Genomic DNA, 54445 nt, shown 5'->3' on the forward strand with positions numbered 1-54445 from the left:
GTCTGCTTTGGGGTCGGTTTCAGAATTTCGGCTTTCGGTAGGATCCGGGCCGAAGCTGACTAACCGCTTTTGGCGAAACCAGCCCTTCAGCATGCCGTCAGGGAACGGCAGCAAAGTCCCAAGAGCTTCCGGCCGCTCTCGACCCAGACCCAGTCGTTCCCGATCATCATCGGCAACGTCTGCTTCCGCCGAAAGCCGCCATGCAGCTTTCGTGATCACGTATTGACCACGCTTATGGCCGGAACGGGTGGATTACGGACCCTTCTATCCAGTTTGACCTATCCGCCTCCTTCTGAACTTCATTTACCATGAGGGCGAGCGCGCTATCACTTCAATTTGGCACTTCCAGCGGAAGGCATCCATGACACGCCCCTGGCGATCCTCGCAGGTGCAACCTCGGTATTCGGCAACCTTCCAACGTTTTTTGCCGCGCTGGTCGCCGTTGGGTGGCGCTTCCCACTTCATGCCCACTCTCAACTGCGCCTCTTGGCGGGCATTCAAACAGGCTTGTTCACGCGTCGACGACGGGTTGCCTGAATAAAATTCTCGAACATCACCTGCCGCAGCTGGCATGGCTAAACTGCATATTCCAACCACAGCACAAGCTAGAACAAGACTCGAAAGGCGCACTGATTTTCTCCTCTACGATGCAAAGCTGGAAAACCATTCGCCATTCGGAAACAACAATCTTTCCCGCTCCGCTGAAAAATTGTGAAATCGGCGGCGCCAAATTGTGAAAATTATGAAGAGCAGTAAGATCAGTCTATTCTGGACGCATCATTGCCATATCCTGCGCCACGCCCAGTCGCGGCTCAAAGCTTCCCAGCGCGGCGTCTGGAATTCCCGCATGCTGTTCATTCTTGCTGCGGTTCAATCTGCCCTCGCCTGCCACGGATGCCCTTCTGGTTTCAGGGGCGCGGAGCAGCTAACCTAAGTAAATGGTGGTGGGTGGAAAGCCGTTGTCGAAGTTGGATTTGTCCCGTTCAATTGTGGCGTTGTTGTTGCACCAGATGAGCCTTTCGAGCTCGGCCTCGTCCAAGAGCGAAGGCAAGCAACGTTTGTCCGAGTGCCATTTCTCTTCGTGGATCTGGTAATGGCTTGGCGAAAGATGCCGTTGCGCATAAAGTCTACCGCGTGAACGATAACAGGGCGCCCTTGGGATAATGCCGGATCGAGATACGATTCAACCAACGCATGAGAGAACGCCTCCCGACACCGGCGGCACCGGATCATCCAGCCATAGCGATGTGCGGGTACTTGCCTCCGGTCTCGATCAGAGCGCCGCTGCCATTCTTGCCCTTCTGCGGGCGCGTGCCGGATCCTGTGTCGGCAAGGACGAATTGCTCCAAGCGGGCTGGCCAGACCGTATCGTCCACGAAAATTCGCTCGCCAAGGCAATTGGACGCATTCGCCAGGTGCTGGCCGACGATGGCACCCTCACGCTCGAGGCCGTCTATGGTCATGGCTATCGCCTTGATCGCGTGAAGGAGGCGGTAGGGACTAGCGCCACTATCTCAGGCGCCATTGCCGCCCGCCCGCACTGGTGGCGGACATGGACCATGCCTATGGCGCTCGTCTCGATCGCGGCTATCGCGCTTGCCGCCGTGGTCCTGCTCACACCGGACAAACCTGTTGCCCGCGCCGGAAACGCAGAGGCCGACGCGCTTCTGGCATTCCTGTCCGAAGACCTGATCCTGCCGACCGATCCCTATGCACCCGTACCTACCAATCCCGCCTTGCGCGACGTCGTCGAACGCGCAGCCGAAAGCATGGATGAGCGATTTGCCGGTCAGCCGGGCGCGCTCGTGGCGCTCAACATTCTGGTCGCGAAGGCTTTCAGCGGCTGGGGCGAATATGACAGGGCGGTCAACCACCTGACATCGGCCCGGTTGCACGCGCAGGGGCTGGCAGACGATGAAAATGCCGCGCGGCTGGTAGAGATCGACGCGTTGGCCTGTCAGCAGATGCGGCTTGCCGGCCAGACCCGCCGCGCCGAGCAGACCTGCAACGAAGCGGCGCGGCAAGGCACAAGATTGGCTTCGCCGCATCGGTTCATGGCGCTGGTCCATCTCGGCAAGTTGCAGTTCGAAGTGGGCCGGTATGCGGAAGCTGCGGCCAATCTCGACCGGATACTGGATGACCAGAGCGATGTGAGTCCGGAAATCCGGGCCGATGCTCTCTGGTTCCGCGCCTTGGTGCTGCGCAAGCTCGCCCGGTTTGACGAGGCCGAAGCGGATTTTGCTGCACACCTCGCTCAGCGCGAGGCATTGCACGGAAAAGACCACCCGTTAACCGCGTGGGCGCACTCGGATTATGGCGACTTCCTTGCCTATGTGGGCGATTATGATCGGGCGCGCGCCGAACTTGCCTCGGCACAGACAATCTTCGACCGGCGACTGGGTGCGGACCATGTCGAATCCCGCTCCCCCGCCTATTCGCTTGCGCTGATCCATCTTAACGAAGGCGCAGCCGACAAGGCCGAGGCGATCCTTGCGCCGATGCTCGCGCTCTATTCGGCAAAGCTGGGCCGCGATCATTTCTGGACCGCCTACGTGATGACCGAACTTGCCATGGCGCAGGCCATGCAGGGCGAGGCGGACGCGGCGCGGCAACTGCTTCGCGAGGTGCGCGCCTACGCAGCCAACGAAATTTATGGCCGGCCTGCCAAGGCCGCATGGTTCCACCTGCGCTGGGCACGAGCGATGGCTGAAATTGGTGACGTGGCGACTGCACGCGATGAACTGCGTCGGGCGCGCCGCGGCATCGCTAAAGGTTTCACAGGCGACCATCCGTGGCAGGCAAGGGCGGATTGTATCGCGGCACGGATCGAACAGCGCGTAGGCGATCCGGACGCTGCCCGCGCTGCCAGGGCCAGCTGTGAGGCGCGGCTGGCGGCCAGCAATGCACCCGGCACCTATCCCGTTCATGCCGACCTGGCGCGGCTGGAGATGGTGCGGGACATGACAATGGCGCGTCCGTAATAGACGGATTTTGCTGCTTTTCATAATTTTCAGAATTTGGCGCTGCTGATTTCATGATTTTTCAGTGGTGAGGGAAAGATTCGCCTGACGGTTTGCGCAAGAAACATCCCACCATAAGTAACGGGGGAATGTTATGCGGTTTGCCAATCTTGCCATCTCAGCGATCGCCGTGGCCGCTTTTTGCGGTCTGGCTGCACCCACGAGCGTATCAGCCCAATCTGCTAGCCAGATCCGCATAAAGATAGCTTCCGGAACTGCATTTGCCGAAACCAAAGGTGAGGCGATCTCCAGAGCAAAGGACATCCTCAAAGCCAATGCAACGAACCAGTGCGGGGGCAGGGGTTGGACTTCGGTCGGGGATGTGGACACGACAGTATCTCGACCCGCCGGACCACGAAACGAGCTTTGGGTTATCGAGCTCAAGATGAAAGTTCGATGCAACTAGGCTGATGGCAGCGATTGGTGTTGCGAGCTGTAAAGTACAGTGAAGCGATCTTTCATCTCGATGTTGGCGATCTCGCTCGCCACCCAGACCGGCGCGCCTGCCTGGGCCCGTTACACCGCCAGCGCCTCGGGACCGACGGATGCGCTGGCTTGCTCTGCCGCGCGTGACAAGGCTGCGGCCCACGCCCGTGCGCATCTGGGGCTCAATCTCCGAAAGTGCCGCTGTCCGCCCGCCGTCAAAGGGCAGAACAGAACTTGCCGTATCGACTACGAAATACTTACCAAGGAATAGCGCAATGACCGTCCGGACCTCGCCTCGCAATCGGCTGAGCGTTCATGCCGGTGGTTCGTTGCTCGCGCGGCAGGGGGGCGCGCGCAGGGCGGCAGCGCCATGCCTTGCCGCCCTGGCCTTGGTCGGCACGCTTGCCGCCTGCGGCGAAAGTCGAACCGGTAATCGGGGATCCGAGGCCGACCCGCTCGCCGAACCGGTTGGCGAGACGGCAATTCGTGCCGCGGACTGCAACGGGACCGGTATTGTCGCAAACCTTCCCGCCGAGGACGGTTTCCTCGCCGTGCGGGCAGGGCCAAGCACGAATTACAGCGAAATCGCGCGGCTGAGTGGCGGCGCGGAGATACACCTGTGCACACCCGCCAAGGACAATCGCTGGGTAGGCGTCGTCTATCGCCCCGACGGCGATTTGCCTGATGCCGCACGTTGCCGCCTGACTACCGATGACAGCCCGCGCTACGAAGGGCCTTGCCGATCCGGGTGGGTTCCAGCTCGTTATCTCCTACTCGCAGAAAAAGGGGAGGAGAGCGTAGAGCCGGTCGTCGACGGCAATTCGGCATTTGACAATGATGCCGCGGCCGGCGGCACCAGCAATTCGCGAAACGCTGCGCAAATCGATCAATTGGGCAACGACATTCTGCTCTCCACCCCCGGAACGTTCACCGCAGGGCACCAAAATCCCGATCGCAATTGGACAATCACAATCAACAATCAGATCAACATAAACGGTTGTTCGATGTCGCTGCGTGTTAGGCAAGATACACGATCGAGAGAAAATCGTACGACAATACAATCTGTCAATTTTGATATGAGGTCAGTATCTGAATTTCAGACAGGATCAAGCAGCAGCTACAACTATCATTACACTAATATAGTGTTTCCATATGGCGAAGAAGGAAACATAGTCGATTTTTATTCACAAAGTGACCGTAGAGATATCAGTAATTCTAAGGATAATATCATAGCACTATTATTTGATAGCGATATCGCGGCCAAGGAAGTTATGTTGAAACTACGGGAAATGCAGCGCTTGTGCTCATGACTCGGGCTCTGCTCACCGCGCTGCGCTGGCATATGTTTTCCGCTACGATTTATGCGGCGGTCGCCTGCATTGCCCTATCCGCCCAGCCCACCACGGCGCAGCATTTGAGCGATGGCGATTACGAACAATGCGCTGTCTACGATCGCGAGGATCGCTTCATCGGATATGACAGCGTGTGCCTTGCCCGAAAGCGCGCGTTGCTACGCCGGTTCGATGGTGGTCGGCCCCAAAGCGATGAGCCTTATTACTGCCCGTGGACCGCCAACAACGGTCAGGGCTTCAACATGACATGGCACTCGGACGGTAGGGTGCCGACCTATTTCGGCACGTTCGATCGCACGATGGACGGCATCCCCTGCATCGGTAGGTCTGCGCGCCGGACACGTGGCTATCCGTGACTTCAAGAGGAGACTGATAATGAAACGAATTGTAGCCCATGCTTCAGCACTTGCCGCAATTTTCCTTGCCATGCCGCAGCCTGCACTGGCCGAAACGCCCGCCGAGATTGAGGATTATTTCAAGAGCATTCGCGAATATTCGCTTCCCTACGCGCAGGATTGCGCCTCTGGGCGCGCAGAGTTCGAGAGCGAATGCGGGCGGGCGATGGAAGACCTGATCTGCAGCGTCAACGCGATGTATATCGTGCTGGAAGAAAACAATGTCACCGGCGGGCGCTTCGTCCAGCAGTTGACCTCACTCACGAACTTCCTTGCCAATAACGAGGCCTATATCAACGAACTGATGAGCCGCGGGGAGATGCGCAATCCCGGCAAAATGGGATCACGCATGAGCGGATATTGCAGCAGCATCAATTCGACCATCCGGCCATAACCGGCCAGCAGCGTTAGGGGGTAGCCAAGTTGGAATGGAAGCGCATGCTCTTGGCAATGGCGCTTGCTGCGGGATCAGGTTACGCGGCCGCGCAATCGCGTGACGATGAACGGACCCCCGGCTGGTATTACCTGTGGGCGCAATGCCCCCAGGAACCGTCGACGTCGGAGGAACGCTTCCTGTGCGACGAGGGTTTTGAAGGCGAACAGGCCCAGGCTCTGGCCATTAGCAACGCCTTCGAGGTTGATGGAAACGGCATGGCTGAACGCGAATTGTTTGCCGTAGAAGTCGCCCGGCGGTTCGGGTTCGAGGCTGAGGTGCGCGAAGTCGGCCCGTTCCCGGGGTTTCGGGCGGTCGATGCGGAAATCGTCCGCACCCTGAAGGCCAGCCGCCGCATCCACAAAGGGCTGCTGGCTGTGACTCCGGTGACGCTCGAGCCCGAACGTCTGGCTGATGAACCCAATGACGAGGAACGCCGGACGCAGCCCGCGCCGCTTCCCCCGGTCATGGAAAGCTTCAAGGACGGCAACGCGACGCTGTGGCGTGACGATGCAAGCAGGACTTGCGGCCTGCGTCTGCCGGACGGAACCGAAGTCACGCCCGCTTACGTCACCGACCTGTGGGGCGAGAACGGGGAAGGTTGCCCTGCACGGCTGGTCGAAGGATGGGACATTTTCCGTTTCGACGTGCCCCGCAGCGGCATGATCTGTGGCGATACCGGCGTGTGCACCGAACTCTATGACGGCGAGGGCCACTGGACCGGCGTCGTCGAGGAAACGCCCCATCCGCTCTTCTCGATCGACCTGTTCCAGGACTGGGGAATCATCGCCACGGGCATGCGGAACCACCGGCTGTATTCGATCCCCGAACGCCGTTTCCTGTTCGAAGGCTGGCCGGGACCGGCGCCCGAGGAGGAAAGCCGGGTGATCATTACCGGATCGGCGATCATCGAAGACCGGCTGGCCGTGACGATCGACCGCGAATATCGTGATGCCAAGCCGGATATGGGGGTTTTCTGGCTTGATACGATGACCTTCGAAGTGATGGACGAGAAGGCGCAGGAACGGCGCAGGCGTGTAAACGCTGACGGGAGCCATGATGATGGGGAATGACGGCTATCGCACGCATTCATCGGCATCATGGCGCGTTCCGCGTCGGGGCGTATTCTCGGTGCTGCTTGCTACAGCCGCGTTTTCGCAACCGGTGGTGGCGCAAAACGCAGTGCAGGCCAACGCAGCGGCGCTTGCCGAACGGGTTTGCCTTTCGCCCGACATCTCCGACGGCTCCGATCGTGAAGGGCCGTGCAAGAAGGCGCTGATCGCACTGGAATCGGCTGGATTGCAGCAGACCCTTGTCCACGCGCGGGTCCAGCAGTCGCTCGGTCACATCTGGGCGGATCGCGGTAAGGCTGAAGGGGCCGCGAGCCATTACCAGAGCGCGATCGCCTTCGCACTTTCGTCATCAATCACCCGGGGCGAGCGGTATGAACAGCTGGCCGATCTGGAGATAGGCAGTGCCGGGTTTTGCGCCCGGTCGCCGGTAGCGCGACTGGCGATCGCCATGGCAGACCTGCGCCAGTCATGGCAGGCGAGCGATGATCTCGCCACGGCCGCCATACAATCCTTCGCGCTGGATCCCGGGGCCAAGACAGCCCCGGCGACCCTCAACAGCACCAATTTCGCTGCCCGGCAGATGATGGTTCTGTTGGGTGGATTGTTTCCGCAATTCAATCGTCCGATGGACGTGCCGTTGCTGGTTAGCCGGCTGGTTTCGAAATCGGTGCCCGCCGACGATGAATTCGCGCAGGAGCCCCAGATCGCGTTTATGGAAGCGTTATTCGCCGGGGATCGCGGGCATGATGCGGCAGCGGCGCAATTCATCGACGCTCTCGGCAGGTTGGAAGATGCGACCTATGTCGGCGAGGATGATGCAGACGAAGACGAACGGGCAGAAGCAATCACGAAGTTCGCCGCAGCTCATGCCGCTTTCCGCGCGGTCGTTCCGGAGGTGCTGACATCACGCCAGCTCGACCTTGCGCTGCAAAAGCGACTTCCTGCGGTGTGTTTTGCAGGCACGGAAGAAGCTTCCAAATAGGCTGCCCGCAGCACCCGCCTGAATCCTGTCGCCCCCCATTTTCGTGCCCTCATCGTTCCGACCGCGACGCGAGGCTCGGTTATCGTTATCGATCAGATTGCCGCTGCGCGAGCCACAAGTCGTCCCAGCGATTTTTCGACCGCTGTCCGGTTCGCGGCGGATTTCATCCAGCCGGGCAGACGGCTGGCCATGGCGCCGGGCAATATTGCGCCGTCGCGTGACCGGGCCGGCGAAGCAATCCATTCCAGCAGAGCAAGGGCATGGGCACGGTTATAAGCCCACAAGGTGCCCCGTCCTGTTTCCTCCTGCAGATAAAGCGCGCATCCGAAGGCCGGATCACGCGGTTCTCCCTGTTGAAATCGGGGCACCCAGCGCGCCGCGACCGGCTTGACGGCAGCGCATGTCTCGCATTGCGCATCAAGGCTCACCGCATGGGTCGCCACAGGCGGAAAAGACGGCCGCGATCTTTTCGGGATAGTCAGCCCGTTGCCGCACTTGTCGCAGCGCTCGGATCCGCTCGTTACCAACGTGAATGCGCCATACCAGTCGCCATTGCTGCCCGCGCGTTCGTAACTCGCCCCATCGGCGCCGAAAAGCCTGCGCCGGACGCGGCTCTGCAACAGATTGCAGCGAGGGCACACAAGACGCACAAGGTCGCGGACGTGGGCCGCTGCTCCGCAGCGTGGGCAGCAGACCAGAATATCGCGGGCGAATTCCCCGACAGGCCCATTCCCGCTCTCCATGCGTGGTTCAGTCATCACACTAGCTTAGATTGAAAGACGGTTGATGTCGCCGGTAGCAGACGCATCATGAAGGTGGGGCAGTAGCCAGAGATCACTGCCTTATCTTTTGGGTGGTCCTTTCTGAAAGTACAGGATTGCAGTCAAACGAACGGCCGCGTCGGGGTTGCAACCTGCATGTCGGGTTTCAGGAAGCGAACCTTGGAAAGCCTCCATCGGCGCTCCCGAGCACGCTTGTGTCAGCTTCTGGCAATTTCAGTCCTTCAGCATGCCGTCAGGGAACGACGGCTAAGTCCCAGATCCAGTCATAAGGGCCGCTCGAAGACCTTGTTTGCCAGCGGGCGATCAGTGGGTAAAAACCATGAGTGCATGGGGAGTGCAAAGCCCTCATTCGCCGAAGTAGCCCCACCACTCTGGCCACCGGACCTTGTGCGGCGTGCGGGTGGCGTCCCATACTTCGCGTTGCTCTTCGAATGTTAGCTGCCTATCGCCGAGCCGCGCAAGTGCTGCCTCCACGATCCATGGATTGAGCTCCCAGCGCACGCGAACTTCGTCGGTCGGATATTTCAGCTGCGCGATGCCAAGGGTGTCAATGATCGCGTCCATGCCCGAGTCCACTGCTTTCCAGACAAGCCTGGTTGGCCCGATGTAAGTGTCAGTACGAGCGGCCCGCGCCGTCTCGATCGCCTCAAGTGACGCGCGTGCTGCGGCACTGTCTCCGGCGAGGCCCTTCTGGGTGAGCTGGAGCAGGAACGCCTCGGCCGCGGTCACTCGGCGTTCGCGGCCCTCCTCGCGGATCGTGACCATCTGGCCGAGCACGGCATCATAGGGGATCTCACGACGGCTTCTCTTTGGCCGCCCGCGTGGATTGCCGGACTGCCCCTTGCGGAACCGGGTCTTGCTCGGCGGTTGACCGTAACCGACAGGCTCGGGCTCGCTCACGCGATCCGTCCGCGCGGCCAGCGCAAGGTTTCGGAATCGCTGGTAAAGAACTTGATGTCCTTCACGTCCTTGTCCGTGAACTTGCGGCGCCCCGGCTTGCTGAGCGCGGCTTGGGTCGCCCAGGCGTTGACCTTCCAGCGCTTGGGAAAGCCGGGATCAGGCTCCGCGATCCCGAGGATGCGCATGGCCTCGTTCGCATTGTCGGCACAGTGATGCTGTTCGAACGTCATAGGCGTCCGCCTGACGCCGCCCTTCTTGAGCAGCGCGGCCTCGCGCTTCTCGATCATCTTCAGGACCTTGCGGATCGCCATGCGCTTGCCAGCGAGCGCATCCTTTAGCGTCTGCTGCTGCAGCACCTCCTCAACGGTGAGCTCGCGCTCCTTCCCGCCGACGTTGGCGGTGAGGCGCTTGTCGAGGACGATTTCGAACGCCGAGACATTGGGTCGCCGTGCCTTTGGCGGCCGCCCTTTCGGATTGCCGGACTGACCGGGCTTGAAGCGCGTGTCGCTCATGCGGTCACCTCGTCGCTGTTGTCGCGATGGACCAACACGGGATTTTTTCCGGTGAGGTCGCTCCAGCGCTGCATGGCAATGTCGACATAGGCCGGATCAATGTCGAGCCCGCGGAAGCGCCTGCCAACGCGCTCGGCAGCGATCAGGCTGGTTCCCGAACCAAGGAAGATGTCCAGGACAAGGTCGCCCTGCCGGGTCACATCGCAATACGCATCGGCCACCATGGCGACCGGCTTGACCGTCGGATGGAGGGCAAGGTCCTCGCGGCGCGAGCCCTTCATCGAGTTGACGCTCGCATAGTCCCAGACATTGGTGCGGTTGCGCCCATGCTTGCCGAGCTCGACATTATTGGTGTGGGCTGCGGAGCCCACCCGGTAAACGAACACCATCTCGTGCTTGGACCGATAGAGCGACCCCATACCGGCATTGCTCTTGTTCCAGACACAGATGTTGAGCAGGTCATCATAGATACCGGTAACCGACGCGGTCACGTCGTCCATGTGACGCCAGTCCATGCACACGAAGTGAACCGCGCCGTCGCGCGAGACCTTGGCGCAGGCGCCCAGCGTCTCGGCCAGGAAGGCGCGGAACTCGCCCTCGCTCATCTCGCCTGAAGCCATCGCGAACTCGCGGTGACGCCCCTTGGCATTGGCATGACCGTTGATCTTCACGTTGTAGGGCGGATCGAGGAACGCACAGTCGATGGCCTCACCTTCGCCAACAACGCGCTGGAGGAAGGCAACGTCGCGGCCATCACCACATGCGACCCGGTGCTCGCCCAGCTGCCAGATATCGCCGGGCTTCACGCGCGGGCTTTCGGGAACGGCCGGGATGACCTCATCATCCGGATCTTCGCTTTCCGACAGTACGACGTCGATTTCGCCGGGGCTGAACCCGGTAAGCCCAAGGTCAATGTCGATCTCGGGCAGCGACAGCTCGGCGAGCTCGAGCTTGAGAATCTCGGTATCCCAGCCTGCGTTCAAGGCGATCTTGTTGTCCGCGAGCCGAAGTGCCTTCTTCTGCACATCGGTGAGGCCATCGAGGGTAATTACCGGAACGCTCTCGAGCCCCATCTCCTTTGCCGCGCGCAACCGGCCATGGCCTGCGATGAGGTTGCCTTGCGGATCGGCGAGGATCGGGTTGGTGAACCCGAAGGCGCGGATCGAGGCGATGATCTGCGCGACCTGCTTCTTCGAGTGGGTGCGCGCATTACGCGGGTCGGGCGTGAGCTCGCCGGGGGCCTTGTAGACCACTTCGAGCGTGCGACTGGCAGGTTGTCCCGCCTTGGAGAGGAGGTTGGACATATGTAGAACATATCACGCAAGCCCCTCATTCAGAAGGGCGCAGCCCGGTTTTTATTCACAGGTAACGCACCCTGCGCAGAACGGACTGGACTGTGCCCACGCCCTGAGCATTGCTGTCCTGGCGCCCGGCTCGGTCCGGGCTTGTCCCGGTAGCAGCGGCCATTCCGTCCGCCGCACCAACGGGAGACGATCATGACCGAGACCAACATCACAAGCACAGGCAAGCCCGCGAGCAAGCTCGACACGCTCGAGAAGCTTCTTCGCCGCAAGAACGGCGCGACCATCGCCGAGATGGTCAAGACAACCGGATGGCAACAGCACTCGGTGCGCGGCGCGCTCGCAGGCGCGATCAAGAAGCGCGGGCACGCGGTGATCTCGGACAAGATCAACGGGACGCGCCGCTATCGCATTGCGGAGGCGGTCAATGCATGAGGCGTTCGAGGAACATGATGCGGTCGAGCAGCTTGTCGCCGAGATTGAGGCGATGGATCTCGATGGCCTGCGCGGGTTCTGGAGGGCGCGCTACGGCGCCCCTCCCTCGCTGCGCTCCACGCCGCTCCAGCGCCGGCTGCTGGCGTGGCGGATCCAGGCACAAGCCTATGGTGGACTAGATGCCGATACGCGCAAAACAGTATCGCGGTCGGGGCCCGTACAACCCGAGGGCCGGCGACTGGGCATTGGCGCACGGCTCACCCGCATCTGGAAGGGCCGCGAGGTGATCGTGGTGGTCGAGCAGGATGGGTTCCGCTGGGAGGACCAACTGTTCCCCAGCCTCTCCGCAGCCGCGACCGCGATCGCCGGCACCCGCTGGAACGGACCGCGCTTCTTCGGTTTGCGAGACAGCTGATGCCCACCACCATAAGGCGCTGCGCGATCTACACCCGCAAGTCTTCCGAGGACGGCCTAGACCAGTCGTTCAACAGCCTCCACGCCCAGCGCGAGGCTTGCGCCGCCTATATCCTGAGTCAGGCGAGCGAGGGATGGGAGGCGCTTCCCGAACACTATGACGATGGCGGGTTCTCGGGTGGCAACACCGAACGCCCCGGTTTGAAGGCCCTGCTCGCCGATATAGCAGCGGACCGGATCGACATCGTGGTGGTCTACAAGATCGACCGTCTCACCCGCAGCCTCGCCGACTTCGCGCGGATCGTCGAGGTGTTCGAGAAGCATGACTGCAGTTTTGTCTCGGTCACCCAGTCGTTCAACACCACCGGGTCGATGGGCAAGCTCATGCTCAACGTCCTCCTCTCCTTCGCCCAGTTCGAGCGCGAAGTCACCGGCGAGCGTATCCGCGACAAGATCGCCGCCTCCAAGGCCAAGGGCATGTGGATGGGCGGCGTGCCGCCGCTCGGCTATGATCCGCCGACCGATGGGTCACGCACGCTCAAGGCGGCCGAGGCCGAGGCAGAACGAGTGCGGCATATCTTTGCTCGTTATCTCGAGCTGGGCTCGGTCCACGCCCTCCAGCGTGATCTCGAGCAGCGTGGCATTCATTCCAAGCTCTATGTCACCGCAAAGGGCAGGACCATGGGTGGGCAGCCCTTCAGCCGCGGTGCCCTGTTCCACCTCCTGCGCAACCGCGTCTATCGCGGCCAGATCGTCCACAAGGGCACCGTGCATGAGGGCGAGCATGCAGCAATCGTCGATGCCGAACTGTTCGACCGGGTGCAGACCCGGCTCGATGCCCAGGTGCGGCGGCATCAGACGAGGGCGAAGAACCGCAGCGTCAGAGCGCCGCTGACAGGCAAGCTGTTCGATGCGGTCGGATATTCGATGAGCCCAACCACCTCGCGCGGAAAGTCGGGACGAACCTATCGCTACTATGTCTCGGCGCCGCTCCAGCAAGGCGGGCGGCCCGTCGGTTCAAATTCGATCCAACGCCTGTCGGCGCCCGAGATCGAACGGGTCGTGAGCGAGGCCGTCCGGCGCTGGGTGCCCAAGATAGAGGATCCGTTTGCGATCGTCCGCTCGATCCACCTAAGCGAGCGGGGATTACAGGTCGCGCTTGATGCCGAGCAAGGCAGGAGCCTCGCCGCGAGGTTGGGCGACGGCGAGGTGATCCTTGATCGTACCACCGACAGCATCACCGTCTCGCTGCCGATCCTGTTCGCACCGCGCGGGTCACGCACGCTTGTTCTTGCTGCCAACTCGCGACCGCGACAACCTGACCCGGTGCTCATCTCTGCCCTCAGAAAAGCCCACGCTATGCTCCGGACCAAACGCGGCCTGCCGATGATCGATTCGGCACCGCGCTCCCCATACGATCGTGCGATCCTGCGCCTCGCCTTCCTCGCCCCCGACATTCAGCGCGCCATTCTCGAAGGACGCCAGCCAACCCATCTCAACCTTGAATGGTTCAAGGGAATCGACGTCCCGCTCGCTTGGTCGAAGCAGCGAGAGATGCTCGGATTTGGCCCACGCCGTACTTTCTGTTCCGGCGAACAAATCACCTGATCGCTGCGATTAAAGTCCCTGTTCCATGCGATTAAATTCCCTGTTCCGACGAATAACAGGAAAACGGTGTTTTTGCGCACGCAACCCACTGACGCGGCACGCTTATTGTCGAGCAGAAGCCCGCGATATGGCCCAAAACGGCCTGCTTTTGGGGCTCAAACTTACATTTTTCCCTGTTCTTGCCTGTTAAACAGGGAAACCGAACCGATGCGAGCGGCCCAAGAGACGGCGCCGCCAAACGGCGCCTGAAAGGGCGGAAGAGACCCCGCGAATGATGCGCCGGTTACCGGTTCAGCCGCGCAAACCCGCCTGTTCACGGGGTTTACGGGCGCCACCTGAAATCAGAGACAAGTGCCGGGGGTGGCTGGCGGAGCAGGAGTCCGCTATTATATCGTTCTAATAACAAGAAAGTGCTTAGAAATTTTCTATCCGAAAAATGGCAATCCCACACTTTCACCCACATTACTGCGATGGCGTTGCGTTGGCCTTGTCGTTTAGCACTTGGCGCAGGACGCGATTGAAGGAAGGGTTTTTAGACGGCTTGATATCCGCCAAACACTGATCGATGGCATTTTTTGTTGCTGCATACAAACGGTTAGCGGAGTCCGAGCCCGATTGAAGTATGCCCGCGTTGCAATACTCAAAAGTGCCCCAAATCTGCCCGCCCGCAGCATCCGGCAATGTATCCCACTGTTGGACTGAAACATCGAGTGCAACAACGCATGTGCTACCGCCAACGTGCACCACATTTGCATTTACGTAAACGTATGCGTCAGCTTCACTTGAGACAGTTATCCGATTGTAGCGAAGCGCAGATTTAGTCGCGCCCTCGATACCTTGCTTTGTCACATTGCAACGTATCGCATCAGGACTCAATTCCTCGATCACCACTTTTAAGCTGGCTGGGATCACTTGCTGCGCCATGACTGGAGTTACTACGCAGCAGGCTAGGACGCACCCCGAACCGACCATTTTTGCAAGCTTTGATATCGTTAGCACCACCCCCTCCTATCACCCCAGCGTCGGGCAAGCCCCTCGCTCACCAGTTGCCTACCTATCGAGCGCCCGCCGCGCGTGACGGTCGCCAGCGTTCGCCCGTAACGGTCAGTTCCTTGCTCTTGCAGCTCAAACCTCCCGGCGTTCAATTGCGCGGCCAGCCGATACGTTGCAGATCGTCCCAGCTTCGCCTCTGCCTCACACTTGGGGTTGCTCACTTCGGGCGCGTCAATGTCGGCCAGCCGATACTTGATGCGGTTATGCCAGAACGTGTCCCCATCCACCACGCAGGTAACGCGCCTGCCGTCGCCACAGATCGGGAAAGTAGCTTCGACCGCCAAGCCGTCGCCTGCTAGTGTCAGAGCAGAAGCGAGCAACAGCATGGCGGATCGATACCCTTGAGTTTCTCTGAGGACTTATTCGGGCTCAGATTCGGCCGGAACCGCCTCTACATTTGCCTCAGCTTGAACCGGGGATGCAGTCGCAGCTTTTACCGCCGGAACAGAGAGACTAGCCCCCTTTGGCAGAGCGACAGGGAGATTAGCTTCCAAGGTCGCATTAAGCTCGCGACCCTCCGGGATGACACCGCTCTTGCCCGTAATGAACCCAGCAAAAATTCCTGCCGCAATAACACCGCCAACGGTTGCCAAGGTCGCACCATTTCCCTCTTGCCGATAGGTGCCGTCAATATTCACCCTTCGGTTGCCGAGCTGAAGATATTCAAGCTCAATGTCCATTTTTCCCGACTTACCGAACGCCCCTCGGCTGGTGAGCCACGTGATGCGACCAACTGCTTTGGTCCCCTCAGGAATCACGATGTAGTCGCCAAGCATCACATTGGTCGCCACGGCGAGGTTGAATTGGTCGCCTTCTTTCCAGCTATCGCCTTTGGTCGTCACCATCTGAGTCATCCTCAGAGGAATCGTAGTCCCAGCTGGAAGGTAGGTCTCCGGCTCTGGCGCTGCCTGCACGGCCTGCACGGGAACCGCTGCCTCTTGGGCGAATGCCACAACGGGAAGTAGCGCCATAGCGAGCGCCAAGTTCGAGATTTTCATTATTGCCCCTCTTGATCAAATCGACGCGAATCGCGCCGTGGATTAAGATTGCCCGAATCCCGATTTAATGTCTAATTTTCAAAGCGAAGGGGCGACATCGCGCATAGAAAAAATTAACCTCAACCGTCGTAGGGCTAAACGCGCAAACTAATCCCATCCGCAAGCTCGGCGGCTGGGAAGGCGCTCACGAAGGCATGCGCGATTTCGATATTACGGAAGTAGAATGCCGCCGTGCTGCAAGCCAAGCCGGGCGCACCGTGGCAGGCATATTCTGCCGCCGAGACGTTTGCTCTCAGCCAATCGGTCATGCCATCGAGCAGCTTACCCAGCCCGCCATCCGGCACGCGGATTTTCACCCGGACCGGAAAGGCCAGATCATCCCGCTTCGCCTGCCGAATCGAATGCTGCGACATGAGCGGAACATGAAGGGAACGAACGCCAGCCGCAATCCCTCTCGCGCGTGTGCGCGGGCGAAAAACTGTGTTAGCGTTTCAATGGTGGATGATGACCGGTTGCCACCTTCGCGGCTTCAAGAATTTGACCACCCCCCATCGCACTACATTTAGTGTCACAGTGTCTCAATATGGGGCTTGAGCATCGCCGCAAGCTGCGGAAGCCCATTGGACTGCAAGTGGATGATAAACTCGTTCGGGCTGTAGGCAGGAGCCTTAGTCACCCGGACCCTGCGACAGCGCCCGCCGGCCCATGTTGTTTCGCTGCTCAGCTTGTCCGCAGTGTCCGGCGCGCATGTATCGCCGCTTTTATAGCTCCGCTTGTTTCCTCCCTCGCGTGTACGCGTATCGCGCAGCGAACGAGGGAGATACTTCGCTCAAAGCAAAATGCCGCTGGTCGCGAGACTAGCGGCATTGCATGCAAGTAGTTGGATCGGCGTCAGACCGCGAAACGAACCCGGTGCGTCGTATTGCCCCGACGACGCATCGCAGCGCCCACTAGACCGAAGCCAAGGAGCATCATCGCCCAAGTCGCCGGTTCAGGAACCGGGCTGACCGGGGTCCCTTGACCGACTGCTGAGGATACATTGCCGATTTGGAAGCTCTGCGTGCGGTTCACGAAATTACTAAGCGTAATCTCGTTTTTCGCACTGCCGAACTGCAGTGTCAGAGTACCCGTGCCGGGGTCTGAAATATTCTTGTGATTGCCGTTGGGGCAACTACCGCTGCCGGCTTGAAAGCAAGTTTCGGCTCTAAACCCTGCAGCCTTAAACCCGAGACTCTCGTTGCCGTAGGTACCATCCGCCATAACACCCACGACATCTGGAGATACGTTGAAGCCAAACCCCGTCACCGTACCCGCGCCAGTGTTATCTAGAGAGTATTTGAAGACCCAGTTAGAGCCCACGCTGATTACGGTAAGCGTCAGGAGCGAACTAAGGCCCCGAACCACTTGGCCGTCAGACAAGCCGTTGAACGAGACGTTGAACGTATCGTCAACCCCGGTAACTGTCACCTGACCGCCATCGATGGTAACAGCCGCCTGTGCTGGCGATGAGAGGGCGAAACCTATTGCCACACCGCTCATCAAAACTGCCTGCTTCATAGGTCGAATACCTTCTCCCGGCGCGCTCGCGAAAGCCACCCCATTGAACCATGACGCAGGTGCGACTTTTCGCGAATCCCGTTAGGCCCAACTCAAGGATAGTTAACAGGTTTGCGAACGGATCGAGAGTCTAAATTGAAAGTTAAGGTTAATGTGCCCCGATACGAGACTATGGCTCCCCGTCTTCACAGTCGGCAACTTGGAGTGTTCAACTTTGCACTGCCCACACCCTAAGATTCTGCGTCCGCCCCCAGCGCTTCCCGACAATCGCCCCGCCCGGCTTTAGCAGATCCAGCCCCAACTCCGCTGCCACCGTGCTATCGCTGCCCTTAGTGAAATAGTTTCCCAGCCGCTCTAGGTTCTCGCGGTAGAGCGCCGGGCTTGTCCAAGCGCAATTCACGCTCCCGCCGATCGGACTAATCCGGCTCACCCCCTTTGAGTATTGCCCGCCCGCCGCCTTGATCCAGCGCCGGGTAAGATAGCCTAGCCGCCAGCCACGCGGCAGGTGGAACGCGATGTGAACGTGAGCGCCGTTCCGCACCCCAACCTCCCGCACCCAGACAGCCGCGAAGCTTCCGCCTCTCACACGCGCGTAGCGGCTTACAAAAACTAGCAGCCTGCCCACGAATGCAGCCCCGTCCCGGTCGGAAATCCCGGCCCGCTCATAGTCTACCGTCCAATGGCGGGTGAGAGGCAAGCCCTTCAGATCTGCTGTAGCTAAAGCCTTGAGGATTCCTTCAGCCTGACCTTGTTTGAGCGCCGTTGTCACCCGGTCCCGCCGATTGCGTGCGCCGCCCCACGTGCCTTTTTTCGGTGCCGGAAAATTCGCTTTCCCTTTCGCGGGCGAGCTGTGTGCATCGCCTTTTTTATAGGTCCGCAGGTTTTCCCTCTCGCATGCGCGCGTATTGCTCTCACAAGTCGCGTTTGCTGCCTTCCTCTCGCGCGTGCGTGGAATGCGTGATTTATCGGCTGGCGGCTGGGATGGGCCATAACTGCATAGTTGCATGACACGTGCCAATCCGGCGCGCATGGCTGTTTCCCGCCTGTATTATCAGGCGAGCGCCAGCCGCGCTGTCCAAGTTTCAAGATTGATCGGAAAGAGCGGGGACCGCCCCAAAAAGCGGCCCCTCGCCCGTTTTTCTGCCGTTATTAAACGGCTCCGGCTTTCCTGCTTTCAGCATAAGCCGCGAGCGCCTTGGCAAGTTCCGGCACCGCATCGGGCGGGAACGTTACGCCCTTCCCGGTCGGGATAGTGCCATCCTCTGCCCACCAGCGCAGCTCGAAGAACGTCTCGCCCTTGAAGCTCCGCTCGCCTGCGAGGATAAACCCACCGCGCTTGGCGAATTGCCAGATCGGCGGAGAGGTGAAGCCGCTACCCTCCATGCTCGCCTCCGACTTGATTGTTTTGATTGTTTTCAAAACAGCCCGCCCGGTGCTCGCCCGGTGCATTATCACCGAACAGCTTTGTGGCGAGGCGATAGCGCGCGTGGCGATATTCCCCTTCAAGCTCGGTAGAGATTGCCAGCCCGTCCTCGCGCATCGCGTGGATCGAAGCTCCAAGACGCGTATGCCACGGCAGGCAATCCCATTGCGTGATTCCGCCCGGCGTGGCGACCAGCATATCGAGCACGCGAGCGCGCTTGCCCTTGTAGCGCCATTTGCGCCCTTCTGAGTCCCGATAGGCGGCTTTGCGGCTGTTTGCCCGCCTCTGCCCCTCAGGAGCGTCCACAGCGCCTTCTGGGTGGCTCCTGCCAATCCTTGCGGCTCGGATGGCGGGTGTCCGGTCGGTTCCTGGCCCAATCGGGCTAGCATCCTGCCCGGTTTGAGGGTATTCGGAGACCGCATTTGCTTGCTGAGCATTGCACCGGGGTTCGGGCGTTGCAGCGCCCAGCCCCGATTTCGTTTCAGGCGGCTGCATTTGCACCTCCCCCGGTAATCGGCAGGCTTGCCGCCCATGCCTCGGCATCCTCGCGCGCAATGCGGGTTGCAGCGCCGAATTTGCGGAGCTTGATGCGGCCAGCCGCCGCCTCGCGGTAAAGTGAGGTTTTCCCGATGCGGTAGCGGTCGCAAAAGTCGGCCACCGTCATTAGCTCGGAAGGGGCGTTTGTCATGGCCCTTGTCTCCTGCCCGGAAGCCTAGCGCCGGGCGCGCACCGCAGCGAATGCCGTGGCACGCCTAGGAATATGCCAGACTGTCCGGGATGTCGGGTGACAAGGGTTTTTAGGGTTTTTTGGCCCTCAATGCCCCAAGTAGCTTTCGAGCTTTTGGCTTCAGCGTGTCGTCGCTGGGGATCGGCACACCACGTCTCTCAAAAGAGGACCGCAAAAGTCGGATAAGCTCCGTTTGCACCCCCTTTGCTTCAAGGTTCGCAAACTGGACATCGTGGTAAAGCGCAGCCGCTACGTCAGCGAATGCAGCCTCCCAGTCGAAAACCGTGCGCCTGACTGCGCTCTCAGGGCCGGGCAGATTCACAGCAGTCCCCACAAATGCTGAGAGCTGCCGCCGGTTAAAAGAGACACCTGCTGCTGAATGACGCTCCCAGCCATCACCTTCCGGTTCTTCTCGGAAGTGCATTTGCCAAACGGAAAACTCCCCAATGGTCCAGTCAGCGGACTCACCGCCGAACGGTCCATGCGGCATTTCAGGTTCGGCGGACTCAAAAGGGTGCTTCCAGAATTCAGGTTCCAAGAGTTTTAAACGCCCTGTCGTGTTTTCTAGCGGCTGGGGAAAAGGCTTCTCCCAGTCCCCATCCCACTGGGTCTCGAACATATTGAAATATTGCGACGTTACGATTTCCGCTCTCGCGTCCAGAAGCCCCTTACGGCATCTGCCTACAATGATTTTTTTCGCGTCTCCCGGTTTATTGGCTGCGACTATTTCTACCGTCTCTCGACATCCGACCCATAAGGAATCGTCCTCAAGCATTGGCCAACCGAACGACATTGCCGCCGCGCGCCCCGTCACAGTAATTCGCCCAAGCCGCCATTAGCTCCCGACGCTTTTCCAGCATGGTCCCGCGCTGATAGGCGGCAACCGTCTTGTCGCTCACCACGTGCGCCAGCGCAGCCTCGGCCAGATCTGAAGGCCAATTGGTTTGCTCGGCAACCCAATCGCGGAAGGTAGAGCGGAAGCCGTGCGCGGTCACGCTCTGGCCCATGTCGCGGAGCGCCTTGGTGAGCGTCATGTCGGAGAGGGGCTTGCCGCGCTTCTGGCCCGGAAAAACAAGGTCAGTGTATTCCCGGCGATGCACTTTCATACGCTCGAAAAGCGCCACCGCTTGCGGGGAAAGCGGCACCACGTGTTCGCGTCCTGCCTTCATCCGCTCGGCTGGCACCGTCCACGTTGCCGCGTCCAGATCAAGCTCGCCCCAAGTCATCAACCGCACCTCCCCCGAACGTGCGGCAGTCAGGATAACAGCTTCGAGCGCCAGCCGCCCCATGCTTTCGAATTCCCGTAATTTACGCGTAAATACGGGAAGCTCGGCATAGGGGAGCGCGGCATGGTGCTTGGGCTTGGCGCGCTGCTTAGGGAGCGCCTTGTCGATCACAGGCAAGGCCAGCCCGCTTGTCCGGTAGCCCTTGGCGACTGCCCAATCGATTACCGCATTGATACGCTGGCGCAGCCGCCGCGCGGTTTCCGGCTTTTCTAGCCATATCGCCGCGAGGCAGTCGCGCACCGCCGCCGCGTCAACGTCCGCCACCGATCGATTGCCGAATGCCGGGACCGCATAGGTTTCGAGTGTGTTGAGCCATTGCGCCGCGTGCTTGGCATTTTTCCAGCTCGGCGCGTTCTCAGCATGAACCGTTTTACGGCTACGGAAAATGTGGGAATGCCCGCCGCCTTGGCGCGCTCGGCCACCGGATCGATCCCAATCTCGATTTGCTGGCGCACATCTGCCGCGCGCTCGCGGGCAAGCTTGAGTGGGACTTTGCTTGCGCTGCCCAAGCCAATGTCGCGCCGCCGCCCGTCTTTTTGGACTCGGACAATCCAGCTCTTGCTGCCGCCCTTGCCCACCACGAGGCCGAGTCCCTCGCCATCCCAATAGCGCCCCGGTTCCTTGACCTTGGCGATTGCCGTTGCCGTGAGCTTACCCATTGCCGCTTTCCCCACACTATTCCCCACACCGTAGCGCGGCTAGTGGGGAACGGCAAGGGCCAGCTGGGGACGATAACGTTTGCTATTTCCCTCTATTTTAGTGGGATATAACGGCTGGCGAGGATCGGCTGGGAATGGGTGGGTGGCGGAGCAGGAGGGATTCGAACCCTCGATACGCTTTTGACGTATACACACTTTCCAGGCGTGCGCCTTCGACCACTCGGCCACTGCTCCGCATGCCCTTACGGGCAAGCACGCGCCGATAGCGGCGAAAGGCTGCCTTCGCAAGGCGGTCTGCGGGGGCGACGATTGGCCGGGGTGCGGAATCGTGGTAATTGAGTCGCCGTGGCCAGCGCTGCGCGGATACGGCATTCCCTGCGAACGCGGCTATCGAGAACCCCTTTCCGCCCTCGAAAACGCGTGGAAAGGGGTTTTTGATTGGGTAGAGACTGTGCCAGAACACTCTCCATGAGAACCCCACTCCTCGCCGCTGCAGCGGCCCTCGCCCTTGGTCTTCCCCTCGCCGCGCAGGACCCCTCGCGCTCAAGTAGCGAAGCGGTAGGGCCAACAAAGACTCCCGCGCCCGCCCCGTCCGAAATCGTCGCTGCCGCGCCCAAGGCGGACTGGATGGCGATCCCGGCGAAGGATCTGCTGGTGATGACCCTCGCCCCAGATGCAAAAGGCAAGCCGCGGCAGGTGGTAATCCAGTTGATGCCCGCGCCCTTCTCGCAAGGCTGGGTCCACAACATCCGCCTGTTCGCGCGCTCCGGGTGGTATGACGGCATCTCCGTCAATCGGGTGCAGGACAACTACGTCACCCAGTGGGGCGATCCCAATTACGACAATCCGGAAGCGACGGGAAAGACAAAGCCCTTGCCCGACGGGCTAAAGGTGATGACGGAAGCGGAGTACACGACGAAGTTTGTCGGCGATGATCTACTTGCCCGCTCCCGATGGTCTGATGCTTATGCAGGTTGGGCAGCCTTTGTCGGAGGGTGGCCGGTTGGCACAGAGATGAATTCGGTCCATTCGACTGAGTATCTTGCTTGGCCCACCCACTGCTACGGCATGGTCGGCGTCGGGCGGAATTACTCGCCCGACACCGGATCGGGCGCGGAACTCTACACCGTGATCGGCCATGCGCCGCGGCACTTGGATCGCAACATCGCCCTCGTCGGGCGGGTGATTGAGGGGATGCAGCACCTCTCCTCGCTGCCGCGCGGGTCGGGCGCGCTGGGTTTCTACACCGCCGAAGAAGCGGACAAGCGCACGCCGATCCTTACTGTGCGGGTGGCGAGCGATCTTCCGGCCGATGAACAACCGCAGTTCGAATACCTCTCGACCGAAAGCGACACCTTCGCGACCTATGCCGAAGCCATCGCCAACCGCCGCGATCCGTTCTTCATTGTTCCGGCCGGCGGCGCCGATATCTGCAACATCCGCGTGCCGGTGCGGCGGGCGGAAAGCGGTGAATGAAACCGTCCGCACTACCCTGCCGCTGAGCCGCTGGCAGGGAGAGCGCGGCACCTATCATCTCGTCGTCCTCACCGGTGCCGAAGCCCAGGCGATTGCCACCCACGCGGCGATCAGCCGGCTCGAATTCGGCCGCGCGCGCGGCTTCGGTTCGGTGAAAGTCGTCGCGCAGATCGGCGAGACGCGGTGGAAGACATCGGCATTCCCGCAGAACCGGTCGCGCGAATGGGTGCTGCTGGTCAGCCGCAAGGTGATGCGCGCCGAAGATATCGCCGAAGGTGACGCGGTGACGCTCGAACTCGAGCTGCTCTGACGGCCTACTGCCGCTCGGCCTGCGCCACGGCATCGCTGGCGCGCAGGGCGGACAGGATGCGGTTTAGGTGGACCACGTCCTGCACCTCGATCTCGATGTCGTAGGTGGTGAAAGGATGATCGATCTGGGTCTGCCCCAGTGTCGTCACGTTGGCCTTGTTCTGGGCAAAGATGCCCGCCATTTCCGCCAGCGTCCCGGGCCGGTCGTAGAGCGTCACCGACAGCTGCCCCACCGCGCCGACCGAACGGTTGCCCCAGGCAAGATCGATCCAGTCGGTATCCACACCGCTCGCCAGTTCGAGACAGTCGATCGCGTGGACCAGCACCGTCTCGCCCTTGCGGCGGATGCCGACGATGCGGTCGCCCGGCACCGGGTGACAGCAGGTCGCCAGTTCGAAGGCAACACCGGGGGTGAGGCCGCGGATCGATATGGCGCGTTCACGCCGGGTCCAGTGTTCGTCCTCCTCGATCCCCGCAGTGCAACCGGGGACGAGCGCCTCCATCACTTCGCGATCGGTGATCTTGGCCGCGCCGATCGCGTACATCAGATCATCGGGCTCATCCATGCCGAGCCGCTGAAGCGCGCTGCGGATCGCCTTCTTGCCGATCTTGGCGGGCACGCGTGCGGCGATCTCGTCGAAGAGTTTCGAACCGATCGTGGCGACCTCGTCGCGTTCTTTCAGGCGCACCGCGCGGCGGATTGCGGCCCGTGCCTTGCCGGTGACGACAAAGGCCAGCCACGATAATTGCGGGGCGGCACCGGGGTTCTTGATGATCTCCACCACATCGCCGTTCGACAAGGGGGTGCGCAGCGGCATGTGACGCCCGTTGATCTTCGCACCGACGCAGGCAAGGCCCAGATCTGTGTGGACGGCAAAGGCGAAATCCACCGCAGTCGCGCCCTTGGGCATCTGGAACAGCGCGCCCTTTGGGGTGAAGGCAAATATCCGGTCCTGGTAGATCGCCAGCCGCGTATGTTCGAGCAGTTCCTCGGCATCGTGGCTCTGCTCGACGATCTCGATCAGATCGCGCAGCCAGCCCACTTGCCCGTCCGACTTGTCTGACTGCTTGTAGGCCCAGTGCGCGGCAAGGCCGAATTCATTGCGGCGGTGCATCTCGCGCGTGCGGATCTGTACTTCGACCCGCATCGAATTCTCGTACATCAGTGACGTGTGCAAGGACCGGTAACCGTTGGTCTTTGGCGTCGAGATATAATCCTTGAACCGCCCGGGCAGGAATTGCCAGGTAGTGTGCAGGATGCCCAGTGCGCGGTAGCAATCCTCCTCGCTGTCGGTGAGGACGCGGAAAGCCATGATGTCTGTCACCTGTTCGAAGCTAACATGACGCTCCGACATCTTGTGCCAGATCGAATAGGGGTGCTTTTCGCGGCCCGACACCTCGATCTTCAGGCCGGCTTCGGCCAACCGCTGCTTGATCTTCAGGGCAATCGCGTCGACCTGCCCGCCATCCTGACTGCGCAGTTGTTCGAGCCGCTTGGTGATCGTGGCGTAACCTTCGGGCTCCAGCTCGCGGAAAGCAAGCGCCTGCATTTCGCGCATATATTCGTACATGCCCACCCGCTCGGCCAGCGGGGCGTAGATATCCATTGTCTCGCGCGCGATGCGCTGGCGCTTTTCCGGCTTCTTGATGAAGTGCAGCGTGCGCATGTTGTGCAGCCGGTCGGCCAGCTTGACCAGCAGCACGCGAATATCCTCGGACATGGCCAGCAGGAACTTGCGCAGGTTTTCCGCCGCACGCTCGTTCTCGGGCATGGTCTCGATCTTGGAGAGTTTCGTCACCCCGTCGACAAGCCGCGCGACCTCGGGCCCGAAATGGGCCTCGATATCGTCGATCGTGGCAAGCGTATCCTCGACCGTGTCGTGCAGCAGCGCGGTGATGATGGTCGCCTGATCGAGCTTGAGGTCGGTCATCAGCCCGGCGACCTCGACCGGGTGCGAGAAATAGGGGTCCCCGCTGGCGCGCTTCTGGGTCCCGTGTTTCTGCACGGTATAGACATAGGCGCGGTTCAGCATCGCCTCGTCGGCGTTGGGGTCGTAATCGAGGACCTTTTCGACAAGTTCGTACTGGCGCAGCATCATTTTCGAATATGTGTCCCGCACGGCACACGGGCAAGCGGCAAATGGCTAGGGCCGCTGAATTCGTCTGCACGCGACTGGCACGAACCTGCCGCGATGCTATCGCTTGGCGCGCCCAACCGGAGAAAGAACCCACATGATCCGCTCTATCCGCCGTCCCGCAATCGCATCGCTTGCACTTCTGGCCGCATCGTGCGGATCGGCGGACACACAGCCCGCCACGAGCGGCGAGGAGAGCCGCAAGCTTGTCTTTGCCGACGAATTCGACGGCCCCGCGCTCGATCGCGACAAGTGGAACGTGGTCGGCATGGATTTCTGGGTCAACAACGAACAGCAGGCCTATCTCGACAGTCCCGATACGATCCAGTTCGTGCGGGATATCGAAGGCGTGGACGGCGGCGCGCTGGTGCTTCGTCCTGTCTATCGCCCCGGCGTCGACACGCGTGAGGATCGCAAGGCGGACTTTATTTCGGGCCGGATCAATTCGCAGGGCAAGGCCGAATTTACATACGGCCGGATCGAAGCGCGCATCAAAATGCCGGATGCGCCCGGCGTGTGGCCTGCATTCTGGATGCTCGGCAACGGCGAATGGCCCGGCACCGGCGAGATCGACATCATGGAATATGTCGGCGAGCGCGACTGGACCGGTGTGGCGCTGCACGGACCGGACTATTCAGGCGAAACGCCGATCGTGAACAAGTTCTTTTTCGATCCGGCAACCGACGCGACCGACTGGCACGTTTATGCTGTCGAATGGACCAGAGACGCCGTGCTGTTCGAGATCGATGGCCGCCTAACCTATCGTGCCACGCGGCCGATGGTGGAATATTACGGCCCCTGGCGCTTCGACGACGACAAGCACCTGATCCTCAACTTCGCGATCGGCGGGGCCTACCCGTTCAAGACCAACGGGATCGAAAGCCCTTACAACGGCTTGCCGCAATCGACAGTCGATGCGATCAAGGCCGGCAAGGTGGCGATGTATGTCGACTGGGTTCGGGTCTACGAAGCGGCGGAGAGCTGATCCCCGCTGCCCGTCATGACCAAGTCGCGCGGGGCGGCAGGCTCATCAGGATCGCATCGATATTCCCGCCGGTCTTCAAGCCGAAGATCGTGCCGCGGTCGTAGACGAGGTTGAACTCGGCATAACGGCCCCGGTATTCGAGCTGGCGGGCTTCATCTTCGGGCGTGAATGCGCTCTCCATGCGTTTGCGCACCAGCTTCGGGAAGACTTCAAGGTAGGCTTTGCCGACATCCTGCGTGAAGGCGAAATGGCGATCGAATGCCGCATCGTCGACGCATTCGAGGTGATCGTAGAAGATCCCCCCTACCCCGCGATGGACCTGCCGATGCGGCAGGTAGAAATATTCGTCGGCCCACTTCTTGTAGCGTTCGTAATAGGTCGGGTTGTGACCCATGCAGGCGGCACGCATCGCAGCGTGGAATTCCTCGGTATCCTCTTCATAGGGGATCGGCGGGTTGAGATCCGCGCCGCCGCCGAACCACGCCTTGGTGGTATTGAGGAACCGAGTGTTCATGTGCACCGCCGGCACATGCGGGTTGCTCATGTGCGCCACTAGGCTGATGCCGGTCGCGACAAAGCCCGGGTTTTCGGCGCTGGCGCCGTTGATCGAGCCCGCGAACTCCTTGGCAAAGCTGCCGCGCACGGTCGACACGTTGACCCCGACCTTTTCGAAGACCTTGCCCTTCATCAATCCCTGCACACCGCCGCCGGGATCGGGATTGCCCTCTTCCTCGCGGTTCCACGGTGTATAGGTGAAGCTTGCGTTCGATCCCGCCTCGCGCTCGATCGCCTCGAATTCAGCGCAAATGGAATCGCGCAATGATTCGAACCACGCCCGCGCGCGGGCCGTGTGTTGTGTCCAGTCCGTCATACATCCCCGTCCGTCATCGGACCGCACCATAGGCGTTGCGGCGTCCCGCACAAGCCCTCGCTTGGCCCTGCCGAAGCGGTTGCCAAACCGGAGATTTGCGGGCAGAGGCCAACCCATGGTTCGCGCTATGTTCGCCCCCCTCCCCTTTGCCGGACACGAGCTGCTGCTGGGCCATGGACGCGCGCTCTACTGGCCCGCCGAGCGTGCGCTTCTGGTCGCCGATCTGCATCTGGAAAAGGCCAGCTGGTTTGCCGCGCGCGGCCAGATGCTTCCGCCTTACGACAGCCGCGACACGCTGGAACGGCTGGCCGACGCAGTAAAGGCGACGGGCGCAAGGCGGGTCATCACGCTGGGCGACAATTTCCACGATGATGCGGGCGCGCTGCGGCTGGATGCGCATTGCACCGGCATGCTCGAAGCGCTCACGCGCGCTCTCGACTGGGTGTGGATCACCGGCAACCATGACGAGGAACTGCCCAAGGGCTTTGGCGGCACGATCGTGCCGGAGCTGGAACTGGGCGGCATCATGCTGCGCCATGAAGCGCGCAAGGGCGAAACCGCGCCGGAACTATCCGGCCATTTCCACCCCAAGCTGCGAGTGAATGTACGCAATCGCCATATTGCCCGGCCCTGCGCCGTTCTTGGACATGGTGCGAGCGGGACGGAACGCATGATCCTGCCCGCCTTCGGCACATTGACGGGCGGAATGGATGCCGGTGCGCCGGAAATCCGCACGGCGCTCAGCCCGGCAAGCAGGATTGAGGCGGTGATGCCCGCAAAAGGCCGGATCGCGCGCTTCCCGCTGTGGCAGGCTACCGCCTAGTCTTCCGCGTCCATCAGGATTGAACCGACTGCAACAACGCCTTCGCGGGTCAGACTGGCGAGCGTAACCCGTTTGTCCATCCGTGATGGAGAACGATCGATAAGGCCAGCCTGCTCGAGACGGTCAATCAAACGCAAACCAGTCGTATCCGCAACGCCTGATGCCATGACGAGGCTTTTTGTCGAAACGCGTGCGCCTCCTGCGAACTGGATGAACAGTTCAAGCAGCATTTCCCAAGCCGGCTCTCCGAACCATTCGGGCGATAAATGTCGCGTTCGCCGGTGTGACTTGGCCCGCAAGCGCAGCGCCACCTTGGCGAGGCGGAGAGCGCGACGTTGGATTCGCCCGGCGCGCGACATCCAGTGATAGGTTGAGCGAACCTGTTCCGGATCCCACCCATCATCCAGCGCATCGGCAAGCCTGAGCAGGAGTGCACCCAGTTGACGCATCTGTCCTGCCGAAAAATCTTCAGCGATCTGATCGAGCAATTCCTGCGGCCCGGAATCGGATGTCGCAGCTTCGTCGGGCGGACCAAATACGAGCGGATTGCCCGCTTCATCCCGCCAATTCTCCACCAGTTCAATGAAATCATCGACCGGGCCATCATTAACCCCGAGCCCGAACCGAGGCTTGGACCGACCGATCGATAATTGTGGATCGGGTTTGGCTGAATTCTCGGTATCCGAAGGGTGCTTCGCCGGATTTCCCTGGATCCGATTAGGTCGCCTTGATGTCATTGTTCGCTGCCTCCTCCGGGTCCTGTTTGCCCGTCGGGTTCAAGCGACCCTATGCCTTCGTCCATAAGCAATTGAATAACCTAGGAACGATAATGTTCCAAGACCCAAAGGATAAATTGGGCGACCCACCCTGCCGACAGGCAAGGCAGCGCCCCTTCGCTCCACCGATTATTCGCCCGCATGCCGTTGCGAGACTCCATCTGGCGCTTCGCCCCGTTTCGCACTACATAGCCGCCAGCAATAGCAACGACAGGAGAACACCCCATATCACGTCCACCCCGGCGCTCGATGGCCCCGCCCGTAAAAAGTGGCCCTCGATTTGATAACATGATCAACGTCCCCAAGGTCCGCGTCATCGATGACGAAGGCGAAAACCTTGGCGTGATGTACACCCGCGAAGCGATCGAGCAGGCCCAGGAAAAGGGTCTAAACCTCGTCGAAGTGTCCCCCAACGCGGACCCGCCGGTGTGCAAGTTCCTCGATGTCGGCAAGTATCGCTACGAGGCCCAGAAAAAGGCCAACGCGGCGCGCAAGACGCAGAAAACGCAGGACATCAAGGAAGTGAAGATGCGTCCCAACATCGACACGCATGATTATGACGTGAAGATGCGGAATGTGAACAAGTTCATCGAGCATGGCGACAAGGTGAAGATCACCCTGCGTTTCCGCGGGCGCGAAATGGCGCACCAGCACCTCGGTATGGACCTGCTGAAAAAGGTGCAGGACGATGTTGCCGAGATCGCCAAGGTCGAAGCTTTCCCGCGGCTGGAAGGTCGCCAGATGCTGATGGTGCTGGCGCCCAAGTAAGGCATCCCGCACGACCGGACAAAAAAGAGGGACCGCCAAGTGGCTGGTCCCTCTTTCGTTCTTAGCCCGGCGAGTCGATGAACCGCGCACGGCGCACGATTGGCGACAACACAGCAGCATTTGCTTGTGCTACAAACAGATATGCAAGTGCGAGGACCGGCCTTGCCCCCTTGGGTCAGTCCCGCTTGCAGCGATACTGCCTGCCGGTGTCGATCGTTTCTCGATCCCGGGGGCCCATTTACAGGAAGACCCCGAACATGCCTTCCATGATCCGTTTTGCTTCACATTCTGCGCTGATCGCCGCTGCGGCCGGGCTGTTGCTGACGCCCGCCGTGCAGGCGCAAACCGCCGCAGCATCCGAAGGTGACTTTGCCACCTTTGCGCCGTCCGGTACGCCCAACAGCGACAAGATCGATTATTCGATCTGGGACGAAGCGATGAAGAACCTCGTCGTCTCGATGGGGCCAAGCTTGCGCGAAAGCGCGCCGCGCCCTGACGCTAGCCTGGGCAGCCGTCGCCAGTACGGCCATGTCTCGCGTTACCGCCTGGAAGGCACGCGGGTGATGTTCAGCTTCCTCGACGCCGACGTGATTTCCAGTTTCAGCGAATACCGCAAGGATCTGGAAAATACCGCCGACATCGTCGACATCCAGTCGCTAAGCCGCAACGAACAGCTGGCCTACTGGATCAACCTCCACAATGTCGCGGTGATTGAACAGATCGCCAATGCCTGGCCCGTACGCCAGCCGCGCGAGATCAAGAACGACGGCGTGCCGATGGATGAAGCACGCTTCATCACCGTTGAAGGCATCAAGCTGTCACCGCGCGATATCCGCGAGAAGATCGTCTATCGGCACTGGCAGGATCCGATGGTGATCTACGGCTTCTGGCGGGGCGAGATTGGTGGGCCTTCGCTACAGAAGGAGGCCTTCAACGCCGATAATGTCGCGCGTCTGCTCACCCGCGGGGCGGCCGATTTCGTCAATTCGCTGCGGGGTTCGCAGGAACAGGGCAACAAGCTGCATGTTTCCGAGCTTTACAAGGAAGCGGCCCCCTATTTCTTCCCCGATTTTGAAAAGGATCTGCGTGCGCACCTTGCCCGTTACGCCGACGAGCAGACCGCCGCGCTGCTGGCCAAGACAACAGGCGCAGAGGCGACAGTAGCCGAGCACGACATTGCCGATCTTGCAGGTGGCTCGCGCGAGCCGACCTACCAGAACATCCAGGGTGCCGACGGCACCCAGCAAAGCTTCCGTATTCCCCAGAGCATGACCGCCCTGCTGCGCGAGCGTGAGAGCAAGTTCCAGGAAATCATTCGCCAGGGCCGCACAGGTACCGTCACCTTCAGCAATATCGACATGCCGGGCGATCCCGAGGACAAGGAAAAGGGCGAAGTCGAATAGCCCCCGGCTTTGCCGATTTGCCGCATTGGGTTATCCTGCGCAATGAAGGCGCGCAGGCGCCCGGCGGGGAAAAGATGTGATACCGAGATCGCTGATCGCATTGCTGGCGGCGGGCGCCATGGTGGTGCCTGCCGCCGGACGTGACGGCAGCACTGAAACCTATCCGTCGGACGACGCCTTTGCGACCTTCGTCCCCAAAGCGGACACCCGCCAGCACCGTATCGACTATTCCGTGTGGACCGAAGCACTGGCGGCCTTTGTCGTGTCGATGGGGCCACCCTTACGACGGATTCCGCCGCCGGAACCCGGGCCGAACGGCACCCGCATCCGGATCGGTCACAACTCGATCTACCGGCTCGACGGGGCGATGGTCGGCTTCTCGCTGATGGATCGCGAGGTGATCGCCAATATCGGGCAATACCGGCGCGATCTCGAGGCTGTGGCAGACGGGCTCGACATCCAGTCCCTGCCGCGAAACGAGCAGCTGGCCTTCTGGCTCAATCTCCACAATGTCGCGATGATCGAGAAGGTGGCAGAGGTTTGGCCGGTCCGGCAGCCGCGCGAGATTATGGTGGACGGCGTACCATTGGATGAAGCGCGCTTCATAAATGTCGAAGGCGTGTCCCTTTCCCCGCGCGATATCCGCGAGAAGATCGTCTACGCGAACTGGAAAAGCCCGGAGGTCATTTACGGGTTCTGGCGCGGCGAGATCGGCGGGCCGGCGATACAGCGGCAGGCCTTCGAGGGACGCGATCTTGCCCAACAGCTTGAACGCACAGCCCGGGAATTCGCCAATTCCCGGCGCGGTGTGGAAAAACGCGGAGATACGCTCCACGTCTCGCGCTTCTACGCCGAAGCCGCGCCCTTTTTCTTCCCCGACTTCGAGGCCGACCTGCGCGCCCATCTGGCCAAATATGCCGAAGGCCCCGTCGCCGACATGCTGGCGAAGACAGACGAGGTGAATGCCAGCCTGTCCGAATACGACATTGCCGATCTCTCGGGCGGCTACCGCGCCAACGCGTTCTTTTCCAATGGCAGGCTCAACCCCGCTGCCGTCAGGACGCTGGCCGAACGCCAGCGCAAGCTCGAATACGTCGAACGCAAGCTGCCTCGCAGCGGCACTGTGATCTTCAGCAACATCGATTTGCCGGGAGACCCTCCGGACAAGGGCGAGGTAGAGTAGCGCCCCACAGCCTGCCTGCCGTTCATCTCAGGTTTATGAGATTGAGATACCATCATTTTCGGACGGGTGCTTCTATCTGGTGGGAGAGATGACGTGTCGCAGAGAATCCTGATTGCCCTTGCCGCAAGTTCCGCGCTCGCCGCGCCCGCCATGGCCTCCGGCATGCCCGAGGCGCAAATCAGGCCCGACACCGAGCCGGCGCTCGATTACGTCCCTGCGATTGGGGAGGCGAACCAGGATCAACGCAGCATCGAGGATCGCCTCGCGCTGTTCACGCCTACCACAGATCCGATCCGCCACAGCATCGACTACGAGATCTGGGACTTCGCGCTCAAGCATATCGTCCTGCAGATGGGGCCGCCCGATCACAAATGGGCGCGTCGCCCCGATCCGGTAATGGGCACGCGGATCAAGCAGGGGCCGCAATCGGGCTACCGGCTCGAAGGCTCGCTGGTGATGTTCCGCTTCCTCGACCAGCCGATCATCGACAGCTTCACCGAATATCGGCAGGATCTGGAGCGGGTCGCCGACACGCTCGACATTTCGGCCCTGCCGCGCAACGAGCAGCTCGCCTTCTGGCTCAACCTGCACAACGTGGCGATGCTCGAACAGATCGCCAGGGAATGGCCGGTGCGCGAGCCGCGCGACATCATGGTGGGCGGCGAACCGCTCGACGAGGCGCGCTTCATCACCTTGCGCGGCGTACCCGTGTCCCTGCGCGACATCCGCGAGAACATCGTCTTCCGCCACTGGAAGGATCCCAAGGTCATCTACGGCTTCTGGCGCGGCGAGATCGGCGGGCCGGAACTGCAGCGCCACGCCTTCACCGGTGCCAATGTCGGCTCGCTGCTCGACGTGGCGGCGCTCGATTACGTCAATTCGCTGCGCGGCACGCAGAAGCGCGGGCAGACGCTGGCGGTATCGACCCTCTACACCGATGTCGCGCCGTTCTATTTCCGCGATTTCGAGACGGACCTGCGCGCGCACCTCGCCAAATATGCCGAGGAGGACGTGACGGAGTTTCTCGGCAAGACCCGGATCGTCAAGGCGTCGCTCAGCGAAACCGATATTGCCGACCTGCACGGCGGCGCGCGCCCGCCCAATTACCTGTTCGTCGGCAGCCTGCCCGGGGCAATGGACGATCCGCTTACCGGATGGTCCGAGAAGATGGGGCAGGCCGCCTTCCAGGTGCTGCAGGATCGCGCGCGCAAGCTGCAGAACATGTATCGCCGCGGCGAGCCGGTGGGCCGCGTGTTCTTCTCCAATATCGATCTGCCGGGCGATCCCCCGAACAAGAACGCGGTGGAGTGAGCCCGCGCGGGCTTGCCGCCGCGACCCGCGGGCTGTTAGGTCTCGGGTCATGGCGGGGAGCAGGCACAGGGCATGAAAGCGCGCGGGATCGGCCTTGCCCTCGGCCCGCTGGCGTTCGCGCTGACGGCGCTTTTGCCCGCCCCCGCCGGTATGACGCCGGGCGCGTGGCTGGTTGCCGGGCTAGTCGTATGGATGGCCGCGTGGTGGATGACCGAGGCGGTGCCGATGGCGGTCACCGCTTTGCTGCCCTTCCTTGTCCTGCCACTCGCAGGCGTCTCCACGGCAGCAGAGACTGCGAGCGACTACTACTCGCCGATCCTTTTCCTGCTGCTGGGCGGCGCCTTTATCGCCCTCGCCATAGAACGAACCGGCCTGCACCGCCGCCTGAGCCTCGCGATCCTCCAGTTTGTGGGCACAGGCGGCGGACCGGCGCGGTTGTTGTTCGCCTTCATGATTTCCGCCGCGCTGCTTTCGATGCTGATCTCCAACACGTCGACCACGCTCATCATGATGCCGATGGCGCTGGCGGTGCTGGAGGGCGGCGGCAGCGGAACCTCCGAAGATAAAGCTCCGCCGCAGGACGGCATCGCCGGAGCCCTGCCGATGGGGATCGCCTTTGCCGCCAGTATCGGCGGGCTCGGCACCATCGTCGGCTCGCCCACCAACGCGATTGCCGTCGGCCTGCTCGACCAGATCGCCGGAGTGCGGATCAGCTTTGCCCAGTGGTCGCTTTACGGGGTACCGCTGGTTTTGCTGGGCGTGCCGTTGGCGACATGGATCATTGCCCGGGTGCAGGATGTCGCCGCCTATCCGTTCGATCTCGCCGCAGCCCGCGCCGCGATTGCCACCCGCACCACATGGAGCGCGCCCGAAGTGCGAGTAGCCGCGCTGGTGGCGGTGACATTCGCCGGATGGGTCAGCCAACCGCTGATCGCACCACTGCTGCCGCCCGGTTCATGGACCGACGGCACGATCGCCGTGATCGCGGCGCTGGCCCTGTTCCTGATCCCCGACGGGACAGGGCGCACCTTGCTGGTGTGGGACGAGGCGAAGCACGCGCCGTGGAGCGTTATTTTCCTCTTCGGCGGAGGGCTGGCGCTGGCAGGCGGGATGCAGGCATCAGGCCTCACCGACTGGCTGGGCGAGGCGCTACTGCCGCTGGAGGCATGGCCCCTGATGCTCGTCGCACTGGCAGTAGTGGCGCTGGTTGTCGGGGTTACCGAATTCGCCAGCAATGTCGCCACCGCTACCGGCATCATCCCGGTGGTCGCCGCACTGGTGGTCGCGCTGGGTGCCGATCCGGTGCTGCTTGCCTTGCCAGCAGCGCTGGCGGCAAGCTGGGGCTTCATGCTGCCTGCTGGCACAGGCCCGAACGCAATCGCTTGGAGCACAGGCCGTATCCGCATCGGCCGGATGGTAGCCGCAGGCGCGATGCTCGATATCGCAGGCGTCTTCCTTATGGTCGGGATTGTGTGGGGAATTGCTGCGCTGGTGTGAAACCTTCTCTGCCAAGCTTGAAACGATCGTGCGCGCGCGATAATTCCACGACAGCACAGCGGTGGCAGCGGAGAGGCGTTCCTGCGGAGGTTAGGAACGGGCGCCCTGCCCGCCGCGACCGGCTCCCGCCTTCCTGGGAGCGTGATGCAAGGAAGGACACGGCCATGACTGACGCCGTCGACGCCGTCGAAACACCCACCCCCCGTCGCAAACCCAAACCCGCCAAGCGCGAGATCGGCGGCCGCCCGCTGAAGCCGTCCACCCTGATGATGGGGCACGGCTATGATCCGGCGCTGTCGGAAGGCTCGCTGAAGGCGCCGATCTTTCTCACGAGCACCTTCGCGTTCGAAAGCGCGGCTGCGGGCAAGCGTCACTTCGAAGGCATTACCGGACTGCGCGAAGGCGGGGCGGAAGGCCTCGTCTATTCGCGCTTCAATGGGCCGAACCAGGAAATCCTCGAGGATCGCCTCGCAGTATGGGACGGGGCAGAGGATGCGCTGACCTTCTCCAGCGGCATGACGGCAATCTGCATCCTGATGATGGCCTACGCGAACCAGAACGACGTGATCGTGCATTCCGGCCCGCTTTATGCGGCCAGCGAAGGCTTTGTCGCCAAGGTGCTGAGCCGTTTCGGCATCACCTATGTCGATTTTCCGGCAGGCGCGACCCGCGAGGAACTCGACGCAGTGCTAGCGAAGGCGCAGACACAGGCCGAGGCACAGGGCGGCAAGGTGGCGATGATCTACCTCGAAAGCCCCGCCAACCCGACCAACGCGCTGGTCGACGTCGAAGCGGTGCGCCATGCGCGAGATGCCGCGGTGCCGGACTGCCCGATCGCCATCGACAACACCTTCCTTGGCCCGCTCTGGTCGCGCCCGCTGGAACACGGCGCGGACATCGTCGCCTATTCGCTGACCAAATATGTCGGCGGCCATTCCGATCTTGTTGCAGGCTCGATTGCAGGCGCGAAGAAGTGGATCGCACCGGTGCGTGCGCTGCGCAACACGATGGGCGGGATCGTCGATCCCAACACCGCGTGGATGCTCTTGCGGTCGCTGGAGACGGTGGAACTGCGCATGCAGCGCGCGGGCGAGAATGCCGCCAAGGTGTGCGATTACCTGCGCAGCCACCCCAAGGTCGAAGGGTTGGGCTATCTCGGCTTCATCACCGATCCGCGGCAAAAGGACATCTATGATCGCCACTGCCTCGGCGCGGGAAGCACCTTCTCGCTGTTCATAAAGGGCGGCGAGGCGGAATGCTTCCGTTTCCTCGACAACCTCACCGTCGCCAAGCTCGCAGTGAGCCTTGGCGGGACAGAGACGCTGGCGAGCCACCCCGCAAGCATGACCCACCTTTCAGTGCCGCAGGCGCGCAAGGACATGCTGGGGATTACCGATAATCTGGTGCGCATCAGTGTGGGGATCGAGGATGCCGACGATCTGATCGCCGATTTCGCGCAGGCGCTGGAACATGTGTGAGTTTTCTCCCCTCGCCTGCTAGGCCACAAGCCGCAGCGAGGGGAGAATGCCATGACTGACAGCCGCAAACCCGTATTCCTCGTAATCGGCGCAGGCGCCGGGATCGGCGGCAATGCCGCCAAACGCTTTGCTGCAGGCGGCTATCACGCGGTGATGGCGCGGCGCAGCGACGAAGCGGGACTTGCGCGGCTGGTCGGAGAGATTGAGGCGGTGGGCGGCTCGGCCTCCGGCACCTTGCTCAATGCTGCCGAGGACGGGGCAATCGAAGATCTGGTCGAACGCACGGAACGCGATATCGGCCCGATCCATTGCGCGCTCTATAATCTGGGCGCGCAGATCGGGAACCGGAGCCTTGATCAGACCCCGCACCGCATTTTCGAGCTTGGTTGGCGGCTGGCGACTTTCGGGGTGTTCCGCCTGGCCCATGCGTTGTTCCCGCTGATGGTCGAACGCGCGAAGACCGGCGCGCATGGCACCCTGCTGGTCACTTCGGCGACGGCAGCGATGCGCGGCAATGCGGGGCAACACAGCCATGCCGCAGCAATGGGCGGGCGGCGGATGCTGTGCCAGACGCTGAACGCCGAATTCGCGCCGCAGGGTATCCACGTCGCCCATGTCGTGGTCGACGGGCCGGTTCGTTCACCCGACACGCTGGTTCGTCTGCTGGGCGACAAATGGGACATGTTTGAAGCCGCAAAGGGCAAGGAGGGGATCATCGATCCGGCCGTGCTCGCCGAAACCTACTGGCACCTCGCCCATCAGCCGCGCAATTGCTGGAGCCACGAGGTCGATGTTCGTCCGTGGACCGACGTCGCATGGTGGAACGACAACCCCGATCCCCGGATCGACAGCAAGGGCAAGGGGTTCGCGGGCCCTTCGGCCTAGGGTCTCACCCGCGCCACTCGCGCCGTTCTTCCGCAGCGCGCAGGACTTCATAGCTGGTCTGGATCAGCTGGAACTGGCGCGCGGCCTCCTTGTCGCCCGGCTTGACGTCAGGGTGCACTTCCTTTGCACGGGCACGGTAGGCTTTCTTGATCGCGGAGAAATCCACGTCAGGCTCCAGCCCCAGCACTTCGAGCGCGCGCATCTCGTCGGCGGAGCGTGAACCGTCACCCGATCCAGCCCAGCCATAATGCGCGGATTCAGCATATCCGGCGCTTTCGGCTCGCTCGGCGCGGGCGCGTTCCTCTTTCTCGGCCTTCTCAAGACCCTCGAAATAGTCCCACTTGGAATTGTATTCGGCCGCGTGCTTCTGGCAGAAATACCACCGCTCCCGGCTGTTGGGTGCCTTCGGGGCGGGGCAATCGCCCGGCTCGTCGCAACCGTGACGGTCGCAGATGCGGACATTTGTCGCCTCTTGCGAGGAGCCGTAAGGCCGCCAGCGCGGGAAGCCCCAATCCATCGAACGGCGCGCGCGGCTCATACGCGAGCACCGTCGCGGTGAGAAAAAATGTCGTTGGTCGAAGGCATCAGGCGTTCAATCTAGGCGAGGTGGCGCACAAAGCAAAGCGATGCGACCACGGGAACAAGTTGCAATGTGAAATGTTGCATTGCACTAGAAGACCCGAGGCCGCGGGAATGTTCCCGCGTGGCCGGAAAGACGCAAGAAATGAGCCAGCAATTGAACCTGTCCAGCCTGTTCTGCGTACTCGCCCTCGCCGGGCTGTGCGTGGTGACAAGCGCTCGCGATCTTGCAGGGGTCGAAGCGCCGGCCTCTCAGCCGCTCTTCGAAATGCAGGCCGAGCTTTCGCCCGGCCTGCTTAACGGCTGAACCCAGCCTTAGTTGATGATGACGGAAGCGGCGCGGCGGTTCTGCGCCCAGGCCGCCTCGTTGGAGGCCAGCGCCACCGGGCGCTCCTTGCCGTAGCTCACCACCGAAATCCGGCCCGGATCGACGCCCAGGCTGACAAGGAAGTTCTTTGCCGCATTGGCGCGGCGTTCGCCCAGCGCGAGGTTGTATTCGCGCGTACCGCGTTCGTCGGCATGGCCCTCGATGGTGAAGGTGACCTGCGGGTAGCGAGCGAAATACTGCGCCTGCGCCTGCAGCGCAGCGGCATCCTGCGTGTCGATATTGTAGCGATCGGTGTCGAAATAGATCGTGGTCGAGGAACCGACCGCCGCGGCAAAATGCCCCTGCGTGCCGACCGCCGGGCCGCTCTGCGTGGGTGTCGGAGTCGGGGTGTAGCTCTGGGTCGGCGCGGTTTCCGGCGGCGGGGGCAGCTGCTCGGGGGCCTTCTTGGCGCAGGCAGCGAGCGTTGAGGCCGAAGCCAGCAGCAGGATCGTGGCAAGCTTGGTGTTCATCGTTCTGTTTCCTTTCAAGCTAACGCGGTTCATTTCATCACGGACGGATCGGGCCCCAGGCAGGGTCGGAGGCATCGACAGGGGTAGGCAGGCGACGTTCGTTCTGGCCGGTCAGGTCGACCTGCCAGATCGCCGAGCGCCCGGTATTCTTCTCGGTGCGGAAGAACTGGATGATGCGGCCGTTGGGCGCCCAGGTCGGGGCCTCGTCCTGCCACCCGCGGGTCAGCACCCGCATGTTGCCGCCGCCGGTATTCATCACAGCGACGTTGAAATCGCCCGCGATCCGCGTGAAGGCGATCTGGTCGCCGCGCGGGCTCCATTCGGGCGTGGCGCAGCGCCCGCCGAAGAAGCTGATGCGCTTCTGGTTCGATCCGTCCGCATCCATCACATAGCATTGCTGGCTGCCCGAACGATCGCTTTCGAACACGATCTTGCGACCGTCGGGCGAATAGGACCCGCCGACGTCGATCCCGGGATTGTTGGTCAACCGCACGCTTTGCCCGCCGGTGGTCGGTACACGGTAGATGTCGGTATTGCCCGCCACCGCCATCGAATAAAGGATGTATCTGCCATCGGGCGACCAGCGCGGCGCGATGGTGGGATTGCGGTTCTCGGTCACCAGCGTCTGTTTGCCGGTGCCGATGTCGTAGACATAGATCCGCGGATTCCCGTCCACATAGGAAAGATAGAGGATCTTCGAATAGTCCGGCGAATAGCGCGGAGTCAGCGCGGTGGCGCTGCCGAGCGTCAGGAAGCGGTGGTTGGCGCCGTCCGAGTCCATGATCGCGAGGCGCTTCACGCGCCGATCCTTCGGACCGGTTTCGGCGATATAGGCGATGCGGCTGTCGAAGAACGGACTTTCGCCGGTGAGGCGCGAGAAGATGAGGTCGGAACACTTGTGCGCCGCACGCCGCCAGTCCGCCGGGCCGACCACCCAGCCTTCGCGCACCAGTTCGTCCTGCAAGGCAACGTCGTAGAGGTAGCAACCGACCACCAGCCGCCCGTCATCGCGGGCGCGGACATAGCCGTGCACCAGCATCTCCGCCCCGCGGCCACTCCAGGTGCCGAAGGCGGGCGCCGTGATTTGCCCGAAACCGGGCTGCGGAAGGCTGTCCGGGCCGACCGGCTTGAACAGCCCGTTATTGCGCAGGTTGGCGGTGATTACGCGGGCGATTTCGCGCCCCAGTGCGCCGGTGCCGTCGGCATTGGCGGGTGTCGGCCGCTCGCGGTCGGTGGCGAAGGCCGGGATGGCGATGCCGATATCGGACCACGCGCTCTCGTCGGTAACGGTGCCGCGCAGCGGGCCGTCCGCGTCATCGCCTTCGACAGCGACGCGCTCGACAGGACCATCCTCACCCATCGGTGCGCCCAGATCCTGCGCAGCGGCAGGCGCAGCGATCAGCGCGGCAGTAAGAAGCAGAAGATACGTCTTTGTCATGTCAGAGCCTTCGGTCGAATTGCCATTCGAGCGCCTTCCAGCGATCATAGAATTGTTCGGGCAGGTTGAAAGGGGCGGCAAGCTGAACCGCGCGGATCGCGCGTTCGCAGTGGAGGCCGGCTTGCGGCTGATTGCTGGTGGTGATGCTCGCCGGATCGGTTTTGCAGCGTGGACGCCCGCGCAAGGTGCCGTCCGGATTAAGGTCCCACGAAACGGTCGAAACGAGCCTTTCCGCGTCCACACCCGAAGGCGCAGTCCAGTGCGGCCGTAGCTGGCGGGTGATGGCGCTGGCGAGCGCCGCGCGCTCCGCGCTGCCGAATTTCGCAGCCGGAGCGCGGGTTTCGTCGGTGGTGGTCGAGGAGCCTTTGCCTTCGAGGAAATCGTCACCGATCCGGCTGCCCCCACCCTTTTCCGCCGCCTTGGCGGGCGCAGGGCTGGGCTTCGCGGCGAGCGTGCGATCAGGGCGCGAGCGTTCGCGGGTGGGCGCTGGCTGGGTGCTCACCGCGCGCGCTGTCGGTTTGGGCGGAGTAGGCTCGGCGCGCTCGACCCGTTCCGCGGGAGCCGGTTCGGGCGCGGGGGCCGGATCATCGGCCAGCGTAGGCGCGATTGCGGCGCGGCTTTCGGCGACCGGATCGGGCGAGGCCGCCTCCAGTCCCACCTCGGTCGCAAGGCTCACCGTCATCCTTTCGGGAAATACCGAGACCTCGCTCCGCACCGCCTGCATCAGCAGCACCGCAACGAGGGCGCCATGCAGCACCACGGCGACCAGCAGGCCGACCTTTTCCTCGTTGCGAAAGGCGATATCTCCCATCATGCGCGGCTTATGGCGGCGAAACTGAACCGTCGGTGACCAGCGAGATCGAGGTGAAGCCGGCCCGACCCAACTCGCCCATCACCGCCATTACCCGGCCATAATCCAGGCTGCGATCGCCGCGCAGCACGATCAGCGGCGGCTCACCCCCGCGATCAAGCGCTTCGAGCGCTTCGGGCAGACCGCCTGCGGAAACTGCCTCGTTCTCGATATAGATGACGCCCGCACGGTCGATCGAAATGGTTACCTGATCGGGCTGTTCCTCAACCGGCGCGGCACGGCTTTCGGGAAGCTCCACCGGCACGCCGACCGCAGGCAAGGTTACCGTCACCATGAAGATGATCAGCAGCACCAGCATCACGTCCACCAAAGGCGTAACGTTGATTTCGGCCATCGCCGCGCGGCGCGTGCGCTTGCCACGGCGACGGGATGCAGAGGCGATCCCCATCCCCATCAGACGCGGTCCAGTTCGCGGCTGAGCCCGGCGTGAACCTTGTCGGCGAACCGTTGCAGCTTGGCCTCGTACTGGTTCACCAGCCCTGAGAAGCGGTTATAGGCGATCACCGCCGGAATCGCGGCAAACAGGCCGATCGCGGTGGCGAAGAGCGCCTCTGCAATGCCCGGGGCAACCACGGCCAGAGACGCGCTCTGCTGCGCGCCGATCTGAAAAAAGCTGTTCATGATCCCCCAAACGGTGCCGAACAGGCCGACGAAAGGCGCGACCGAGCCGACCGTGGCGAGGAAATTGAGCCGCCCGGCGAGGTCGTCAGCCTCCTCGGCAACCTGGCTTTCCATCGCAGCACCGATCCGCTGGCGGGCAGCGTCGCGATCGACCGGCTGCTTGGCGGTGGATTTCTTCCACTCGTCCAGCCCCGCGCCAACGACCCGCGCAGCGGGAATCTCGCGGCGCTGCTGCTTACCGACCAGGCTTTGAGTGTTGGGCTCTTCCCAAAAAGCGCCCTCATATTCGCGCGATGCCTTGTCGAGCTTCCCAAGCCGCAGGGAGAAGGAAACGATGATCATCCACACCCAGATGCTCGCAAGGATAAGACCCACCATCACCGCCTGAACGATGATATCGGCCTGCAGGAAGAGATCGACCGGGTTGAGCCGGGTTGGCGCAGGAGCGGCGGCGCTAAGCAGGGCGAGCGTCACGTGTCTATCAATCCTCGTTCATGAAAGTCTGGAAGGCAGCGCGCCATTCGGCAGGCTGGCGGCGCGGGCGGCCGTCAAGAGTGATGAAACCGACGCGAAGCTGCGCCTCGCACAGCACATCCTCGCCCCGCCGCGCGATCTGGTGCATCCGGCACGAGGCAGCGCCGAGTTCGGTGCAGCGGGTTTCGATCACCACATCGTCGTCCAGCTTGGCCGGGCGCAGGTAGCGGAGGTTCACCTCAGACAGCGCATAGGCGCCCTCGCCGCTTTCGATCGCGTCGCGCTGGTCGATCCCGAGCAGGCGCAGCAGGTCAGAGCGCGCACGTTCGAACCAGCGCAGGTAATTGGCGTGATAGGTGATCCCCGACAGATCGGTGTCCTCGTAATAGACGCGCACGGCATAAAGATGCCGCGCACCATCGATCACGCCGTCGGGAGGATTGGGAGAGATCATCACGCGCCACCTAGCGCAGCAGGGAATCGCTGCAAAGGCGGGTCTTGCGATTTGTCGATGAATGGCGGTGGAACGAGTCCCGTCAGCGATCAACGCCGCGCGATCATCGGTCGCAAAGCGACCACAAAGGCGCCAAAGAGTTCAGGCGCCCGCCCGCAGCGACGCGGCCGTCGGGCCGTGTGAGCGAGGAAAATGCAGCCCGGACGGGCTTGCATTACACAGAAATCATACGCCCGAGGGGCTGGCCGCCGAAGATATGCACGTGCAAGTGCGGCACTTCCTGCCCGCCATGCGCGCCGATATTGGCGAGCAGGCGATAGCCGGGTTCGACAAGGCCCTTGCGTCTCGCGACTTCGCCCACCGCGCGCACGAACCCGCCGATCTCCGCATCTGAGGCCTTGGCCGAGAAATCGTCCCAGCTGACATAACGCCCCTTGGGCACCACCAGCGTGTGGATTTCGGCTTGCGGATTGATATCCTCGAAGGCGAAGGCCCATTCGTCCTCATAGACCTTTTTCGACGGGATTTCCCCCCGCAGGATCTTCGCGAAGATGTTGGCGTCGTCGTAGGGCAGGGTCGGGTCGATCGGCATTATTCGCTCCGTGATGCTTTTTCGGCGAGACCGGACAGCCCCTCGCGCCGGTCCAATTCGGCCAGCACCTGTTCGAGCCGCACCCCCTTTTCGGCGAGCAGCACGATGAGGTGGAACAGCACGTCCGCCGCCTCGCCCACCAGTTCGGCTTCGTCGCCCGCGAGCGCGGCGATTACCGCCTCGGTCGCTTCCTCGCCGAACTTCTGAGCGATCTTGTTCAGCCCCTTGGCATGGAGCTTTGCGACATAGCTTTCCTCCGGCGAAGCGGTGAGGCGCTGGGCGATGGTCGCTTCGAGGCGGAAAAGGGTGTCCATGGCGCTTCTTTCGGTCAAACCCCGCGCGCGGGCAAGCCCGCCGCCCTTAGCGCCGCGTGGGCCTCGGCGATGGTGTGGTGGCCGAAATGGAAAATGCTGGCGGCGAGCACCGCGCTGGCGTGGCCCTTTGTCACGCCGTCAACGAGGTGTTCGAGGCTCCCCACCCCGCCGCTGGCGATCACCGGCACGCTGACAGAATCGGCAATCTCGCGGGTGAGATCGAGGTCATAGCCAGCTCGCGTCCCGTCCCCGTCCATCGACGTGACGAGCAATTCGCCTGCGCCGAGGTCTGCCACCTTGCGGGCATACTCCACCGCATCAATCCCGGTCGGCTTGCGCCCGCCATGGGTGAAGATTTCCCAGTTCCCGCGCGGTGTGCGACGCGCATCGACGCTGGCGACCACGCACTGGCTGCCGAACCGTTCCGCGATTTCGCCCACCAGTTCGGGCCGGGCGACCGCGGCGGAATTGACCGCGACCTTGTCCGCGCCTGCCAGCAGCAGCGCGCGAGCATCCTCAGGCGAGCGCACCCCGCCACCGACGGTGAGTGGCATGAAGCACACCTCTGCCGTGCGCCGCACCATGTCGAGCAGCGTCCCGCGCCCTTCGTGGCTGGCGGAAATGTCGAGAAAGCACAGCTCGTCCGCCCCCGCTTCGTCATAGGCGCGCGCCTGCTCGACCGGATCGCCTGCGTCCTTGAGATCGACGAAATTGACGCCCTTGACCACACGGCCATCTGCGACGTCGAGGCAGGGAATGACTCGGATGCGGACGGTCATGCTGCCCGCGCGCCCATCGCAATCGCCGCAGCCAGATCGAGCCGCCCTTCGTAGAGCGCGCGGCCCGTGATCACACCTTCGATCCCTTCATGCGCGTGGAGCGCAAGGATGTGGATGTCGTCCAGCCCCTTCACCCCGCCGCTGGCGATCACCGGAATATCGACCCGGCGGGCTAGGTCCACGGTCGCCTCGATGTTGACGCCCTTGAGCAGGCCATCTCTGCCGATATCGGTGAACAGAAGCGAGGCCACGCCTGCATCCTCGAACCGGCGGGCGAGGTCGGTGACAGGCACGTTGGAGACCTCCGCCCAGCCCTCGGTCGCCACCATGCCGTCCTTGGCGTCGACCGCGACGACGATGCCGCCTTCCCATTCTCGCGCCATCTCACGCACGAAATCGGGGTTCTTGAGGGCCGAAGAGCCCATCACCACCCGCGCCACGCCGAGATTGAACCAGCCTTCAACCGCCTTGGCATCGCGGATACCACCGCCCAATTGCACATAGCCCGGGAAGGCCGCGACAATCGCTTCCACTGCCGCGCGGTTGCGGCTTTCGCCGGCAAAGCTGCCGTCGAGATCGACAACGTGGAGATGCTCGGCCCCGGCGTCCGCAAAGATCATCGCCTGTGCGGCGGGATCATCGCCGTAGATCGTGGCGCGGTCCATATCGCCTTCGGCAAGGCGGACGACCTGGCCGCCCTTGAGGTCGATCGCAGGAAATACAATCACGGATACCACTCCAGAAAGCGCCGGAGCGTCGCCAGACCGTAAGACTGGCTCTTTTCCGGGTGAAACTGCACACCGAGGATGTTGCCCTTTGCCACGGCGGCCACCAGCCCCTCGCCGTGATCGGTCATCGCGGCGACAGCGTGTCCGTCACTGGCGGCGAAGTGATAGGAGTGGAGGAAATAGGCCTCGCCCTCCTCAATGACCGGATGATCCTTCGCATGGGGCAGCACCGCGACGTCATTCCAGCCCATGTGGGGCACCTTGATCGCCGGGTCGCTCGGCTCGATCAGCCGCACCTCTCCCGCGATCCAGCCGAGTCCAGGGGTGGTGCCGTGCTCCAACCCGCGATCTGCCAGCAGCTGCATCCCTACGCAGATGCCGAGGAACGGCGCACCGCCGACTTGCACCCGCTCGGTCATCGCCTCGATCATGTGCGGCACCGCGCGCAACCCTTCGGCGCAGGCCTTGAAACTGCCGACACCGGGCAGCACGATCCGGTCGGCCGCGCGCACCACGTAGGGATCGGCGGTGACGGTCACTTCCGCTCCCGCCGCCTTCAGCGCATTATGCACCGAGTGGAGGTTGCCTGCGCCGTAATCGACCAAGGCAACAACCTCAGCCATTGAATGCCTCCAGCCCCGGGAAGGCCATGCGCGGAATCCATTCGGTAATGGCCAGATCGGCCAGCCCGTGCATGATGAACGGGTCGCTCGCCAGCATCCTCTCTGCCTCGGCGCGGCTGCCGGCCTTCACGAAGATCAGGCCGCCGTCGCGTGGCTCGCGCGGGCCCCAGGCGATGAAATGCCCCGCCTCGTGTCCCGCCTTCAGCCACGCCAGATGATCGGCCAACACCGCGTCGATCCGTTCGATCGGCACGGAATACGTCAATGAGGCAATAAAGATGCTAGCCACCGAGCTGGCCTTTCGTCGACGGGATCGCCCCACCCTTTCTCGGGTCGCGCTCCACCGCCTGCCGCATCGCACGGGCAAAGCCCTTATACAGACTTTCACAGATGTGGTGGTTGTTGCTGCCGTAGAGCAGTTCCATGTGCAGCGTGATGCCCGCCGCCTGCGCCACCGAATGGAACCAGTGTTCGATCAACTCGGTATCCCATTCACCCAGCTTTTCCTGCGTGAACTTGGCCTTCCACACAAGGAAAGGCCGCCCCGAAATGTCGAGGGCGACACGGCTGAGCGTCTCGTCCATCGGCGAATAGGCCGCGCCGTAGCGCCCGATCCCGGCCTTGTCGCCCAGCGCCTGCGTGATTGCCTGCCCCAGCGCGATCGCCGAATCCTCGGTGGTGTGGTGCTGATCGACGTGAAGATCGCCTTCCACCTTCATGGTCACGTCGATCAGCGAATGGCGGCTGAACTGTTCGACCATGTGATCGAGAAAGCCGATTCCGGTCGACACGTCATAGGTGCCGGTGCCGTCGAGATCGACGTGAATCGCGATGCGCGTTTCGGTGGTGTTGCGGGTTACCGAGCCGGTGCGGGCGGGGATGTTGGCCATGTCCCGGCGCTATAGTCCTCTCGCAGGCCAACACAAGCGCCTGCGGCCACGCGCTATCCCCTGCCAAACGCAGTGGGGAGCGCCGGAAAGGCTTGACCAACCCCGCGCTGCCCGTCACGATTCACCAAGTATGAGCAATGACACGCCCGACAGTCTGATCCCCTATGACGAGATCGTGCAGGAAGCCCTGCGCGCGGTGGTCGGCCGGGTGCTGGGCTCGATCGTCAATGGCGGCGGTACGCTGCCCGGGGCGCACCATTTCTACATTACTTTCAAGACCGGTGCGCCCGGGGTATCGATTCCCCCTCATCTGCGCGAACGCTTCCCCGACGAGATGACGATCGTGCTGCAGAACAAGTTCTGGGATCTCGAAGTGGGTGCGCAGGGCTTTTCGGTCAGCCTCACCTTCAACCAGGTGCCGGCCAAGCTGACGATTCCCTTCGCTGCGATCACTGCCTTTGTTGATCCTGCGGTCGATTTCGGGCTGCAGTTTCAGGCCGCGGTCGAGCAGCTGGAGCCCGAAGCCCACGAAGACGCCGAAAATGACGGCTCCGATGGTGATGGCGACGGGGATGGCGATGGCTCGAACGTCGTGAGCGTCGATTTCGGACGCAAGAAATAGATCCGATGGCGCGGCGCAAGTCACCGGGCAAGCGCAGCGACACCGGCGTCTCCGGCACATCGCGCCTGCCTTCGCCCGATCCGGTTACCAACCTCGTCATTGCCGATATCGTGCTGCGCGGCGCGGGCTCGCTGCTGCGCCGGAAGCTGGAAAAGGGGCTGATCACGGGCCAGCTTGACGGTGACAAGGCGCGGCGCCTGATCGAAGGGCGCGGCATGGTCAGTTCAGTGGCGCTCTGGAGCGCAAGCAAGCTCGCTACCCGTTCACCTGCGGGCCTTGCTGTGGTGGCAGGCGGTCTCGCAGCAAAGGTGCTGTATGATCGCGGCAAGCGGCTTGAGGCGAAACGCCGCGCGCGCAAGCACGGCGACAGCGAATCCTGACCGCCCCTTGATTTGTACGTCAGTGTTGGTGCAACGGGGCCTATGGGCGACAGCACACATAATCCTTCCGACACGCTCCAGCGCCGGGGCCTGATGTTCATCCTCTCCTCGCCTTCGGGCGCGGGCAAGACAACGCTGTCGAAAATGCTGCTGGCGAAAGATGCGGAGATCAAGCTCTCGGTCTCGGCCACCACCCGCCCGCCGCGTCCGGGCGAAATCGACGGAGTGCATTACCACTTCGTCACGCCCGAGCGCTTTCAGGCGATGATCGACGAGGACGATTTCTACGAATGGGCCGAGGTATTCGGCCACCGCTACGGCACGCCCAAGGGCATGATCCGTGCCGCGCTGAAGGAAGGGCAGGACTTCCTGTTCGACATCGACTGGCAGGGCACCCAGCAGCTTTACCAGAAAGACCAGCAGGACGTTGTGCGGGTTTTCATCCTGCCGCCCTCCATCGACGAGCTGCACCGCCGCCTGAAGAACCGCGCCACCGACAGTCCCGACGTCATCGCCGCCCGCATGGAGCGCGCCCGGGCCGAAATCAGCCACTGGGACGGCTATGACTATGTCATCATCAATGACGACGTGAACCTGTGCTTCGCCAAGGTCTGCGCGATTCTGGAAGCCGAACGGATGAAGCGTGCCCGCCAGACCGGGCTTATCCCCTTCGTACGCGGGTTGATGCAGTAACGCGGGCGGTTCGCGCCGCTGCGAAAAGACATGCTTTTCGAGGTGTCGAAAATAAAGGAGGGGCGCCGCGATTGGCGGCACCCCTCCTCCTATTGTTTTCGTCAGATCAGAATTCGACGCTGACGCGCCCGTAGACGAACCGGCCGCTGAAGCCGAAAGGCGACTGCGACGAATAGGGCAGGAAGCTCTGGTTCAGGCCGAAGTTGAACCCGTCGACCACACCGAACGGCAGGCGATCGGGATACTGATCGAACAGGTTGTTCGCACCGATCGCCACCTGCACCATCTCGGCCGGGTTAAAGCGCGCTTCCAGATCGACCACCCATTTCGGCGAGAGCGTCACATCGCCTGGTGCCGCACCCTTGGGAATGGTGATGTCGCTGTTCGAACCGACCGGCAGGAACACCGAACCGAAGCGGTTGGCGCGCAAGGAAGCACCGAATGGGTTCATCTCCCAGTCGACCCCGACGTTCAGCTTGTTCGAAGGCTGGCCGTCGGTCAGACGGAAGCTCTCCGGACGGGCGAACAACCGCTGGGCGTTGAAGCCCGAGAAGGTCGCGCGGTCGGTGATCTTGGCATCGTTGATATTGTAGCCCGCCGTCAGCGTGAAACGGCCCGCACCGAAATCGGGCACGCGGTAATTGGCGACAATGTCGAGACCCTGGGTGCGGGTGTCGATCCCGTTGATGAAGAACCGCGCCGAGGTGCCGACAACACCGGCCGCCTGCAGCAGGGCGACCACGTCGGCCCCTTGCAGGTTCTCGGTCAGCACGATGCGATCGGTGATCTCGATGTTGTAGTAGTCGACGGTGAGGTTCAGACCCTCGACCATGGTGAACACCACACCGGCGCTGAGGTTCACCGATTCTTCCGGCTTGAGCGGCTGAGCGCCCAGCGCCACGGCGATTGGCGAATTGACCGGGAAGGTGCCGATCTCGATCAGCCCCACGCCCGCGACGTTGTTGGTCGAGGTGGTGGAGAAGAACTGCTGCGCCATGCCCGGCGCGCGGAAGCCGGTCGATGCCGAACCGCGGAAGGCGAGGCCTTCGACCGGTTCGAAGCGCGCGGCGATCTTGCCGTTCAGCGTGTCGCCGAAGTCCGAGAAGTGCTCGTAGCGCCCTGCAACCTGCACGTTGAACATGTCCGACAGATCGGTGTCGAGTTCGACATAGGCGGCATAGCTGTCACGCGAGGCATCGACGGCGGTCGAGGGTTGGAACCCGGGGAACACCTGAGCGCCCGGAGCCGCGCCGTTCGAGAAGGTGAACGGGCCGGCGATCCAGCTCGCTTCCTCGCCCGGCACGATCTTGTAATTTTCGTTGCGCCATTCGCCGCCGAAGGCGATCGAGCTGTCGCCGATGCCGAGTTCAATGTCGCGCTGCGCATCGAAATTGACCGACGTCTGGCCCGAACGCAGACCGCCCGCGTCGAATTCGGTCGGACTCACCAGCCCGCCCAGCGAGGCGTTCCAGCTGTTCGACACGCCATAATCGAGGCGGTTGCTGCCGTAGTTGATCGACAGGTCGAGATTCCAGCCGCCAGCCTCACCGCGGATGCCGAGCACGCCGGCGATATCCTCGATGTCGGCGTCGATCTGCGGCAGGAAGCCGTCAGGGTAGAAGGGTTGGCCCCCATTGGCGAAGTCACGGTTACGCGCGTCGAGCGAACGACGGTAAAAGCCCGTGCCATTGGCCTTGCGGTTGCCGTAGCTGCCGAAGGCATAGAGCTCGAACGAAGTGCCCACGTCCACGCCGGTGTTGACAAACAGGTTCACGTCTTCCGATTTGCCGTCGCCGAAACGGTGGCTGTAGCGGTCGAAGGTGGTTTCGCGCGGGTCGCCGATGCCCGAATACTGGCGCCGGATATCGGGGCCGGAACGGTTGGTAGGATCACGGTCCTTGTACTCGGCGGTCACGTTAACATAGGCGGTGTCGCCCACCGGCAGCCCGACATTGGCAGCCATGGTGATCGTATCGCCGTCACGCCGCTTGCGGTCGCGGCCGGTGAAGGTGATCGCGGGATCGCCGCTCGCCGCAGTAGTGGGCGAGACCGTATCGACCTGTGCCACATCTTCCATCGTGGTGATGTACTTGCCGTAGGTCACCTGTGCGCGGCCGCCTTCGCGCTTCTTGAGCTGGATGTTGATCACGCCTGCGATCGCGTCCGAACCATATTGCGAGGCTGCGCCGTCACGCAGCACTTCGATGCGATCGATCGCCAGCGGCGGGATGGTGTTCATGTCCACGCCTGTCGATCCGCGACCGATCGATCCGTTGAGGTTGAGCAGCGCCGACGAATGGCGCCGTTTGCCGTTGACCAGCACCAGCACCTGATCGGGCGCAAGGCCGCGCAATGTGGCCGGACGAAGTGAGTCCGTACCGTCGGTGAGCGAAGGCTGCGGGAAGTTGAACGATGGCACGAGGTTGTTCAGCAGGCGGTTGGTTTCGGTCGTGCCCTGGTTGAGCAGGGCCTCCGAACCGATCACGTCGATCGGCACCGCGCTTTCGGAAACCGTCCGGTCGGTACGGCGGGTGCCGGTGACGATGATAATATCGTCGAAAGCGGGGTCTGCCGCTTCGGCGGATGCAGCGTTGTCCTGTGCGAAGGCAGGATGCGCAATGCTGGCCAGAGCAATAGCCGCGAGCGCGCTGCCCGCTTGGCAAGTCGTACGAATCGACATCAAGGGTAACCTCATTGGTGAATGGAAGCTTGGGTGGGCGAAAATTATAGCCGGCACCAAAAATGTATAACAAAATTGCCATTTTGGCGGCTTTATGATCGCGGTTGTGGCATTTCGGTGACAATCATGCGGTCAGAGCGCCCTGCCATCCCTTGTCTCGATCAACAAAAAGGGCCGCCGGATCGCTCCGACGGCCCCTTTGCATCTGAATTCGGGGGCTTCAGCCCTTGCCGCCGGGGTCGGCAAAGTGGCTCGGCAGGTGGGCGTTGACCACACCCCCGTCGACCGTCAGCGTCTCGCCCACCACATAATCGCCTGCGCGGCTGCACAGGTAAATCGCGGCGGCTGCCATGTCTTCGGCGGTGCCGATACGCTTGGCCGGGATACCCGAGGCGCTGGCATCGGGCGCATCCTTGGCGGCCTTGTTCATTTCGGAGGGGAAAGCGCCCGGCGCGATCGACGTGACGACGATATTGTCCTGGATCAGCCGTGCGGCCATGCGCCGGGTCAACTGGATCACTCCCGCCTTCGACGCCTGATAGGCGTAGGTTTCCCACGGGTTGATCCGCTGCCCGTCGATTGACGAGACGTGGATCACCTTGGCCGGGTGCCCGTGCTTGCCGCCTTCGACCAGCAGATCGTGCAGCTTCTGGGTGAGGAAGAACGGCGTCTTGACGTTGAGGTCCATCGTCCGGTGCCAGCCGGCCTCGGAGAATTCGAGATAGGGCTGGCCCCACGCCGCACCGGCGTTGTTGATCAGGATATCGAGCCGGCTCTCGCGCGCCTTCAATTCGTTGGCGAGGCTGACCATCCCGTCCATCTGCGACAGATCGGCGGGAATGCCGATCACGCGATCCGCGCCGAATTCGTCGATGGTCGCCTGCATCTGTTCGATCTTGCGCGCCGAGATGTAGACCCGTGCGCAGCCTGCCGCGAGCAGACCTTCGACGAACATCTTGCCGATCCCGCGACTACCCCCGGTGACCAGCGCAATACGCCCTTCAAGGCTGAAAAGTGATTGAATGTCCATGTGATCAGTACCCGCTAAGTTCGGCCACGCGGTTGGCGTGGAAATAGGCATCGCCCAGGAATTCGGCCAGCGCACGGTCGCGCTTCATATAGAGGCCGATGTCGTATTCGTCGGTCATGCCGATGCCGCCGTGCATCTGCACGCCTTCCTGTACCGCAAGACGCGCGGTCTTGGCGACCTTGGCCTTGGCGACGCTGGCCATCAGGTCGGCCTGCTGGCTGCCCGCATCGAGCAGCTGCTGCGCTTTGATGGTCACCGCACGCGCGATCTCGACTTCGGAATAGAGGTGGCTGGCGCGGTGCTGGAGCGCCTGGAATTCGCCAATCAGCCGCCCGAACTGCTTGCGCTGCTTGAGGTAATCGACCGTCATGTCCATCGCCCCGCGTGCAACGCCGACGCCCTCCGCCGCAGCGCCGACGCGGCCGGCCAGCAGCATCGCGTCGAGCACGGCGCGCCCACCGTCTATCTCGCCGATCACGGCATCTCCATCCAATTCGACGCCGTCGAACTTGGTATGGGTCGCCATCGAGCTGTCTACCAGCCGCACCGCGTCATGGCTGATGCCGGCGGCATCCTTCGGCACTGCAAACAGAGTGATCCCGTCGACATCATCGTCCGAACCGGACGTGCGCGCCGCGACCACAATCATGTCGGCGCTGCCGCCCTGAACCACGAAGCTCTTGGTGCCCGACAGTTTGAAGCCATTGCCCGACTTCTCCGCGCGGGTGGCGATGCGCGAGGGGCGGTGCTTGGCAGTCTCGTCGATTGCGACGGCGAATACAGAGTCACCCGCGATCAGGTCAGGAAGGTAGCGCCCCTTCACATCGTCCGAGCCATGCTTCAGCGCAGTCGCCGCCAGCACCGAGGAGGTGAGGAAGGGCGAAGGCGTGAGATTGCGGCCGATTTCCTCCAGCACGATCCCGGCCTCGACATGGCCCATGCCGAGGCCGCCGTCGGCTTCGTCCACCAGCATCCCGGTAAAGCCCATTTCGGCCATCTGCTTCCACAAGCCGTGGCCGAAGCCGTCCTTGCAGTTGCGGTCGCGCCAGTGGCGCAGCTGTTTGGCAATATTGCCTTCCTCGGCCATGAAGCCGGCGGCGGTGTCGGCCAGCATGGCCTGATCGTCATTGTGATACAGGGGCATCGGAGTTTCCCTCTCCCGAATTCTGGTGATTTACAGGGCCGCTTCCGTCGCGCGGAAGCGGCCCTGCATGTGCGTTTGCGGATCAGGCGCCCGGCAGATCTAGGATGCGCTTGGAAATCACGTTGAGCATGACTTCCGAAGTGCCGCCCTCGATCGAATTGGCCTTGGTGCGCAGCCAGCCCCGCGCCGGCTTGCCGCCGCCGGTGTCCTCGCTCTCCCATTCGAGCGAGCGCGAGCCGCCGACCGCCATCATCAGTTCGTGGCGACGCTTGTTCAGCTCTGTGCCGACATATTTCATCATGTTCGGCTGTGCGGGGTGGGCCTTGCCGACCTTGATTTCGTCAAGGAACTTCTCGCCCATCGCGGTGTAGGCCAGCGCATCGACATCGAACATCGCCAGTTCTGCCCGCAGCACCGGGTCAAGCTCGTCGCCAAGCTTGGCCGCGTGGCGCTTCATCATCGCGCCGATCGCGGCAGAACGTTCCCCGCCGCCCGCGCCAGAGATCATCTCGCGCTCGTGGCCGAGCAGATATTTGGCCACATCCCAGCCGCGATTGACCTCGCCGACATAGGCCGGCACGTCTTCGCCATAGGACTTGGGCACCTTCACATTGTCGAAGAAGGTCTCACAGAAAGGCGAGTTGCCGCTGATCAGCAGGATCGGCTTGGTCGTCACCCCTTCGCTCGCCATGTCGTAGAGCATGAAGGTGATGCCCTTGTACTTGTCGTTCTTGTCCGTGCGGACAAGACAGAAGATCCAGTCGGCCTGATCGGCGTAGGACGTCCAGATCTTCTGGCCGTTGACGACCCAATGATCGCCCTTGTCTTCGCCATAAGTCTGCAAGGAAACGAGGTCGGAGCCCGAACCGGGTTCCGAATAACCCTGGCACCAGCGGATCTCTCCACGGGCGATTTCATTGAGGAACCGCTGCTTTTGCCCTTCAGTGCCGAATTGCAGCAGTGCCGGGCCCAGCATCCAGATGCCGAAGCTCGACAGCGGCGGGCGGGCGTTGATGCGGCTCATTTCCTCGCGCAGCACCTTGGCCTCGGCCGGGGAAAGCCCGGCGCCGCCATATTCCTTGGGCCATGCGGGCACGGTGTAGCCCTTGGCAACGCAGGCCTCGAACCACGCCTTTTGCGCATCATTCTTGAAGGTCGCGCGGCGGCCGCCCCAATAGACGTCCTCGTCGTCGCGCACGGGTTCGCGCATTTCGGGGGGGCAGTTCGCTTCCAGCCACGCGCGGGTTTCGCTGCGGAATGTTTCCAGATCGGCCATGCCGATTCTCCTCTCGTTCAGGCTCTCACTTGACGCTTACGTTAGTGGCAATTCGCAAGGCTCTGCAAGCGCTCTTCGCCCGTACCAAGATGCCGTAGCGTCAGCGGTGAGGCGATTGACGCGCGGTGCAATCGGTCTAGGTTCGAAACCGGAGACGGGAGAGAGAGATTGGCGGAGAATCCGA

Annotated in this window: 63 protein-coding genes, 1 tRNA gene and 1 pseudogene; 24 read left to right on the forward strand and 41 right to left on the reverse strand. The window is 62.3% G+C overall.

Annotated features, from left to right (window positions below; all coding sequences use genetic code 11):
- The coding region (locus OIK40_RS11035; protein ID WP_273678389.1) for a hypothetical protein at positions 1-219 on the reverse strand (219 nt) is incomplete at its 3' end.
- Positions 220-303: 84 nt separating this feature from the next.
- Complete coding sequence (locus tag OIK40_RS11040) at positions 304-573, reverse strand: hypothetical protein (protein ID WP_273678390.1); 270 nt, start codon at positions 571-573, stop codon at positions 304-306.
- A gap of 674 nt (positions 574-1247) precedes the next feature.
- Here OIK40_RS11040 and OIK40_RS11045 point away from each other — a divergent pair.
- Positions 1248-2981 (forward strand): tetratricopeptide repeat protein, encoded by a 1734-nt coding sequence (locus OIK40_RS11045; RefSeq protein ID WP_273678391.1) that lies wholly within the window; start codon positions 1248-1250, stop codon positions 2979-2981.
- A 51-nt stretch (positions 2982-3032) separates the two neighbouring features.
- On the opposite strand, the gene OIK40_RS11050 is transcribed toward OIK40_RS11045, so the two are convergent.
- Positions 3033-3284 (reverse strand): hypothetical protein, encoded by a 252-nt coding sequence (locus OIK40_RS11050; protein ID WP_273678392.1) that lies wholly within the window; start codon positions 3282-3284, stop codon positions 3033-3035.
- A gap of 437 nt (positions 3285-3721) precedes the next feature.
- Between OIK40_RS11050 and OIK40_RS11055 the strand changes: the two genes are divergently transcribed.
- Genes OIK40_RS11055 through OIK40_RS11075 form a run of 5 tightly spaced genes read left to right on the forward strand, consistent with a single transcriptional unit; the run spans position 3722 to position 7681 of the window.
- The gene (locus OIK40_RS11055; RefSeq protein WP_273678393.1) at positions 3722-4756 is read left to right on the forward strand and encodes an SH3 domain-containing protein; all 1035 of its coding nucleotides are present in this window, start codon (positions 3722-3724) and stop codon (positions 4754-4756) included.
- Positions 4753-5154: a hypothetical protein gene (locus OIK40_RS11060; RefSeq protein ID WP_273678394.1), complete on the forward strand. Its 402-nt coding sequence runs from the start codon at positions 4753-4755 to the stop codon at positions 5152-5154. The genes OIK40_RS11055 and OIK40_RS11060 overlap by 4 nt, the downstream gene beginning before the upstream one ends.
- Positions 5155-5173: 19 nt before the next feature.
- Positions 5174-5587, forward strand: a complete 414-nt coding sequence (locus OIK40_RS11065; protein ID WP_273678395.1) for a hypothetical protein — start codon at positions 5174-5176, stop codon at positions 5585-5587.
- 44 nt (positions 5588-5631) lie between these two features.
- A complete protein-coding gene (locus tag OIK40_RS11070) occupies positions 5632-6699 on the forward strand; it encodes a hypothetical protein (protein ID WP_273678396.1) in 1068 nt (355 codons plus the stop codon).
- Positions 6683-7681 carry a hypothetical protein gene (locus tag OIK40_RS11075; RefSeq protein WP_273678397.1) on the forward strand — a complete coding sequence of 333 codons (999 nt, stop codon included), beginning with the start codon at positions 6683-6685 and terminating at the stop codon, positions 7679-7681. Before OIK40_RS11070 ends, OIK40_RS11075 begins: the two co-directional genes overlap by 17 nt.
- Before the next feature lie 92 nt (positions 7682-7773).
- Here the strand turns inward: OIK40_RS11075 and OIK40_RS11080 are convergent, their stop codons facing one another.
- The 4 genes from OIK40_RS11080 to OIK40_RS11095 form a co-directional block, all read right to left on the reverse strand.
- Positions 7774-8301, reverse strand: a complete 528-nt coding sequence (locus OIK40_RS11080) for a hypothetical protein (RefSeq protein WP_273678398.1) — start codon at positions 8299-8301, stop codon at positions 7774-7776.
- Between the two features lie 507 nt (positions 8302-8808).
- Positions 8809-9363 (reverse strand): DUF5681 domain-containing protein, encoded by a 555-nt coding sequence (locus OIK40_RS11085; protein ID WP_273678399.1) that lies wholly within the window; start codon positions 9361-9363, stop codon positions 8809-8811.
- On the reverse strand, positions 9360-9875 hold the full coding sequence (locus tag OIK40_RS11090) for a DUF5681 domain-containing protein (protein ID WP_273678400.1): 516 nt from the start codon (positions 9873-9875) through the stop codon (positions 9360-9362). The genes OIK40_RS11085 and OIK40_RS11090 overlap by 4 nt, the downstream gene beginning before the upstream one ends.
- Positions 9872-11179, reverse strand: coding sequence for a site-specific DNA-methyltransferase (locus tag OIK40_RS11095; protein WP_273678401.1), 1308 nt, complete (start codon positions 11177-11179; stop codon positions 9872-9874). Before OIK40_RS11095 ends, OIK40_RS11090 begins: the two co-directional genes overlap by 4 nt.
- Positions 11180-11371: 192 nt before the next feature.
- Between OIK40_RS11095 and OIK40_RS11100 the strand changes: the two genes are divergently transcribed.
- From OIK40_RS11100 to OIK40_RS11110, 3 genes are read left to right on the forward strand one after another with little or no spacing between them, the layout of a single operon-like run.
- On the forward strand, positions 11372-11611 hold the full coding sequence (locus tag OIK40_RS11100; protein WP_273678402.1) for a DUF3489 domain-containing protein: 240 nt from the start codon (positions 11372-11374) through the stop codon (positions 11609-11611).
- Positions 11604-12026 carry a DUF2924 domain-containing protein gene (locus OIK40_RS11105; protein ID WP_273678403.1) on the forward strand — a complete coding sequence of 141 codons (423 nt, stop codon included), beginning with the start codon at positions 11604-11606 and terminating at the stop codon, positions 12024-12026. The genes OIK40_RS11100 and OIK40_RS11105 overlap by 8 nt, the downstream gene beginning before the upstream one ends.
- On the forward strand, positions 12026-13633 hold the full coding sequence (locus tag OIK40_RS11110) for a recombinase family protein (RefSeq protein ID WP_273678404.1): 1608 nt from the start codon (positions 12026-12028) through the stop codon (positions 13631-13633). The genes OIK40_RS11105 and OIK40_RS11110 overlap by 1 nt, the downstream gene beginning before the upstream one ends.
- Positions 13634-14095: 462 nt before the next feature.
- On the opposite strand, the gene OIK40_RS11115 is transcribed toward OIK40_RS11110, so the two are convergent.
- From OIK40_RS11115 to OIK40_RS11175, 13 genes and pseudogenes are all read right to left on the reverse strand, one after another.
- Positions 14096-14557 carry a hypothetical protein gene (locus OIK40_RS11115; RefSeq protein ID WP_273678405.1) on the reverse strand — a complete coding sequence of 154 codons (462 nt, stop codon included), beginning with the start codon at positions 14555-14557 and terminating at the stop codon, positions 14096-14098.
- Positions 14558-14625: 68 nt separating this feature from the next.
- Positions 14626-15012 carry a thermonuclease family protein gene (locus OIK40_RS11120; RefSeq protein ID WP_273678406.1) on the reverse strand — a complete coding sequence of 129 codons (387 nt, stop codon included), beginning with the start codon at positions 15010-15012 and terminating at the stop codon, positions 14626-14628.
- A gap of 33 nt (positions 15013-15045) precedes the next feature.
- Positions 15046-15684, reverse strand: a complete 639-nt coding sequence (locus OIK40_RS11125; protein WP_273678407.1) for a hypothetical protein — start codon at positions 15682-15684, stop codon at positions 15046-15048.
- Positions 15685-15818: 134 nt separating this feature from the next.
- A complete protein-coding gene (locus OIK40_RS11130) occupies positions 15819-16097 on the reverse strand; it encodes a hypothetical protein (protein ID WP_273678408.1) in 279 nt (92 codons plus the stop codon).
- A 478-nt stretch (positions 16098-16575) separates the two neighbouring features.
- The gene (locus tag OIK40_RS11135) at positions 16576-17241 is read right to left on the reverse strand and encodes a cistern family PEP-CTERM protein (protein WP_273678409.1); all 666 of its coding nucleotides are present in this window, start codon (positions 17239-17241) and stop codon (positions 16576-16578) included.
- A 208-nt stretch (positions 17242-17449) separates the two neighbouring features.
- Positions 17450-18271 (reverse strand): hypothetical protein, encoded by an 822-nt coding sequence (locus tag OIK40_RS11140; protein ID WP_273678410.1) that lies wholly within the window; start codon positions 18269-18271, stop codon positions 17450-17452.
- Between the two features lie 119 nt (positions 18272-18390).
- A complete protein-coding gene (locus OIK40_RS11145) occupies positions 18391-18624 on the reverse strand; it encodes a PC4/YdbC family ssDNA-binding protein (RefSeq protein WP_273678411.1) in 234 nt (77 codons plus the stop codon).
- Positions 18614-18871 carry a hypothetical protein gene (locus tag OIK40_RS11150; RefSeq protein WP_273678412.1) on the reverse strand — a complete coding sequence of 86 codons (258 nt, stop codon included), beginning with the start codon at positions 18869-18871 and terminating at the stop codon, positions 18614-18616. The genes OIK40_RS11145 and OIK40_RS11150 overlap by 11 nt, the downstream gene beginning before the upstream one ends.
- 274 nt (positions 18872-19145) lie before the next feature.
- On the reverse strand, positions 19146-19352 hold the full coding sequence (locus tag OIK40_RS11155; RefSeq protein ID WP_273678413.1) for a helix-turn-helix domain-containing protein: 207 nt from the start codon (positions 19350-19352) through the stop codon (positions 19146-19148).
- A gap of 109 nt (positions 19353-19461) precedes the next feature.
- Positions 19462-20166, reverse strand: coding sequence for a hypothetical protein (locus OIK40_RS11160; RefSeq protein ID WP_273678414.1), 705 nt, complete (start codon positions 20164-20166; stop codon positions 19462-19464).
- Entirely contained in the window at positions 20159-21232 is a 1074-nt protein-coding gene (locus OIK40_RS11165) for a tyrosine-type recombinase/integrase (RefSeq protein ID WP_374211810.1), read from the reverse strand. The genes OIK40_RS11160 and OIK40_RS11165 overlap by 8 nt, the downstream gene beginning before the upstream one ends.
- Positions 21142-21336 (reverse strand): annotated as a pseudogene (locus OIK40_RS15100) (integrase arm-type DNA-binding domain-containing protein); the annotation flags it as partial. The gene OIK40_RS11165 and the pseudogene OIK40_RS15100, both read right to left, overlap by 91 nt.
- Before the next feature lie 143 nt (positions 21337-21479).
- Positions 21480-21570: transfer RNA gene (locus OIK40_RS11175), tRNA-Ser, on the reverse strand.
- A 234-nt stretch (positions 21571-21804) separates the two neighbouring features.
- On the opposite strand from OIK40_RS11175, the gene OIK40_RS11180 reads away from it, so the two are divergent.
- Both OIK40_RS11180 and OIK40_RS11185 read left to right on the forward strand, forming a co-directional pair.
- Positions 21805-22812 (forward strand): peptidylprolyl isomerase, encoded by a 1008-nt coding sequence (locus OIK40_RS11180; protein ID WP_273678417.1) that lies wholly within the window; start codon positions 21805-21807, stop codon positions 22810-22812.
- Positions 22805-23122, forward strand: a complete 318-nt coding sequence (locus OIK40_RS11185; protein ID WP_273678418.1) for a DUF1905 domain-containing protein — start codon at positions 22805-22807, stop codon at positions 23120-23122. The genes OIK40_RS11180 and OIK40_RS11185 overlap by 8 nt, the downstream gene beginning before the upstream one ends.
- A 4-nt stretch (positions 23123-23126) precedes the next feature.
- Here OIK40_RS11185 and OIK40_RS11190 read toward each other — a convergent pair whose 3' ends face one another.
- Positions 23127-25217: a RelA/SpoT family protein gene (locus tag OIK40_RS11190; protein WP_273678529.1), complete on the reverse strand. Its 2091-nt coding sequence runs from the start codon at positions 25215-25217 to the stop codon at positions 23127-23129.
- Positions 25218-25353: 136 nt separating this feature from the next.
- Between OIK40_RS11190 and OIK40_RS11195 the strand changes: the two genes are divergently transcribed.
- The gene (locus OIK40_RS11195; RefSeq protein WP_273678419.1) at positions 25354-26241 is read left to right on the forward strand and encodes a glycoside hydrolase family 16 protein; all 888 of its coding nucleotides are present in this window, start codon (positions 25354-25356) and stop codon (positions 26239-26241) included.
- A gap of 13 nt (positions 26242-26254) precedes the next feature.
- On the opposite strand, the gene hemF is transcribed toward OIK40_RS11195, so the two are convergent.
- Positions 26255-27112 (reverse strand): oxygen-dependent coproporphyrinogen oxidase, encoded by an 858-nt coding sequence (hemF, locus tag OIK40_RS11200; RefSeq protein WP_273678420.1) that lies wholly within the window; start codon positions 27110-27112, stop codon positions 26255-26257.
- Positions 27113-27239: 127 nt separating this feature from the next.
- On the opposite strand from hemF, the gene pdeM reads away from it, so the two are divergent.
- Entirely contained in the window at positions 27240-27935 is a 696-nt protein-coding gene (gene pdeM, locus OIK40_RS11205) for a ligase-associated DNA damage response endonuclease PdeM (protein WP_273678421.1), read from the forward strand.
- Here pdeM and OIK40_RS11210 read toward each other — a convergent pair.
- Entirely contained in the window at positions 27932-28672 is a 741-nt protein-coding gene (locus tag OIK40_RS11210; protein ID WP_273678422.1) for a MarR family transcriptional regulator, read from the reverse strand. The genes pdeM and OIK40_RS11210 overlap by 4 nt on opposite strands.
- A 288-nt stretch (positions 28673-28960) precedes the next feature.
- Here OIK40_RS11210 and infC point away from each other — a divergent pair, with 288 nt between their 5' ends.
- From infC to OIK40_RS11245, 7 genes are all read left to right on the forward strand, one after another.
- Positions 28961-29479 (forward strand): translation initiation factor IF-3, encoded by a 519-nt coding sequence (gene infC / locus OIK40_RS11215; RefSeq protein WP_273678423.1) that lies wholly within the window; start codon positions 28961-28963, stop codon positions 29477-29479.
- A 266-nt stretch (positions 29480-29745) separates the two neighbouring features.
- Positions 29746-30882, forward strand: a complete 1137-nt coding sequence (locus tag OIK40_RS11220; protein WP_273678424.1) for a DUF547 domain-containing protein — start codon at positions 29746-29748, stop codon at positions 30880-30882.
- Positions 30883-30958: 76 nt separating this feature from the next.
- Complete coding sequence (locus tag OIK40_RS11225; protein WP_273678425.1) at positions 30959-32065, forward strand: DUF547 domain-containing protein; 1107 nt, start codon at positions 30959-30961, stop codon at positions 32063-32065.
- Positions 32066-32158: 93 nt separating this feature from the next.
- Positions 32159-33376: a DUF547 domain-containing protein gene (locus OIK40_RS11230; RefSeq protein ID WP_273678426.1), complete on the forward strand. Its 1218-nt coding sequence runs from the start codon at positions 32159-32161 to the stop codon at positions 33374-33376.
- 72 nt (positions 33377-33448) lie between these two features.
- Positions 33449-34873, forward strand: coding sequence for an SLC13 family permease (locus OIK40_RS11235; protein ID WP_273678427.1), 1425 nt, complete (start codon positions 33449-33451; stop codon positions 34871-34873).
- Positions 34874-35037: 164 nt separating this feature from the next.
- Positions 35038-36351: a cystathionine gamma-synthase family protein gene (locus OIK40_RS11240; RefSeq protein ID WP_273678428.1), complete on the forward strand. Its 1314-nt coding sequence runs from the start codon at positions 35038-35040 to the stop codon at positions 36349-36351.
- A gap of 51 nt (positions 36352-36402) precedes the next feature.
- Positions 36403-37236, forward strand: coding sequence for an SDR family NAD(P)-dependent oxidoreductase (locus OIK40_RS11245; RefSeq protein WP_273678429.1), 834 nt, complete (start codon positions 36403-36405; stop codon positions 37234-37236).
- 4 nt (positions 37237-37240) lie between these two features.
- On the opposite strand, the gene OIK40_RS11250 is transcribed toward OIK40_RS11245, so the two are convergent.
- Positions 37241-37774: a J domain-containing protein gene (locus OIK40_RS11250; RefSeq protein ID WP_273678430.1), complete on the reverse strand. Its 534-nt coding sequence runs from the start codon at positions 37772-37774 to the stop codon at positions 37241-37243.
- 186 nt (positions 37775-37960) lie between these two features.
- On the opposite strand from OIK40_RS11250, the gene OIK40_RS11255 reads away from it, so the two are divergent.
- Positions 37961-38122 carry a hypothetical protein gene (locus OIK40_RS11255; protein WP_273678431.1) on the forward strand — a complete coding sequence of 54 codons (162 nt, stop codon included), beginning with the start codon at positions 37961-37963 and terminating at the stop codon, positions 38120-38122.
- 8 nt (positions 38123-38130) lie between these two features.
- Here the strand turns inward: OIK40_RS11255 and pal are convergent, their stop codons facing one another.
- The 13 genes from pal to hisB all read right to left on the reverse strand — a co-directional run bounded on the left by pal (position 38131) and on the right by hisB (position 46436).
- Complete coding sequence (gene pal, locus OIK40_RS11260) at positions 38131-38652, reverse strand: peptidoglycan-associated lipoprotein Pal (protein ID WP_273678432.1); 522 nt, start codon at positions 38650-38652, stop codon at positions 38131-38133.
- A gap of 37 nt (positions 38653-38689) precedes the next feature.
- Entirely contained in the window at positions 38690-40090 is a 1401-nt protein-coding gene (gene tolB / locus OIK40_RS11265) for a Tol-Pal system beta propeller repeat protein TolB (protein WP_273678433.1), read from the reverse strand.
- A gap of 1 nt (position 40091) precedes the next feature.
- Entirely contained in the window at positions 40092-40904 is an 813-nt protein-coding gene (tolA, locus tag OIK40_RS11270; protein WP_273678434.1) for a cell envelope integrity protein TolA, read from the reverse strand.
- Between the two features lie 7 nt (positions 40905-40911).
- Complete coding sequence (locus tag OIK40_RS11275) at positions 40912-41355, reverse strand: ExbD/TolR family protein (RefSeq protein WP_273678435.1); 444 nt, start codon at positions 41353-41355, stop codon at positions 40912-40914.
- Positions 41355-42056: a protein TolQ gene (gene tolQ / locus OIK40_RS11280; RefSeq protein ID WP_273678436.1), complete on the reverse strand. Its 702-nt coding sequence runs from the start codon at positions 42054-42056 to the stop codon at positions 41355-41357. The genes OIK40_RS11275 and tolQ overlap by 1 nt, the downstream gene beginning before the upstream one ends.
- A gap of 7 nt (positions 42057-42063) precedes the next feature.
- A complete protein-coding gene (locus tag OIK40_RS11285; protein WP_273678437.1) occupies positions 42064-42510 on the reverse strand; it encodes a YbgC/FadM family acyl-CoA thioesterase in 447 nt (148 codons plus the stop codon).
- A gap of 214 nt (positions 42511-42724) precedes the next feature.
- Complete coding sequence (locus OIK40_RS11290; protein ID WP_273678438.1) at positions 42725-43102, reverse strand: histidine triad nucleotide-binding protein; 378 nt, start codon at positions 43100-43102, stop codon at positions 42725-42727.
- Positions 43102-43416, reverse strand: coding sequence for a phosphoribosyl-ATP diphosphatase (locus OIK40_RS11295; RefSeq protein WP_273678439.1), 315 nt, complete (start codon positions 43414-43416; stop codon positions 43102-43104). Before OIK40_RS11295 ends, OIK40_RS11290 begins: the two co-directional genes overlap by 1 nt.
- Before the next feature lie 14 nt (positions 43417-43430).
- Complete coding sequence (gene hisF, locus OIK40_RS11300; RefSeq protein WP_273678440.1) at positions 43431-44195, reverse strand: imidazole glycerol phosphate synthase subunit HisF; 765 nt, start codon at positions 44193-44195, stop codon at positions 43431-43433.
- Positions 44192-44923 (reverse strand): 1-(5-phosphoribosyl)-5-[(5-phosphoribosylamino)methylideneamino]imidazole-4-carboxamide isomerase, encoded by a 732-nt coding sequence (gene hisA / locus OIK40_RS11305; RefSeq protein WP_273678441.1) that lies wholly within the window; start codon positions 44921-44923, stop codon positions 44192-44194. Before hisA ends, hisF begins: the two co-directional genes overlap by 4 nt.
- Positions 44920-45546, reverse strand: a complete 627-nt coding sequence (gene hisH / locus OIK40_RS11310; protein ID WP_273678442.1) for an imidazole glycerol phosphate synthase subunit HisH — start codon at positions 45544-45546, stop codon at positions 44920-44922. Before hisH ends, hisA begins: the two co-directional genes overlap by 4 nt.
- Positions 45539-45835 (reverse strand): YciI family protein, encoded by a 297-nt coding sequence (locus OIK40_RS11315; protein WP_273678443.1) that lies wholly within the window; start codon positions 45833-45835, stop codon positions 45539-45541. Before OIK40_RS11315 ends, hisH begins: the two co-directional genes overlap by 8 nt.
- Complete coding sequence (gene hisB / locus OIK40_RS11320; protein WP_273678444.1) at positions 45828-46436, reverse strand: imidazoleglycerol-phosphate dehydratase HisB; 609 nt, start codon at positions 46434-46436, stop codon at positions 45828-45830. Before hisB ends, OIK40_RS11315 begins: the two co-directional genes overlap by 8 nt.
- Positions 46437-46566: 130 nt before the next feature.
- Between hisB and OIK40_RS11325 the strand changes: the two genes are divergently transcribed.
- Genes OIK40_RS11325 through gmk form a run of 3 tightly spaced genes read left to right on the forward strand, consistent with a single transcriptional unit; the run spans position 46567 to position 48131 of the window.
- Positions 46567-47058, forward strand: a complete 492-nt coding sequence (locus OIK40_RS11325; protein ID WP_273678445.1) for an SspB family protein — start codon at positions 46567-46569, stop codon at positions 47056-47058.
- 5 nt (positions 47059-47063) lie between these two features.
- Positions 47064-47438, forward strand: a complete 375-nt coding sequence (locus OIK40_RS11330) for a hypothetical protein (RefSeq protein WP_273678446.1) — start codon at positions 47064-47066, stop codon at positions 47436-47438.
- Positions 47439-47480: 42 nt separating this feature from the next.
- A complete protein-coding gene (gene gmk, locus OIK40_RS11335; RefSeq protein WP_273678447.1) occupies positions 47481-48131 on the forward strand; it encodes a guanylate kinase in 651 nt (216 codons plus the stop codon).
- A 106-nt stretch (positions 48132-48237) separates the two neighbouring features.
- Here the strand turns inward: gmk and OIK40_RS11340 are convergent, their stop codons facing one another.
- The 4 genes from OIK40_RS11340 to OIK40_RS11355 all read right to left on the reverse strand — a co-directional run bounded on the left by OIK40_RS11340 (position 48238) and on the right by OIK40_RS11355 (position 54261).
- Positions 48238-50811: a TonB-dependent receptor plug domain-containing protein gene (locus OIK40_RS11340; RefSeq protein WP_273678448.1), complete on the reverse strand. Its 2574-nt coding sequence runs from the start codon at positions 50809-50811 to the stop codon at positions 48238-48240.
- Positions 50812-51031: 220 nt separating this feature from the next.
- Entirely contained in the window at positions 51032-51841 is an 810-nt protein-coding gene (locus OIK40_RS11345) for an SDR family oxidoreductase (RefSeq protein WP_273678449.1), read from the reverse strand.
- A 4-nt stretch (positions 51842-51845) separates the two neighbouring features.
- Positions 51846-52985: an acyl-CoA dehydrogenase family protein gene (locus OIK40_RS11350; protein WP_273678450.1), complete on the reverse strand. Its 1140-nt coding sequence runs from the start codon at positions 52983-52985 to the stop codon at positions 51846-51848.
- An 82-nt stretch (positions 52986-53067) separates the two neighbouring features.
- Positions 53068-54261: an acyl-CoA dehydrogenase family protein gene (locus OIK40_RS11355; protein ID WP_273678451.1), complete on the reverse strand. Its 1194-nt coding sequence runs from the start codon at positions 54259-54261 to the stop codon at positions 53068-53070.
- Positions 54262-54445 lie beyond the last annotated feature (184 nt).

This window comes from Erythrobacter fulvus (assembly GCF_028595285.1).
Classification (GTDB): domain Bacteria; phylum Pseudomonadota; class Alphaproteobacteria; order Sphingomonadales; family Sphingomonadaceae; genus Erythrobacter; species Erythrobacter fulvus.

Excerpts from the sequence above, each read along its gene's own strand:
- OIK40_RS11040 (WP_273678390.1), bottom strand. The coding sequence starts at position 573 with ATGCCAGCTGCGGCAGGTGATGTTCGAGAATTTTATTCAGGCAACCCG.
- OIK40_RS11050 (WP_273678392.1), bottom strand. The coding sequence starts at position 3,284 with ATGTCCTTTGCTCTGGAGATCGCCTCACCTTTGGTTTCGGCAAATGCA.
- OIK40_RS11055 (WP_273678393.1), top strand. The coding sequence starts at position 3,722 with ATGACCGTCCGGACCTCGCCTCGCAATCGGCTGAGCGTTCATGCCGGT.
- OIK40_RS11060 (WP_273678394.1), top strand. The coding sequence starts at position 4,753 with ATGACTCGGGCTCTGCTCACCGCGCTGCGCTGGCATATGTTTTCCGCT.
- OIK40_RS11065 (WP_273678395.1), top strand. The coding sequence starts at position 5,174 with ATGAAACGAATTGTAGCCCATGCTTCAGCACTTGCCGCAATTTTCCTT.
- OIK40_RS11070 (WP_273678396.1), top strand. The coding sequence starts at position 5,632 with ATGCTCTTGGCAATGGCGCTTGCTGCGGGATCAGGTTACGCGGCCGCG.
- OIK40_RS11075 (WP_273678397.1), top strand. The coding sequence starts at position 6,683 with ATGATGATGGGGAATGACGGCTATCGCACGCATTCATCGGCATCATGG.
- OIK40_RS11090 (WP_273678400.1), bottom strand. The coding sequence starts at position 9,875 with ATGAGCGACACGCGCTTCAAGCCCGGTCAGTCCGGCAATCCGAAAGGG.
- OIK40_RS11095 (WP_273678401.1), bottom strand. The coding sequence starts at position 11,179 with ATGTCCAACCTCCTCTCCAAGGCGGGACAACCTGCCAGTCGCACGCTC.
- OIK40_RS11100 (WP_273678402.1), top strand. The coding sequence starts at position 11,372 with ATGACCGAGACCAACATCACAAGCACAGGCAAGCCCGCGAGCAAGCTC.
- OIK40_RS11105 (WP_273678403.1), top strand. The coding sequence starts at position 11,604 with ATGCATGAGGCGTTCGAGGAACATGATGCGGTCGAGCAGCTTGTCGCC.
- OIK40_RS11110 (WP_273678404.1), top strand. The coding sequence starts at position 12,026 with ATGCCCACCACCATAAGGCGCTGCGCGATCTACACCCGCAAGTCTTCC.
- OIK40_RS11115 (WP_273678405.1), bottom strand. The coding sequence starts at position 14,557 with ATGGCGCAGCAAGTGATCCCAGCCAGCTTAAAAGTGGTGATCGAGGAA.
- OIK40_RS11120 (WP_273678406.1), bottom strand. The coding sequence starts at position 15,012 with ATGCTGTTGCTCGCTTCTGCTCTGACACTAGCAGGCGACGGCTTGGCG.
- OIK40_RS11125 (WP_273678407.1), bottom strand. The coding sequence starts at position 15,684 with ATGAAAATCTCGAACTTGGCGCTCGCTATGGCGCTACTTCCCGTTGTG.
- OIK40_RS11130 (WP_273678408.1), bottom strand. The coding sequence starts at position 16,097 with ATGTCGCAGCATTCGATTCGGCAGGCGAAGCGGGATGATCTGGCCTTT.
- OIK40_RS11135 (WP_273678409.1), bottom strand. The coding sequence starts at position 17,241 with ATGAAGCAGGCAGTTTTGATGAGCGGTGTGGCAATAGGTTTCGCCCTC.
- OIK40_RS11140 (WP_273678410.1), bottom strand. The coding sequence starts at position 18,271 with ATGCGCGCCGGATTGGCACGTGTCATGCAACTATGCAGTTATGGCCCA.
- OIK40_RS11145 (WP_273678411.1), bottom strand. The coding sequence starts at position 18,624 with ATGGAGGGTAGCGGCTTCACCTCTCCGCCGATCTGGCAATTCGCCAAG.
- OIK40_RS11155 (WP_273678413.1), bottom strand. The coding sequence starts at position 19,352 with ATGACAAACGCCCCTTCCGAGCTAATGACGGTGGCCGACTTTTGCGAC.
- OIK40_RS11160 (WP_273678414.1), bottom strand. The coding sequence starts at position 20,166 with ATGCTTGAGGACGATTCCTTATGGGTCGGATGTCGAGAGACGGTAGAA.
- OIK40_RS11180 (WP_273678417.1), top strand. The coding sequence starts at position 21,805 with ATGAGAACCCCACTCCTCGCCGCTGCAGCGGCCCTCGCCCTTGGTCTT.
- OIK40_RS11190 (WP_273678529.1), bottom strand. The coding sequence starts at position 25,217 with ATGCTGCGCCAGTACGAACTTGTCGAAAAGGTCCTCGATTACGACCCC.
- OIK40_RS11195 (WP_273678419.1), top strand. The coding sequence starts at position 25,354 with ATGATCCGCTCTATCCGCCGTCCCGCAATCGCATCGCTTGCACTTCTG.
- hemF (WP_273678420.1), bottom strand. The coding sequence starts at position 27,112 with ATGACGGACTGGACACAACACACGGCCCGCGCGCGGGCGTGGTTCGAA.
- pdeM (WP_273678421.1), top strand. The coding sequence starts at position 27,240 with ATGTTCGCCCCCCTCCCCTTTGCCGGACACGAGCTGCTGCTGGGCCAT.
- OIK40_RS11210 (WP_273678422.1), bottom strand. The coding sequence starts at position 28,672 with ATGACATCAAGGCGACCTAATCGGATCCAGGGAAATCCGGCGAAGCAC.
- infC (WP_273678423.1), top strand. The coding sequence starts at position 28,961 with ATGGCCCCGCCCGTAAAAAGTGGCCCTCGATTTGATAACATGATCAAC.
- OIK40_RS11220 (WP_273678424.1), top strand. The coding sequence starts at position 29,746 with ATGATCCGTTTTGCTTCACATTCTGCGCTGATCGCCGCTGCGGCCGGG.
- OIK40_RS11235 (WP_273678427.1), top strand. The coding sequence starts at position 33,449 with ATGAAAGCGCGCGGGATCGGCCTTGCCCTCGGCCCGCTGGCGTTCGCG.
- OIK40_RS11240 (WP_273678428.1), top strand. The coding sequence starts at position 35,038 with ATGACTGACGCCGTCGACGCCGTCGAAACACCCACCCCCCGTCGCAAA.
- OIK40_RS11245 (WP_273678429.1), top strand. The coding sequence starts at position 36,403 with ATGACTGACAGCCGCAAACCCGTATTCCTCGTAATCGGCGCAGGCGCC.
- OIK40_RS11250 (WP_273678430.1), bottom strand. The coding sequence starts at position 37,774 with ATGAGCCGCGCGCGCCGTTCGATGGATTGGGGCTTCCCGCGCTGGCGG.
- OIK40_RS11255 (WP_273678431.1), top strand. The coding sequence starts at position 37,961 with ATGAGCCAGCAATTGAACCTGTCCAGCCTGTTCTGCGTACTCGCCCTC.
- pal (WP_273678432.1), bottom strand. The coding sequence starts at position 38,652 with ATGAACACCAAGCTTGCCACGATCCTGCTGCTGGCTTCGGCCTCAACG.
- tolB (WP_273678433.1), bottom strand. The coding sequence starts at position 40,090 with ATGACAAAGACGTATCTTCTGCTTCTTACTGCCGCGCTGATCGCTGCG.
- tolA (WP_273678434.1), bottom strand. The coding sequence starts at position 40,904 with ATGATGGGAGATATCGCCTTTCGCAACGAGGAAAAGGTCGGCCTGCTG.
- OIK40_RS11275 (WP_273678435.1), bottom strand. The coding sequence starts at position 41,355 with ATGGGGATGGGGATCGCCTCTGCATCCCGTCGCCGTGGCAAGCGCACG.
- OIK40_RS11285 (WP_273678437.1), bottom strand. The coding sequence starts at position 42,510 with ATGATCTCTCCCAATCCTCCCGACGGCGTGATCGATGGTGCGCGGCAT.
- OIK40_RS11290 (WP_273678438.1), bottom strand. The coding sequence starts at position 43,102 with ATGCCGATCGACCCGACCCTGCCCTACGACGACGCCAACATCTTCGCG.
- OIK40_RS11295 (WP_273678439.1), bottom strand. The coding sequence starts at position 43,416 with ATGGACACCCTTTTCCGCCTCGAAGCGACCATCGCCCAGCGCCTCACC.
- hisF (WP_273678440.1), bottom strand. The coding sequence starts at position 44,195 with ATGACCGTCCGCATCCGAGTCATTCCCTGCCTCGACGTCGCAGATGGC.
- hisH (WP_273678442.1), bottom strand. The coding sequence starts at position 45,546 with ATGGCTGAGGTTGTTGCCTTGGTCGATTACGGCGCAGGCAACCTCCAC.
- hisB (WP_273678444.1), bottom strand. The coding sequence starts at position 46,436 with ATGGCCAACATCCCCGCCCGCACCGGCTCGGTAACCCGCAACACCACC.
- OIK40_RS11325 (WP_273678445.1), top strand. The coding sequence starts at position 46,567 with ATGAGCAATGACACGCCCGACAGTCTGATCCCCTATGACGAGATCGTG.
- OIK40_RS11330 (WP_273678446.1), top strand. The coding sequence starts at position 47,064 with ATGGCGCGGCGCAAGTCACCGGGCAAGCGCAGCGACACCGGCGTCTCC.
- gmk (WP_273678447.1), top strand. The coding sequence starts at position 47,481 with ATGGGCGACAGCACACATAATCCTTCCGACACGCTCCAGCGCCGGGGC.
- OIK40_RS11340 (WP_273678448.1), bottom strand. The coding sequence starts at position 50,811 with ATGTCGATTCGTACGACTTGCCAAGCGGGCAGCGCGCTCGCGGCTATT.
- OIK40_RS11345 (WP_273678449.1), bottom strand. The coding sequence starts at position 51,841 with ATGGACATTCAATCACTTTTCAGCCTTGAAGGGCGTATTGCGCTGGTC.
- OIK40_RS11350 (WP_273678450.1), bottom strand. The coding sequence starts at position 52,985 with ATGCCCCTGTATCACAATGACGATCAGGCCATGCTGGCCGACACCGCC.
- OIK40_RS11355 (WP_273678451.1), bottom strand. The coding sequence starts at position 54,261 with ATGGCCGATCTGGAAACATTCCGCAGCGAAACCCGCGCGTGGCTGGAA.